This window comes from Phycisphaeraceae bacterium (assembly GCA_019636735.1).
Lineage (GTDB): Bacteria > Planctomycetota > Phycisphaerae > Phycisphaerales > SM1A02 > VGXK01.
Genome location: JAHBWY010000009.1, coordinates 1 through 56893 on the forward strand (window position 1 = coordinate 1; position 56893 = coordinate 56893).

A 56893-nucleotide genomic window follows, 5' to 3' on the forward strand; every position below is an offset into this window, starting at 1 on the left:
AGAACCTGCTGCGCAACCACCTGTCGCACTGCGCAAACAACGCCATGCACGGGGACAAGGCCCAGCAGGCCGCGATGGTGGACGAACTGGTCGCGCTGGTGGGCAAGATCGCGCGGTAAGGATGTACGGAAGCGAGGATCACCGTGAGTTGCAACTGCGGATGCCATGACGACAAGGCCCCGGCGACGGGATGGAAGCGGTTTGTGCCGCTGATCGTGGCGGCGGCGGTGGTTGGCGTACTGATCGCGGGGGCGGTGCTCAAGAAGAATGATGCGGACAAGGCCACGGCTCGCTCCACAGCCGAGCGGATGACGACGGCGACCACGCCCTGAGGTTGGCCGAGAAAGCGAAGGACGATGATGACCAACGCCCATGAACACCAGCATGGCGGCGCGGCCGCACCAACGGACCAGACCACCAAGACCACCATCGAGCGGGCCGACCTGCCCATCGAGGGAATGACCTGCGCTTCGTGCGCGAACCGGATCGAGAAGCGGCTGGGCAAGCAGCCCGGCGTCATGTCGGCCAACGTGAACTTTGCCACCAAGGTGGCGACGGTGAAGTACGACCCGGCGGCGACCGGGCCGGAGAAACTCGCCAAGGCGGTGGACGACATCGGGTACAAGGCGGTCGTGCTCCCGGTCAGACTCGGTACGGTGAATCCCGCGCACGGTCACGCGGGCCATGACCACGCGGCGATGCTGGCTGCACAGGGTGCCGGAGCACACGCCGGGCACGCGATGCGCGGCAGCGGCGGGGGCGAGGACCACTCGGCGCACATGAACGTGGGCGAGGCCGAGACGCGGCGGCTGCTGATCAAGACGACCTTCGGGGCCGTGCTGTCGCTGCCCGTGCTTGTCATCGCCATGTCGCACGGGAAGATCGAGGCGTTCAACGTGCCTTGGATCAACTGGCTTCAGTTCGCGTTGACGACGCCGGTGATGTTCTGGTGCGGCTGGCAGTTCTTCCGCTCCGCATGGAAGGGTCTGCTGCACTTCAGCGCCAACATGGACACGCTCGTGGCGATGGGCACGGGCGCGGCGTACCTCTACTCGTTCGCGGCGACGATCTGGCCCGGGTTCTTCGCGGCTGTGAGCAGTGCGGCGGGGCACACCGCACACGCCGAGGGCACGATGGGCGGCATGGTCATGGTGCCCGTGTACTACGAGGCGGCCGCGGTCATCATCGTGCTGATCCTGCTGGGAAAGTACTTCGAGGCCCGGGCCACCGGCCGGACCAGCGCGGCCATCAAGCGGCTCATCGGGATGCAGGCCAGGACCGCGCGAGTCATGCGCAACGGCACCGAGCAGGATGTGCCGATCGATTCCGTGGTCGTGGGTGATCGCGTGCTGGTGCGCCCTGGCGAGAAGATCCCCGTGGACGGCACGGTCGAGAGCGGCCAGTCCGCGGTGGACGAGTCCATGCTCACCGGCGAGAGCGTGCCGGTCGAGAAGTCGGCCGGCGACAGCGTCTTTGGTGCGACGATGAACACGACCGGCGCGCTGCGGCTGGTCGCCACCAAGGTCGGGGCCGACTCGGCACTCCAGCAGATCGTGCGGCTCGTGCAGGAGGCCCAGGGCAGCAAGGCCCCGATCGCCCGCCTGGCCGACACGATCAGCGGGGTCTTTGTTCCGATCGTCATCGTGATTGCCATCGCCGCGTTTGTCATCTGGTGGTTCATCTCGCCGGTGGAGACTCGGCTGAGCATGGCGCTGGTGACGGCTGTGTCCGTGCTGATCATCGCGTGCCCGTGCGCCCTGGGGCTGGCAACGCCGACGGCGATCATGGTGGGCACGGGGCGCGGCGCGGAGAGGGGCATCCTGATCAAGGGCGGCGAGGCGCTGGAGACTGCCCACAAGCTCACGGCCATCGTGCTCGACAAGACGGGCACCATCACGCACGGCAAGCCCGCGGTGACGGACATCATCCCGGCCCCCGCGGGTGCGGGGGGGACGCTTGATGACAGCGAGTTGCTGCGGCTGGCCGCATCAGCGGAGCAGCACAGCGAGCACCCGCTCGCCGCGGCGATCGTCCGCGAGGCGACGGCACGCGGGCTGTCACTCGCCGAGCCCGTCGGCTTCCGCGCCGTTGTCGGGCATGGCGTCGAGGCCACGGTGGACGGGCACGCGGTGCTTGTCGGCAAGGCGGCGTTGCTGGCTCAGCGCGGCATCCGGTCCGCGTTGGCGGAGAATGCCGCGGCTCTGGCGGCGATGGGGCGCACGCCGATGTACGTCGCGGTGGACGGCCGCGAGGCCGGGATCGTGGCCGTGGCCGACACGGTGCGGCCCGAATCAAAGGAGGCCATCGCCACGATGCACGCGCTCGGGCTGCGCGTGGTGATGATGACCGGCGACAACCAGCGAACGGCCGAGGCGGTCGCCTCGCAAGTCGGCGTCGATCACGTATTCGCCGACGTGTTGCCCAAGGACAAGGCGGACAAGGTCAAGGCCCTCCAAGCCGAGGGACACGTCGTGGGCATGGTCGGCGACGGCATCAACGACGCCCCGGCGCTCGCCCAGGCTGATGTAGGCCTCGCTGTCGGAACCGGCACCGACGTCGCGATGGAGTCGGCGGACATCACGCTCATGCGCGGCGATCTCCGCGCGGTCCCCCAGGCCATCGCCCTCTCGCACGCCACCATGCGGACGATCAAGCAGAACCTCTTCTGGGCATTCATCTACAACGTCGTCGGCATTCCGATCGCGGCGGGTGTGCTGTTCCCGTTCACGGGCTGGTTGCTCTCGCCGATCATCGCGAGCGCCGCGATGGCGTTCAGCAGCGTGAGCGTGGTGCTCAACAGCTTGCGTTTGTCCAGGTTGCCGCGCCCAATCTTGCCGCGGAACTCGTTGCGGACGTGATCGGCACGTCGGTGCTTCTCGGAGCCCATGTCACCCAGACCGCTGTAGTTCTTGAAGCCGTTCGAGTGTGGACCCCGGTGCGCAGGTCCACACTCCCCAGAATCACGCGTCGCCGATGGCACGGCGAGCCGTGGCTCTCCGTCAGCCGCACGCCAGATTCGTTCAAGCGGTGCTTGACTCGGCCTTAACGCTTGAAAGGCTCGGCAAACCCCTCCGGCTCCCCAACAGTCGTAGCCCGTTCCCTACCACCAGCAGGCTCGCCCCGACATCCGCGATGACGGCCATCCACATCGTCCCCAGTCCGGCGAGGGTGAGTGCGAAGAAAACCACCTTGATGCCGATGGCGAGCGTGATGTTCTGGGCCAAGATCGCGCCGGTACGGCGCGAGAGCGCGATGAACTCGGGCAGCCCGTGCAGGTCGTCCTGCATGAGGGCGACGTCGGCGGTTTCAAGGGCTGTGTCCGTGCCCGCCGCGCCCATCGCAAAGCCAATGGTCGACCTGGCCAGGGCGGGGGCGTCGTTCACCCCGTCACCGACCATGCCAACCGCGTTGCTGTGTTCGTTGAGCAGGCGTTCGATCTCAGCGAGCTTGTCCTCGGGCAGCATCCCGCCGCGGACCTCGTCGATCCCCACGGCCTTGGCGATGGCTGACGCGGTGGATTGATTGTCCCCAGAGAGCAGAAGCGTCCGCACGCCCATCGCGTGAAGGGATCGCAGAGCGTTGACGCTGCTCTCGCGAGGAGTGTCGGCCACCGCGATGATGCCGAGCACGGCGCGAGATGATGCAACGACGATGGCCGTCTTCCCCTGCACCTCGAAGTGCCCCAGCACCGCTTCGACTTCCAGCGAGCAGACCTTCCGCTCCTCGGCGAGTCGGTGGTTGCCGACAAAGTACGTTTCCCCCGCGATCGTCCCCTCGACGCCACGGCCTGTAAGCGACTTGAATCCGTTCACGTCCGCACGCGGGCCCGCCCATGCCTCGGTCAGAGCCCGCGCGACCGGGTGCTGCGAAAGCGCATCCAGACTCGCCGCGATCCGTAGCACCTCGTCCTTGCTCGCGCCGCCCATAGGCTGCACGTCCGTCACGCGAGGGCGGCCTTCGGTAATAGTGCCGGTCTTGTCGAGCGCCACCACCTTCAACTTGCGGCCGTTCTCCAAGTGGACGCCGCCCTTGATGAGGATGCCCCGCTTTGCCGCCGCCGTCAGACCGCTCACGACCGTCACCGGCGTTGAGATGACCAGGGCGCACGGGCACGCGATAACCAGCAACACCAGCGCCTTGTAGAGCCACGGGTAGAAAGGTTGACCGAACGCGAGCCACGGCACCACCGCGACCAGCACCGCGGCAACGCACACGACCGGCGTGTAGACCCGCGCGAAGTTGTCCACGAAGCGCTGCGTCGGCGCGCGGCTCCCCTGCGCCTCCTGCACCGTCCTGATGATCTTCGCGAGCGTGGTCTGGTCTTTGCCGCCCGAAGTCTTGAACTCCAGCACGCCTGTTTCGTTGATGGTCCCCGCGAAGACCTTGTCGCCGATCTTCTTGTCCACCGGCACGGATTCGCCCGTGACCGGAGCCTGGTTCACGCTCGACTCACCCGCGACCACCACGCCGTCGAGCGCGAGCCGCTCTCCGGGCTTCACCTGCACAACCGCGCCGACGGGGACCGCGCCCGCGCTTACGACCGTCCACGAGCCGTCATCCTGCTTGACGCACGCCTCGTCGGGGGCCATCGCCATCAGTCCCTTGACCGCATTGCGGGCACGATCAAGCGCCTTGGCTTCGATCAACTCAGCCAGTGCGAAGAGGAACGTGACCAGCGCGATCTCCGGCCACGCCCCGATCACCGCTCCGCCGAGGATCGCGATCGTCATCAAGAAGTTGATGTTCAGCGTGAACGTCCGCAGGGCCGTCCACCCCTTGCGGAACGTCGGGAGGCCTCCGAGCAGAATGGAGGCTACGGCAACGGCCACCACGGGCCACGAGGTCTCCTTCACTCCGGCGAAGTACATCGCTTCCGCTGACGCAGCCAGCACGCCGGAGAGGGCGAACGGCCCATGCCTTCGCCACCACGGTCGTGTACCCGTCACGTTTACGCGCAGGCCCGTCGCGCACGAACCGTCCGCGCAAGCCACATCAGCCCTGCTGCGCTGCCCGGAACTTGCAGCGGGTGCAGGGGCCATCCCGATGCCGGTCAATGCTGCGACGATGTCAGCGTCGTCCGCATTGTCATGCACCACCGTCAGTCGCCTACCAATCAGGTCGCAACGTAGGTCGACGACACCGGGCACCGACTCGAGCCGTCGCCGGATCAGCGCCTCTTCGGTAGGGCAGTCCATCGCCGGGATGTCATATGCAACTTCAGCCATGCGTCCTGGCTTGCTCGCAGCGCTCGGCGCTCAGCGGCAGCAATCGCTCCAGTAGCGGGCTTGGTCTTGGCTTCCGCTGTGGCTCCACTTGTCCATGCAGTCATGGCAGCAGAACCCGACAGTCTTGCCGTCGTAGACTGCCGTGTACGCGGTGTCCACGGGGCGACTGTCGATCGGGCATCGCGTGTTCGTGGATATGGCCGGGGCGGTGCTGTTTGTTGTTCCTGAAGTGCCGCTGTCGCAGTGCCCGTGCGAGTGGCACCCGGCGGTCATCGCAAATGGGGCGAGGGAGAGGACGAGAATAAATATGTGCACGCGCTTCATGTGAGACTCCTTGTGTTGCGAGTGATCGGAATCAGGGTCCAGTGCAACGGAGAATGGTTGACGCTTGTGTGGCTGCGGCTGGCCTGAGCGTTGAGACCGTCACCTTGCCGCTCTCCATGTAGACACCCCATGTGACTTCCAGGAGCTGCTTGGCCTGATCCGGATTACCTACTTGCCTTCCTTCGGCTTCAACGCCAGGAACTTCTCCTTGACGTCTGGGTTGCAGATCGTGCAGTGCGACTCGGGCAGGTCGTGCTCCTTGCACCAGTCGCCCTTCTTCTTGAAATCGGCGATGAGCTTCTTGTTGCACTTCGTGCAGATTGACTCGGGGATCTCGTGCTCGGCGCACCAGTCCGGCGCGTCCGCCGCGGCGGTCGTCTGCGTGTTTGTGGGCTTGGACTGAGCTGCAGGCTCCTTCTTGTCACAGGCGGTGACACACAGAAGAGCGGGGACAAGGAATGCGGAAATGATGCGGACGCGATTCATGGGAACCTCCTTTAGATTGTGGATGACACCGGAACTGGCAGCTCTGCCGACGCGACCGAGCCGTTGGACGCGGATACTTGGGAACTCGAGCGGGCTGATGCCTCCCCTTCCTCTGCTTCGACCGCTCCACGCGGCTCGAACCACTTGTAGAGCACGGGGAGGACGAAGAGTGTCAGGAGCGTGCTGCTGATGACGCCGCCGATGACCACTGTCGCGAGCGGGCGCTGGACCTCGGCGCCCATGCCGTCGGCGATGGCCATCGGGATGAACCCGAACGCGGCGACAAGCGCCGTCATGAGCACCGGGCGCAACCGGACAAGGCTGCCCGACACCACGGCATCATCGACCGCGAGGCCCGTGTGGCGAAGCTGGCGGATGAACGTGACCATGACGAGGCCGTTGAGGACGGCGACCCCCGAGAGCGCGATGAACCCGACGGCGGCGGAGATTGAGAACGGCATCCCGCGAAGCCATAGCGCCGCCACGCCGCCGGTCACGGCGAGCGGGACGGCGGTGAACACCAGCAGGGCGAGCCGCATCGATTGGAAGGAGAGGTAGAGGAGAAGGAATATGAGTAGGAGTGCGACCGGCACCACCACGAGCAGCTTCTCGCGAGCCCGCTCGAGGTTCTCAAACTGGCCGCCCCACTCCAGGCGGTAACGCCCTTCCGGGAGCTGGATCTCTTTGGCGATCGCCGCCTTGGCGTCGGTAACGAAGGACGCGACATCGCGCCCGCGAATGTTCGCCTGGATCGTGGTTCGCCGCTGACCCCACTCCCGCGTGATGGTGGATGGCCCTTCGACCACGCGGATGTGCGCGAGCTTGGCGAGGGGCACACGCTCGCCGCTCGGCGCCGAGATGAGGATGGAGCCGACGGATTCTGAGTCGCGCCGCAGGCGCTCGGGGAGTCTGACCGTCAGTGGGAATCGGAGTTGACCCTCGGCCACCTCGCCGTGCTCCTGACCGCCTAGAGACTCGACGATGTCGAGCACGCTTCTGGCCGGAATGCCGAAGCGAGCGATGGCCGCCTGATCGACTTCGACTTGCATCACCGGTTGGCCCGTCAGCTGTTCGGTGCTCACATCCTCGGCGCCATCGAGCCCGGTGATGAGATCAGCGATCTCGGTCCCTTTCTCTGTCAGAACGGCCAGGTCGTCGCCGAAGAGCTTGATCGCCACGTCAGCACGCACCCCCGAGCCCATCTCGTTCATGCGCATCTCGATCGGCTGAGTGAACGCGATGCGCTGGCCGGGCAGGTCCCGCAGTTCGTGGTTCATTACCTGGATCAGCTCCGCCTGCGTCCGAGCTTTAGTCCATTGCTCGCGCGGGTGAAGCGTCATGAACACATCGGTCAACTCCGTCCCCATCGGATCGGTGGCGATCTCGGCCGAGCCGATGCGGCTCCAGACGTGCTTCACCTCATCCGGAAATGCCTTCAGGATGGCTCGCTCCATCAGCGTGTTGTAGCGGACCGACTCGTCGAGGTCGGTGCCCGCGAGCCGCACGATGTTGGCCACCATCGAGCCTTCCGTCAGCTTGGGCACGAACTCCGAGCCCAAGCCCCGTGCGGTGATGACGGTCAGCCCCAGCAAAGCCAGCGCCGCGATGACGACGGCGGCGCGGGCCCGCATCGCCACGCGGAGCGCGGGCGCGTATACCCGCTGCGCCAAGCGAACAACCAGCGGTTCGGTCTCCCGCACTTTCCGAGGCAGGAACAGGCTGGCGAGCACCGGCATCAGCGTCAGCGAAAGCACCAGCGAGCCAACGAGCGCAAAGATGAACGTGAGCGCCATCGGACGGAACATCTTCCCTTCCACACCCTCCAGCGTCAGGATCGGGAGGAAGACGATGATGATGATCAGCTCGCCGAACATCGTGGGCTTCCGCACCTCGATGGCCGCATCGCGGATCACGTCCAGGCGGCTTCGACCGGCCTCGTTGTGCGAGAGCTTGCGGACGCAGTTCTCGATCATGATGACCGAGCTGTCCACCACGAGCCCGAAGTCGATCGCCCCCAGGCTCAGGAGGCTCCCGGCGATCCCGAAGCGGAGCATCGAGTCGAACGCGAAGAGCATCGAGAGCGGAATCGCGGCCGCGACGATGAGGCCGGCGCGGAGATTGCCGAGGAAGAGGAACAGCACGGCGATGACGAAGAGCCCGCCCTCGAACAGGTTCCCCTTCACCGTCCCGATGACCTCGTCCACGAGCTCGGTGCGGTCGTAGACCGTCTGCACCGTGACGCCCACGGGCAGCACGGGTCGAAGCTCGTCGAGCTTTGCCTTGAGGCGCGAAGTGACCTCGTGGCTGTTCTGACCCATGAGCATGAACCCAAGGCCCAGGATCGCTTCGCCCCCGCCGTCCGCCGTAACCGCGCCGCGACGGATCTCGTGACCGATCTTTACTTCTGCCACGTCACGCACTCTGATAGGGACACCGTCCCGTGCCGCGACGGGGATGTCGCCAATCTGCTCGATATTCGACACCCGTCCGAGGCCGTGCACCAGGAGCGTCCCACCACCCCGAGCAAGATTGCCGCCGCCGACATTGGCGTTGTTGGCTTCGAGAGCCTCGGTCAACTCTCCGAACGTCAGGTCATGTTTGATCAGGCGATCCGGGTCAACCTGCACCTCGTAGATCTTCTCGTAGCCGCCCCAGCTGTTCACTTCCGCCACGCCCGGAACCGCCCGGAGGGCGGGCTTGATGGACCAATCGTGGAGCGTGCGTAGTTCGGTGATGTCGTGACGGTCGCTGCGCACGACGTAGTGGAATACTTCGCCCAGTCCGGTGGCGATAGGACCCATCTGCGGCCGCGGGATGCCCGGGGGAAGCTCGACGGTCGCCAGCCGCTCCGCGACAAGTTGACGTGCAAAGTAGATGTCGGTGCCGTCCGCGAAGGTCGCGACGACCTGGGAGAATCCGAACTTCGACACCGAGCGCAGGTTCTCCAGTTTCGGCACCCCAGCGAGCGATTGCTCGACGGGGAAGCTGATTTGCCGTTCGACCTCCTCGGGTGACAATGCCGGTGCCGTGGTGTTGATCTGCACCTGAACCGGTGTCGTGTCGGGGAACGCGTCGATATCCAGTTGCCGCAGCGCGATCACCCCGAGCCCCGCGAAGAGCAGGGCGCCGACGATGACGAGGAAGCGGTTCTTCAAAGACCAGGTGATGAGCCAGTTCAGCATGTGCGTTCTCGCTTAGTCGTCGGTGCAGCCAGCCCCGAGCTTGTCGTTGTTTAGCTGGGCTACGAGCACGTAGCTGCCGCCGGTGGCGACTCGCTCTCCGGCCCTTACCCCGCTCACGATCTCCACAAAGGCCTCGTCAATGACGCCGGTGGTGACGTTTCGGGCGACGAAGACCGTGCTGTTGACGCGAACGAAGACGAGGGCGCCGGTGGTGTCCCACTGCACCGCCTCACGCGGCACGACGACTGCCCCCTCGCGACGCTCCGTGACGATCGCGGCCCGGCCGAACGAGTGGGCGAGCAGCCGCCCGTCCGGGTTGGGGAACTCGGCCCGCACATGCACGGTCCGAGTCTTCTCGTCCACCTCAGTGCTGATCCAGGTCACCTGGCCTACGACAGCGGGGGCCTGCGAGCCGTCGGGGGTGAATCGCACCTCCTGTCCGACCGCGACTCGGCTCGCGTCCGCGGGCGGAACAGCGATGTTCACCCAAGCCCGGCTGGTGTCGGCCACCGAGAACAGCGGCTTCCCGGCTTCGACCTGGACTCCGGGCACGATGGACCGCGAGATCACCACGCCGTCGAGAGGAGCGGTGACGGGTAGCAGGTTTGCGCTGGTGCGAACCGGGTCCAGTTGATCGGCAATCTCACGCGGGATGCCCAGCAATCGCACGTCGTCTGCGGTTGGCATCCCGCGGGCACCCTCGGGCGGAAGTCCGAGGCCGAGATTGACCAACGTCTGCTGCGCGTTGAACAGGCGGATCTGGGCCTCCTTGACCTCGGCCTCGGCCGCCACCAAATCGGACTGGTTGCGGAACCCGGCCGAAGTGGAACTGCGGATGCGTTCAGTAGCAGCGGCCCGCGACGCGACTTGCGCCGCAGCCTGCAGCAACTCCGCCTTTGCCGCTCCCACCGCCGCCGCATCAATGAGGGCCAGCACGTCTCCCGCCTTGACGCGGTCTCCGGCGTTCACACACACCATCGCCACGCTCCCGCCGGCCCGGGAGGACACCTCTGCGAAACGCGTGAGGTCGTACCCGACCTCGGCGTTGGCCGAGAGCGTTGCCGACGCCGGACGCACCTCCGCTGGGGCGGTCGTGATCCCAGCCTTGGCGACTGACCCGGGCGTTGCAAGTTGCACGATGCGGGGTTTGGTTTTTTCGGTTGCACCGCTTTGCCCGTCGATGGTCAGCGATGTGCCTTCCGTGTCGGGCACAGGCGTCTTCCCGCGACAGATCATGCACTGCGACTCGGGGACCCCGTGCTCCATGCACCAGTCCTCGCGGGCGGGCGCGGCGGCCGTGAGCGAGGCACGCGAAGGCAAACTCCAGTGGTAGCGGTGACCGAGATAGGCAATGGCCACCAGCACGGCGAGGGTCAGCAAGGTTGGAAGGCCGCGTAGTACGGCCTGCGTGAATCCGCGTGGAAGGGTCGTCATGGGATGTTCCTATCCGGAGTGGGTGGGGACGGGGAGGAGACCGGCTCAACCGGGGCAAATGTGGCGATGGGCTTACCGGTCGCGGCTTCGAACTCAAGCAGGGCGCGGCGATAGGCGACGAGGGTGTCGAGATAGGAGCGGCGTGCTCGGAGGGCTCGCTGCTGGGCGCTCACCCAGTCGGTCACGCTCAATTCGCGTGCTTCAAGAGCGCCCCGGAAGAGGGATTGGCTGCGTTCAAGAAGGGGAAGCAGGTGTTGCTGCTGATCGTCGATCTCCGCCCGCAGCGCCCGCACCCGCGAGAGCGCGGCCCGTGCCTCGCTCCGGAGCCGGTGGAGGTCTGCGACATACTCGGCACGAACACGGTCCCGGGCCGCGGCCTTCTCGGCGATCTCGCCCTGGTTGCGGTCAAAGAGGGGAACCTCGATGGACGCGCCAATGCCCAGGTAGTTGTCGCTCACGCCCTCGTGGCTGTACGACGGGCCGATCTTGAGTTTCGGGTATTGCTTCGAGATGGCGAGTCGAAGCTGCTCCTCGGCAATCTGGTAGTTGGCGGCCCGGGCCTGGAGGTCGAGCCGCCGGGCAAGGATCAGTTCGTCCACGCCAGCGTCCGCCACACTGTCGATCAGGGGAACGTCGACGGACTTGCCCGACTGCTCGAGAGGGAGGTTGAATGCGGGCGGTAGACCGACGGCACGGTTGAGCGCCAGGCGGGCTTGGTCGAGCTCGACCTCCGCGAGCCGGCGGTCCCTCTGGATTTCCAAGAGTTCCAACTCGGCTGTCGTGACATCCAGCTTGTTCGCCTCGCCAATGTCGCGCCTCTGGCGGACGATCTCGGCGGCGCGGGTTCGCAGCCCGGCCTCCTCATCGAGAACGGCGGTCACCTGCTCCGCGATGAGTACCTCGAACGTCGTCCGGCGGACCCCGGCCGCCACCTCATATTCGCGGGCCAGGATGTCCGCACGCGAGGCGGCGATCGTGGCGGTCGCCACGCCGACGCGGCCGTCCCGCTCTCCAGGGCGGAGCAGTTCGAAGAGGAGGTCGGTGTCGAGTTTGAACCCGGAGTTCCCGAGAATTCCTGCCCCGAATCCAACGCCAAACTCGGGGTTCGGCAGCGTCTTAGCTCCGATGAGGAGCGCTTCGGTCTCGCCAAGGGCGGCCCTGGCCGCCAGAAGGTCGGGGTTCATCGATACCGCGAGCGCCATCAACTCTTGGTCGCTCAGGCCATCGGAAGCATCGAAACGCGAATCGCGGGGCGGCGAATCGGTCGCGGGCGTCGTGCGGACGAATCGATCGAGCGGCAGCGTCCGCGCATTGAGTGCAGCCAGCTCGGCGCTCGGATCAAGGGGCCGCGGGGTGTAGCTGACGCAACCGGGGAGCAGCGCGCACGCCGATAGGCAAAGGACAATTGGTTTGTGCAAGGGCTATCTCGCTCTAGGTTCATGGCGAACGCGCCCCGCGAAGACGGGGGCGCACGGCGATCGTGCCGCGTGATGGGGAGATCCATCGCGCGGGGCGCGCCATGCCTAGATGCGAAGAACGATGGTGGCGAGATGGAGTCGCGGCGGCGCGTGCCCGTGCGGCAAGAACGCCGTCACGGATGGCCCCGACTCAAACACCGGCAGAGTCAGAATCGGAAGAACGATGAACGGAACCGGGAAAGCCACCGCCAGCGATTGAGCGGTGTCCGCGCCTTTGCTGTTTGTGGCCACATCCGTCAGGTCCGGGACATCGACGCAGCTGCACGCCGGGGCTCCGGCGACTGGGCATCCATCACCCGACGAAGCGTCGGACTGACATTGGCGGCACCCGGAATCGGACTGGCAGGTTTTGGCCTCGTCTTGGTCGCAGCACCGGAAGGCCGACAACTCGGTGCTGACCCGGCCATCGGCGTCGGTGCAGCGAAGCCGTGGTCCAAACACTCCCGAAGACAGGAGTTGCAGCACCACGAGGAGGGGGACGAGGATGGGTAGGTAGCGCCGCACGTTCCCGATAGGGTATCACCCATTCCGCCGGGTAGCCAGAGACATGCCCGGCTCAGCGCTACTGCCCCGAGCGCCGCAAGCATCGAGACCGAAGGCCAGGCTGACGTCATTGCCAGCGAGGAAGGCGGTGTGAACGCTGGCGAGGCTGCAGCCATCGAGTCTCCCCGCTGCCCACGCTTTTCGCCCTCCGGCGGCGTCCGCCGCAGGCCGTTCCGAACTCCGGAACGGTAAGCCCGTTGCCGCAACCCCGCTGTAAACCCGAAGGCGGTACTCTCTCTCGCCGCCGAGAGTTTGGCGCAAAGACCCCAAGGATGCATCTCGCTTCGGATATGGCGGCTACCGAACGCGGCGAACCAGAGAGCGCGAGCCGAGAGCGGCGATGGACAGACACATCGGCGTTCGTCGCGGGGAACGCGCGCTTGGGCGCAACCGAGCGAAGCCCCCGAGCTGTAAACGAACAGGGCCGCGTCTTTTGGACGCGGCCCTTGAAGCTCCCCGAGAGTAACCCTCTTCGGAACGTTGGGCAAGGCCGGAAGGGCCTTGGCGGGGTCCGGAAGGCCCTCTCGGATGGGTGGGGCGGGTTGACGGCGGTTTCTCGATCCGTTCCGGCTGTTGGGACGGTCATGGGCTGCCTCTTCCTGTTACCCGACCTCTACCCACGCAATCAGATCAGCGGAGTGGCCGCCCGACGGCCCAGCGAGGCCCCGGTGGCCGAGCTCCCTCTGGAGCGCGGGCTCGATGGCCTCTTCGAACAGCCGCCTGCGATCCTGTGCGTTCAGCCTCGAATCGGCTCGGCCGCCGGTGAACGCGTCGGGGTAGCGCTTCTCTAACGCAGGAACTCGTTGCCCGACGGAGTCGACGGCGATGGGGATGACGTGGGTCGTCGAGGACGCGGCGTTGCCGAACGACTCCACCGACCACACGGTCAGCACGCCGTGCGGCGCGCCTGAGGAACCGGCCGTCGCCACGCCGAGCTGTTCGGCCGGCTGTGCGTGCCACCTTCGGAGTAGTCTCGACATGAGCGGGTGGTCCAGGCCCATCAACTGGAGTCGTTCGTCCGCCTGTGCCTTGTCGCGGTCCAGCGTGAACGTGGTCGCATCGTCGCCATCGGACGACTCGATGCGGAAGCAGCCATCGTTTAGCGGCACCAATGCGCCACCATCCGCCTCGATCGATGACCGGAGGAAAGCCATGATGCGAGCCTTCCCCGCGTCGATGTCGGCAAGAGGCTGGTAGTCATCGAGGCTGAACCGGTCGAGATCCTGAAACAGTTCAAACACGACCTTCCTCGCCTCGTTGGCGTTCGAGACTGCCGCCTCCAGCTCCTGTCTTGTTCGCTTCAGCTCGGGGTCGGACAGCGCATCGCGGTACAACGTGTCATAGCTCAGACGGTCGGAGAGCTGGCCGAGAATCTGCGCCTTCAGGTCTTCCGTCACGTTGCCGTGCTCATCGATTTTGCCGAGCGCTTTGGCGATCTCGAGCAACTTGTCCGTCAACAGCAAGAAGATCTTCCCTTCGATGGTGTCGGATAGCACGAGGTTGTAGACCTGCGCGGTGTGCATCTGCCCGTATCGATGGATTCGCCCGATCCTCTGCTCCACGTCCATCGGGTTCCAAGGCAGGTCGAAGTTGAAGAGCACGCGCGCGAACTGGAGATTGATCCCCTCACGACCAGCTGCCGTGCACACCAGCACGCGTGGTCCATCGGGCCGCCGAAACCGCTTCTCTGCGGCGAGCTTCGCACCGTGATCGCCGCCTCGGAGAACGACGACACCCTGCCCCGGGTAGGCCGCGTCGATCTCCCGCGACAGCAGGTCGACGGTGGCCAGGTAGGTCGCGAAGATCACGACTTTCTCGCGGCTGTTCTGCTCCCAGAGAGCGCCCAGGCCACGAAGCAACTTCTCTACCTTCGTCTCACGCCCGTTCGGGTAGGAGGCGAGAAGCTCCGCGATTCGCATCCGCTCCTCGGGCAGGGAGAGCGACACGCACACCGCCGCGAGCTCCTCGCCCTCGGCGGTCGTCGCTTCACCACTCTCCGACGAGGCCGCCAATGCGAGCTGGTCCTCATCAAGCTTGCGAATGAGTCGCAGCTTGAGATCCGCGAGAATGCGGTCCACTTCGCCCCTTCCCGCCGCGTCGTGCGGATGCCCCGTCTCCTGGTGGATCAGCCGTCGCGCCTCCTCGATGAGTCGAGTGTGGCCGTCAATGTCGAGCGCCTGGTCCTTGAGGATCGCCTCGTGAATCGTCAGCATGAGCTGCCGTCGGCGCAACGTGCTCCGCACGGCTGCGAAGCTCGACGCGGCGATCTTCTGAAAGATCGTCATGACGAATCCGAGCGCGCGCCCTTGATTGCCCTGCTGCTTGGCGAGGTCAAAGCCGTCCTGGAGGTACTCGCGGAGCTTTGTGTAGAACACCCGCTCGCCCTCAGACATGGTGAACGATTCGGTGTGTACCCAGCGGCGCGCGAACAGGGGTGATCCGTCAGGCGTGCACGCATCCGCCTTCGTGCGGCGAAACACGACGCTGTTGAGACGGTGCCGTTCTTCCACCATCTCATCCGAGTCAGCGAACAGCGTTGGATTGAGCAGTTGGATCAGCATCCAGAATCGGAAGTGGTCACCTTGGTGAGGCGTCGCTGAAAGCAGCAACAGGTCGCGGGCATGGTCTCGCATCGCCTCGGCGAGCTTGTAGTTCTCTGTCTTACGAATCTTCCCGCCGCTCTTGTACGCAGACAGATGGTGCGCCTCATCGAAGACCACAAGGTCCCACTTCGGCGCATCGAGGATGCGGCGCACGCGGCTTCGGCGCTTCAGTGTGTCCACGCTCGCGATGAGCCGATCATGCTTGGCGAACGCATTTGACTTGCGGTCCGTCACATCGCCGGAGCTTCCGAAGACCTCGAAGTTCAGGTTGAAGACCTCATTCAACTCGCGGTGCCAGTTGTTTACGAGGCCGGCGGGAACGATCATCAGCGCTCGGTTCAGCTCGCCCCGGCTGGCCAGCTCTCGAAGAATCAGCGCTGTCTCGATCGTTTTCCCCAGGCCCACCTCGTCGGCGATCAGATAGCGTCGCGGCGAAGCCGTCGCGATTCGGTGCGTCAGCACAACCTGATGCGGCAGCAGGTCGATGCGTGCTGCCGTCAGGGCTGCAGCGTTCTCCATCAGCGGCAACGCGTGCGATTCGACATGAAGCCAAGCACGACGCAACCGATCGTCACCGCTTGAGACATTCTCCAGAACCCGATCGATTCGGCTGCGCGCCGGCGCGATGGCTGCCGCGTTCACACGCCGCTCACCAGAAGGGAAGAAGACGCGGAGATAGCCGTCCGACCCGGTGCCGACAACAACGCCCTCGCCGAAGTCGGCGTGCGCCACTCGTTCGCCCGGCTTGAACATCACCTCCGCCATCAACTGATCCTCGGGTGATAGAGGCCGACCCAATGCTTGCCGTCGTAGTCCGCATGGGAGTCCTGCGCGCTCATGATCCGCTCAATCTCGTTCTCGGCACCCGACCACAGCAGGCGTCCGATGTGCAAGCCGTTTCCCCCCGAACCGCGATGCTTGTAGTGGTACTCCTCGCTCGCACCTCGCATCGAGATGCGCGTGCGCCCGGATGGCAACCAGAGGATCAGTCCTGCGCTGCCTTCGTAGTGGGTCTGGAAGGACATGATTGCCCGCCGCAGGTCTTCGACAAGCCATCGTTCGGCATCCGGACCATCCAGCACATCCAGACATCCTTCGACACCGGCCACCACGATGGCGTCACCACCAGCGGCTGGAAGTTCGTCCGGCCAGGCATCGACCATCGCGAACATCTGCCGGATCGATACCACATCCAACGGGTCGACGATCTCTGCCAGCACTTCGACACCCCACAGGAGCGAGAAGCCACGACGCGACCACCCTTGATTGAATCGCGTGCGCACCATCAGTCCTCCTCCCCAAGGTGATCGAAGAGTGTGAGCTCCTTCGCCTTCGGCTGGTTCCGCGCTTCCCACGCCTTGTAGAGCTGAGATGCGATCGTCGCGGCATTGCGGGTCGGTGAGTCAGCGCCATGGGTCTTGAACCACGTGAGCAACGAGCCGAGCGCCGGGTGCGGCCGAAAGTTCGGGTTGCTGAGCGTCTCGCTGGCGTTGATGCCGCTGCTCTCGAAGCAGGCGCCGATGAAGAACATGGCTTGGTCGTAGTCGCTGGTCATCCCGCGGCGCTGCCTGCCGACCCACTGCTGAGCCAGTTCAAGCGGCGGGACGAGGTGGAAGACCCTCTTCCGCTCCGTGACCCACCCCCGACTCTCGAAATCGGATGGGGCGCTGCCTGTGCCGCGGAGAAACTTCTGCATCTGATCGCGGGGCAATTCCGCAACTCCGTCGAAGAGCCGCAGCAGCATCCGCGTGAACGGCTCGGCGTTGTGCGGCGGCGGCTCCTTGATCCCGCCTGCTTCCTCGTCGAGGAGCTGGTTGATGCCGAGCAGCGCCTCGAGGACCGTCATCGGAGTGTCAGGTCCCTTGAAGACCTTGCCGTAGTGGCGAGAGAAGTACTCCAGCGCCTTTCCGCGTCGGATCACCTGCAAGTCGGCCTCGGGTAGACCTTCCTCTTGGTGATGCTCCAAGAGCTCCTGAAGTGCACGGACGTCCTGCAGAATCTGGCGACGTAGCTTCGCCCACGAGATCGGGTTGGGCTCGCCTTGTCTCTTCCGGCAGACGTGAATGATGTCATATTCCACCTTCTTCGAGCCAAAGCCGCCGGCACCCTCTCCTTTGGTTTCGTCACCTCGGATGGGGAAAACCACCGTAAGGTAGAAGCCAGCATCGAAGAGGCTCTCGAGTACGTCGACCCAAGGCGCATCCTCGCTGTGGTGAAACGTGAAGGCGAGCAACCCGCCCGGCTTTAAGACACGGTGGGCCTCGCGCCAACAATCAGCAAGAATGCGACGGTAGAACGCATCAGGATCATCCGGGTGACGCGCTCGATTCGAGACCGCTTCGAGAGCTTTGGGCGTCGCGTCATCGCGAAACGTTGAGTAGCGATCTTTCAGATACAGCCGAAGCCAAACATAGAAGAAGTCGGAGAGCTCCGCGTACTGCTCCAGGCCCGCGAACGGCGGATCGGTGATCACGAGATCAAGATCCCCGTCTGGGAGATAGGCCAAGTCGGTAGCAGAGGCCACACGTACTTTCGCATCGTTCCCCACCGCGTCCAGCGGGGACACCTTCTCGCTACCCCCGCTCGTATGGAAGCGCACCACGGCATCAGACTCGGCTAGCCGTGCGTTGCTTACCAGCTCCCATGGGCTCTTCGTCCAGTCGATTACCTCAAGAGCAAGCGCTGAGGCGGTGCGCCAATTCCCCCGGCCGAGATCAGGGTAGACGCAGTTCTCGACTGGCGTAGCCTTGGGATGAAAGTGGCCATCGGAGTAGAAGGGGACTAACTTGTCATACCCGCGATCCCAGATACACATCATGTTCTGGTTACGCAAGTATTGCTGAAATGATGCGAGCACATACTCACGCGTGGCATCGTCATAGTTGCCACACGTCACGATGGACTTCAGCAGAAGGGCATTGACTACAAGTTGCCGTTCGTTGAAAAGGTAATGCCAGAATCGCAGGTTATGGCCTTCTACATCGTGCGGCCCGATCTCAGCGCCAGCTTCAATTCGTGCAAGCGGCCAGAATGGCTGGAGATCGCTGCGTCGACGGCCTGCCCACTCGCGTACCGCTGCATCGAAGGGCGCACTGTTCATAGCGGGCGCGAAGAATCGTCCCCCATAGGCGACGTCATCACTCTTGCATCGCGGGCAAACGCCGTGCATCGCGTAGGCGGCGAAGGGGGCAGGTACGCCTGTTGCCTTTACAGACTCCTGTAGGTCCTGATTGAACCCACAGGTCGCCGCTTGGCACGTGAATCCTCCGCGCCCCTGGGTCGTTCCTCCCGCAGCGCCAGTGCTAATCGTCTCGCCGTTAACCAGTGTGATCTCGGCGGTAAGCGTACCGCGGACCTCAACGAGCCTGCATGCGGCAGCTCGTGCTTGGTTCCAGCGAATCGTCGCCTCCACGGGATCGTCGGCGCTTCCGCCGTAGGCGTTCCCCATCCCGTCGGTTGATGATTCGCCCTTTAGCCAATCAGGATGAACGAGCAGTGACAGCTCAACGGTCTTCTTACTCGGCTTCGGTAACTTGCCGATGCGATCCTCATTGTCGCAGTGCGGACACACGGCGAACTCGGGTTTGCCCGCGACGTTCAGGTGAGCGATGGCGTACGGCCGCTCGGTGGCAGCGACGACGAGTTCAACCCCGGGCGCCATTCGCGCTTCGCGCTCTTCAAGGTCGTACGTCTTTCTGCAGTGCTTGCAGGTGCATTCCCATGCCTTGATGGCGATGGACTTCACCGCCATGACGGGACTGGACATGAGCGGGGTGCGATGTCCGCAGCCGGTGACCTGGCACGGGCCGTGCTTGGCCCAAAACGTATAGATGACCTCGGGGCCATCGTAGCGGTAGTCCTTGCGCTCCTCGGGCGTGAGGGCGAGCGGGTCGAAGTCGCTGCCCATGACGGTGTTGGTGCTGATCTGCGTCCACTTGCCCCTGTGCCCGCGCGGGCAATCGCACGCATAGAACGGCATGATCTGCGGCTTGACCTCGGCCTCGATGTCGGCCAGCAGCCTCTCGACCTCAGCCTTGTCCACCTGGGCGAGTTCGTTCTTCACGACGAACCATGCGACCGGGTTCAGGTCGTTGCCATACATCTGCATGCCGAGGCGCGAGCCCTCGACGACGGTCGTGCCGCCGCCCATGAAGATGTCAGCGACCTTCAGGTGCTTGAACGTGCCCTTCATCTGGTGGTTGCCGTAATACACATCCCACACGAGCTTCGCCGCCTCAGCGGGATCGTCCGGCGCCTTGATTGCGGCGGCGAGCAGCATGGAGCGGAAGACGCTGCTGCGGCGGCGCGCCCACCACTTGGACATCTGGTAGATCGGCTTCCCCGCGTTGCCCTCGATGGCGGCGATCTGGTTGATCGGGATGATCGGGAAGTCCACCTCCAGGCAGGTGAGGGGCCGGTGCGGATCGGAGAAGTCGACCGTCTCAAGATCCCACGCCTTGCCTGCGTTGACCGCCTTGGCGACTTCGCGTGCGACCCATTCGGGCTTGGTGAGCCCCTCGTCCTTCCAAGGCTGCGAGTTCTTCGTGGTCGTCGCCATTCTCAAGCCCCACCTTTCTTGCTGAGCTCGATGAAGGGAACCGCGACCTCGAGGACCGACAGCCCGCCGTGCGTGAGCGTGGGATAGCCGCCTGCGCTCTTCCATTTGCGACGGCCGTTGACGAAGAGATAGGAACCGTGCCGCGTGTCGAGATGAAGATCGATCGGTGGCACCCATGCGGCACGCGGATCGGTGGAGCTGGTGCACCGCCCGCTCTTGTAGGTGCGCTTCAGGTAGTCGGCGTGATCAGCGCCCGCGTCTGGAAACAGCTCGCTGGCGGCGTACCCATGGTCGGAAGTGACAATGAGGCGTCGTCCCTCGGCGAGGCGGCCGACGAGCGCCCAGAACGCATCGCCTTCGAGATACTCTGCCGACTTGGCGATCAGGGGACGAAGGCCTTCCCCGGCATCTGCGAAGTCGTGAACGTCTTTGTCCGGCCACTCGTGCCAGAAGACCCAGTCGGGCTCTGAACCGACGAACGCAGCGCAGTCTTCCCAGGCGATGTTGGTGCACTCCGTACGCGCACCGGGCAGACGATGCGCGGCTCCCGCACCGTTGGCGCTGAGCGATGATCGTTGCGCAAAGCCCAACGCTCTGGCGAAGGGCGTTGTGTCGGCAGGTAGTTCGGCGCCGGTCGCGCGGGCGCTGTGAACCGTGAACCCGCGGGCTGTGGCACCAGCGAGGATCCACGGCACCTCGCGCAGCGAGAGCGCATCAAGGACGAGCACCGCACGCCCGCTGCTCCGCGAGCCCCACCAATTGGCGAGAGCGTCGCTGGTGTGTGGCACCCCGTCCTCGTAGTGATCCCACAGGTCCCAGCCCGCGGTGGCGAGAAACAGATCAAGGTCCGCCACCTCTCGATCACGGCGCACAACGTCAGATTCCGGCTTCGAGTTCCCGAAAGGCGCCGAGCAGATCTCCCAGGCGTGCGCCAAGATGGCTGACCAAGCGTCAGCGGGCATCGCGCCTTGCAGGCGTTGCAGCAGGTCACACGCGAGCGTCATTCGGCCTGCTCCTTCTCCAAGCCGAGCTCGTAGGTCATGCCGTCGGGGAGCTTCTTGATCAACTCCTGCAGCTGCGCGCCTGTGAGCTTGTGAACTTTCAGGCGCAGATCATGAATCTGCGTTCCAGCCTTGATGCCCTGCGACTCGATTCGGCCAAGCAGGTTGAGCGAGGAGGTCGCCGGGATGTTGACGGGGACTCGAACGAACGTCCCTCCACCGAAGATGCCACCGATTCCGGTCGGCCCGTTGCCAACTGGTGCCTCACCGGTCGAAGTTCCCCCAGCGCCGCCCGCACCGCCGCTCGTGCCACTGCCTCCTACGCCTCCGCCACCGACTCCTGTCGTACCGCTGGCATTGCCTTGACCGGCGACGCCGCTTGTGCCCGGGACGTTCTGCGGCAGCAGAACGTAGGTTTCATCGAGGTGCTTTCCACTTCCGAGCTTGCCGCGCATTCGTCGCCACGCAGCATCTTCGGCTTCGCCATCGTGTACCTGCAAGTACTCCATCCCGCGCAGGTTGATGGCGATGAGACCCTTCGCGCAGAGCCGGATGATTCGCTCCTTCACGAGCGTCTCACCAAGCCAAGGAATGCAATCCTGCCCGGCGGGCCGCGGCTCCTTCAACTCCTTGATCAGCTTGCCGACCGGTTCGTTGTTTGACGCGGCGGCGAGTACCAGCGCTTCGAAGTCCTCAGGGATAAATAGATTCTCGCAGACGAGCTTCTCGATAGCTTCGGGAATGCCGGTGCCGCTCGAACGATGTGATTCCACGTGAAATCGGCAGTTCTCCGGTTGCTGAAAGTTCCAGTTCGCGAGGATCGCAAAGCGATCGAATCGCGACTTCAGGATCTCGCGCAGCTCCTTCTGATACTTGGACTGCAACCGGCCGTACTCGGGGTTCTGGGCCTTCCACTGCTCCGACAGGAACACGCAGCGAGCAAGGACGATGAGATCGCGGTCGACGAAGATATTCGTGCTGCCCTCGATTGAGAGCAGGAACCGAACAGCATTCCTGTTCTTCTGGAGGTAGTCTCGAAGCCAGCGTCCGAGCGCTGATTCGATCTTCGGCGGCGACTCGGGGAGAACCAGAATCGGTATGCGATCGTCCCACTGGCCGGGCTGGTCCGCTTCCTCGATCGATGCCCAAGGCTCGCGCGACCACGACTGCGGCAGCACGATGACGCGGAAGCGCGTCGCGGTGTCAGCTGCGCCGCCAATCACGTAGCGTGTCTCGCGAGCAAGGTGCGCGAGATCCTGCGCATCCTGGAACAGCTTGTCGTTCCGAGCGCTGGCGATCAGCTTCGCCTGAGGATTCTCCTCCTCCTTGAAGATGTAGCGATTGCCGTCCTCGTGGATGTTGAAACTGTTCTCGACGATCGTCGACAGCTCAACTTGGAACGCGTTGTCGTCCACGGGCCTGTCTCGCGTCACATCGACGTGCAACGTGGCCCGATCCGCGCCGGCCTGGTTGATGTCCGCGAGTGATCGCAGCCAAAGCGCGCCAATGATCGCTTCGAGCCGCGGTAGCCGCTTGGCGACATCCGGGACCGCGTCGCGCACAGCTTCCAGATTGCGAAGGGCCTTCTCTCGCAGCTTCGCGTGGTGCTGGTTGGCGACCGAGTCCAGCAAGGCGGCGATGCCGCTCGTGTCGTCGTCGAGGCGAAAGTCAGCCGCCGTGATGATGGATGCCTGATTCCCGCACTGCTTGAAGAGGTCGGCAAGCACACGGATCAGATCCCGGGTGCCCTGTGCGCTTGTTGCGATCAGCACCTGATCTTCCAAGAGTTGCATCAGGTGCGTCGCGAACGGCCATGTCTCGACGAAGTCGGCGCGAACACGATCCTGCTCGGCGGGCGGGGTGCTCTTGAGCCGGATGTACTCCTGAACGTGCGGACCAATGAGCGCGTCGATCTGCGCACGCGAGACCTGCAGGCGATTCTCAAAGAGGCGATGGAGGAGCAGGCGCGACCTGTCTTGCTTGGCAGATGGACCCTTGAAGTCGACGATCACCGGATTGACGCGCTGAATCTGCTGGAACGCATCCGTCGTGCCGTTCCGAACGGACGCAACGAGCACAAGCCGTTCGGGATGCTCCTTCGCGATCTCGGTCAGGATCTGAATGAAATTGAACGCCCATGTGCGCCAGGGGTACTGCTTCGTGTTCGTGAGGCCGTCGAACCACGTCTGGAACTCATCCAGTATGAGCGCAGTGGGCGTGTGCTCGAGCATCTCCAGGATGATCGTGTCACTGGGTACATCGGTCTTCTTGTCGCCCTGAGCCTCCCACTTTCCGCGGCAGTACGCGCCATGGGGGTGATTGTCGAAAAGGACATCCCACAGGTACTTGTAGTGCTGCTGGTGCAGACTCTCGCTGATGACGTGCATTCCAGCTCGAAGGGGAAGGTTGCCGAGCTTCGGATTCTCAAGCGTCGTCGCCCAGTGATCGAGCCAGCTCTTCGCGGATGGATGATCGGTCAAGCAGTGAAAGAGCACCGCCATGAGATGAGACTTACCGAGACCTCGCTCACCCTTTAGGACGATGGGGCGGCCTTGGTCTGGACCTGCAGCCTCCAGCATCCTGAGCACATCAGTGCTGGGGTATGTGATCTTCAAGAACTCTCCAGCGGCCACTTGGGTCGCGCCGGTGTTGTTCTTGTTCGTAAGCTCGATGGCCGTACCCTTGAGGCGGCGGCCTTTGAACTCGTCTCGTAGCGTCAGTCCCAGCATCGAGTCTCCTCTGCATCGGAGCCGCTGACTTCAGCGCCTCATCTGCTCCTTGTGCGGCGTGTTGCCCAGCCAACGATCGATCACTTCGCGGTGGAACCGCCAATGCCTCCCCACCTTGTGGCCGGGGATCGTGCCCTCCTGCGCCAGCTTGTAGAGCGTCCGCTTCGGGAGCTTCAGGTAGATCGCCAGCTCGTCGATCGTGAAGACCGCGTCGGTCGGGACGGCAGCCCGGCCCGCCTGGGCGGGCTTGGCTTTTCGGGGGACTGGCTGAGGGCGGGTCGCGGCCATGCGGGCATGAAAGACCATCTGGCAGTTGCTGTCAACTGCTCGCGATCTCGGCCGGTGACAGGAGGGCGTCAGCGGGCGGCCGGTCTGGCGGGGCTCGCCCCCGCCAGTCTCCCCCGCTCACCCCTTGTTGGTCAGGCCGACGCTCCCGCTGCTGGCCCCGAAGGTGAAGCTGGACTGGGTGAACTGGGTGAGCACCGGCGAGCCGCTGCTGCTGGAGAAGCTCGACCCGCTCGACTTGCTGCCGCTGCTGCTCGAGCTGCTGCCGGAGGTCGAGCTCAGGATCGACGGCCCGAAGGTGTTGTGCGTCCACGCCCCGTCGGCGAGGAAGGTGTTGGTGCCGGGCACGCAGAGGGCGACGGTTCGGACGCGGCCCGCGATCCGCTCGATGGTGACGATCGGTTCCTCGGCGAGGCCGTCGGTCGCCGCGCCGGGCTGATGGGTGATGAGCACGTCACCCACACGCAGCAGTTCCGCGGCGCAGAAGCCCCATGCCTCCTGGCCCTCGTGCTCACGTCGGATCAGGAACGGGTGCTCGAACGTCGCCTTGATACGGCCGTTGACGAGGAAGAAGCCGTCGTGTTCGCCGAGCTGCACGCTGGCGAGGCGCGCGTTCTTGAGGCTCGCACCGGCGAGTCCCCAGGTCGACATCCATTCATACTGGCGGCCGAAGGGCACATCGGTCCTGAGGCCGGGGACAACGAGCGACGCAACGAGATCGCCAGACGCGAGCATCTCGATGGGCACACGGCGACCGTCGCCCATCGTGACGAGCGTGCCGTAGAGCAGGCAGTTGGACGAACCACCCGAGCTGCTCCCGCCCGGTCCTGTGCCACCGGGGCCAGTTCCGCCAGGGCCAGTTCCACCGGGGCCGGTCCCGCCGGGTCCCGTTCCACCCGGACCGGTTCCACCAGTCTCGGTTCCGCCGCCACCGCTGGTTCCGCCTCCACTCGAGCCGACGCCGCTGGAGCCGACACCACTCGATCCGCCAGTCTCCGAACTCGGCGGCGGATCGTCACTGCTCATCACGCTGCTGGCGGACTCGGTGCTCTCGGTCGGCTCGGACTCGCTGCTGCCTGGCCCACTGCCGGGGGGCTGCTGCGTGGTCGCCCAGACAGGGATGTAGAGGAAGTACTTCGTGCCGGGGGCGCTGCTCATGTCGTGTACCAGCCCTTCGTGTTGATCGACTTGCCGCACTCGGCGGCGGCCTTCTCGATCGCCTGCTCGAACGGGATGTGCGGGAAGGCGGTAAGCCCACTCTCTGGCGTGCAGTTGAGGACGTTGAAGCGGTGCTCCTTGAAGTGATCGCGCAGCGCCTCAAAGCGGCGGTTGAGCGAGTCGTAGAGCACGTTGTTGTGGCGAACCGCTTCGGCGCTCCGCGCCTCATCAAATGCGTAGCCCTGCGCGGGGGTCATCTTGAAGTCCGCGCCGACGAGGTAGACCGTGCGGAACCCGAGATAGTGCAGGAGGCGTAGCGCCACGAGCATCACCGAGCGCTTGCCTTTGATGCCGAGCGAGTCCTTCGTCGCCGTGTGGTTGCCCCAGCAGACGACGTCCTCGTCGAGGAAGCGGCGATGGTCGAAGTGCTCGCTGCGGCGGTAGAGCAGGACCGAGGGCATCTGCTTCACGCGGAACGCACTGGCCGCCATCGCGCCATTCGGCCTCTGAACGCGCAGCCGTTCGTTCCACGCCGACATCGGCACGAACTTCAGGATGCCCGGGTCCTTCCAGCCGGTGTCGATGAAGCGGCCGGCGGAGTCGACGCAGGTCCAGAGGTTCGGGCGATGGACCGCCCACGAGTTGTTGACCCCCATCGTCACGATGCCGCGGCGCGTGAGCTGGCTCAGGTCGTGCGTCGCCAGCGACGGACCCGAGAGCACGAGGAACGCATGCCGCCCGCGGTAGAAATCGCAGAGCGAGACGCTGTCGAAGTCGGTGGTGTAGAGCCGCAGGCCGTTCTTCGCTGGTCGGCGCACATGCAGCCCCGCCTGAAGCGCCGCGATGTCCGAATCGTGGTCACGCATGGAACACCCCCTCGATGTAGCCACCGCCCCCGGAACGGCCGCGCTCGATCTGGCCGACGCGTTCGATCCGCTCGAGCCACCACGCCCGCGGCCGCACCGTCGGATGGAGGTTCTCGCCGTGTGCGGTGATCCGGCTCGGTCGCGTCGACACCGAGAGCACGAAGGCCGCGCCGGGTCGGGCGACGCGCCGCATCTCGGCGAGCGCGGGGTCGACATCCTCCGGCAGCAGGTGCTCGATCGCATCGAAGCTCGTGACGACGTCGGCGATGCCCGCCGCCAGCGGAACCGCGTGCATCGGCGCGAGGATGTCGGCTCGGTCGTCGGCGAAGTCGATCCCGAGCCCGTCGGCACCCCGGCGTCGCAGCTCGTGGATGAAGTCGTTGCTGCCGCAGCCGAAGTCGACGACGAAGCGCGGCTGTCGCAGCAGCACCGACACGATCGCACGTCGACCGTGGTTGCTGCTGCCGTAACGGCCGCCGGTCCGCTGCCCGAGCGCGAGGTACTTCTGCCGCTCGGCCTCGCGGCGATCGTCGATGGTGGCAGGAGCACTCACTCGTAGAACTCCTGTGGGACGGTCATCTCCCGGAACTCGATGGGCGTCATCGCGTCGAAGACGAATCGCGTCTCGCCCTGCAAAGTGCGCTCCGCCCGCATCTCGACGACGACGCCCTTCGGCACGGGTCGGAGGTACGGCACAGCGGCCTTCGCGGGCGGGCAGTTCTTGAGCACGCCGGGCACGAGGCAGGCACCGGCGTTGGCGAAGCCGTCGATGCCCGCGTCCGGCTGCGCGTGGATGACCGACAGGTGCGCCTCGTAGCGGTTGAACGCGAGCTTGCTGGATGAACCAGACGACGACAGGGCATCGCTGCCCTCGGGTGGCGCGATGTACTGTGCGAAGGTGGCGCTTGCCGGATCGGCGTCGAGCCGGACCTCCTCCCAGGCGTAGAGCCAGCCGAAGGTGCGACCGTCGATGTCGAAGGCGTTCGTGAGCCGGGCCGGGAAGCGATCGCGGTTCGCGGGACCGATCTCGACGATGGCGAGCTTGGAACCGGTGCCGCCCCCGGAAGTCTCTTTCCACAGGATGCGGGCTGCGCCGGTGAAGCCACTCCTGAGGAACTGCGCATCCGCCTCGGTGTCGGCGTGGGTGTGCTCGGCGCTTCCGACGGAGATCACCGCGGGAGTGACCCCGCGCAGGACGGCCAGCCCGATGCGGCCCGCCGCGATGGGCTCGCGGGCGACGACGAAGCGGCCGACGAACTCGTCCGTCTCGGTGATCGCTGCGCCGATGATGGCGACCCGCCGCTTGAACTCGTCGGCGTTGCCTTCTCCCGAGGCGGGCGAGACGATCGGTCCGTTGATCCCGAGCACGCCGAAGCGCGGCAGGTCGTCGCCCGACTCGTTGCGGACCAGCACGAGCTGCTCGCCAAGGTTCGTTCGCAGCCGGTCGACCTGCGCATCGGCGTCGATGCGACGAGCCAGATGGGCCGCGTCGACGAAGGCGTTGTAGGCCGCAGCGGGGATGCGGAGCGGCTCGCCCGAGCGGACCTTCTTCAGCGCATCGGTCATGTCCCGATCCCCAGTGCGGCGAAGTTGCCAGCGTCGTAGACCCGCTCGACGTAGACCCCGATCGGGCGCTTGACGAGCATCTTCGCGCCGTCATCCTCGACATCCGCGTAGCGCACCCAGAGGTACTGCCAGCCGCCCTTGCTGATGCCGGTGATCGGGCCGACCGCGAGGCCGGTCATGTTCGGTGATCCTGCGAAGCGGTACGTGATCTCCCAATCGCCGCTGCCGCGCTTCGAGCCGGACGCACCGAGGAAGAGGCACTCGCCCGCAGCCAGTCCCTTGAACCCTGCGCTGTTGACCTTGCCCGTCAGGTTGAAGAGGGTGCCGCGATAGGCGAGCGTCACCGCACCGGACGGGAGGTAGTGCGTCTCGGAGAACTGGTAGACGGGCACGGTGATGTCGACGCCCTCGACGGCGTTCTCGTTGACGCCGATCGCGCCTTGGAAGTTGGGTGCGGTGACTCCCGGCGGTGCGTAGATGCCGACGGTCGCGCGCGAGTGCGTGATGTGCTGCGTGCCGCCGCCGGTCTCGAAAGCGAAGGTCGACTCGCCCGTCTGCGGCGGCTCGCTCGACTCGTTCGCGCCATAGCGGACGGTGCCCTCCCAGATGTCGTTGGCCAGCGGCTCGATCTGAATCGACTGGCGAGGCAGGCCGTCGTAGCCGATGGGCGAGGCGCTCGCCAGCTCGCTCTTGGCCGCCAGATCGCTGTTCGTGCCGAAGACGATGTACTTGAGCTCGACCGAGGCGTTCTGCCCGGCGGTCGAGACGCGGCTATCGAACTTCTCTGCGACGACGATCGGCACGGTCCGTGTGCTCCTGCTTTCTCGGCGGTCACTTCCGGGGGGTCGCTTCCGGGGATCAGCCGAAGGCGAGACCACCCGACTGCGCGGCATCCACCAGCCGCTTGGTGTTGCGGGCCGTCTGCTCGCTGGCCCGCGCGGTCCGTTCGGCGGTGCCGCCCGACGACGCCAGTCCCGCGACTGCCGCGCCGCTGAAGGTGCCGCGCACCTCGATCCCTTGGCCGATCCGCTCTCCGAGCGATCCGAGGCGATCCTCGAGGTCGGCCAAGAGGTCCGCGGGCGAGCGACGCGGCACATCCGTCCCGGTGTCCGCTTCCTCGCGCTTGCGCTTGGCCTCGGCGATCGCCTCGTCGAGCTTCCGTCGCGCTTCGGCAAGGGCACGCTCCGTCTCGGCGATGCGGGCGTCGTTGCCGCTCTTGAGCGCCGCCTGCGCTTCCTCGAACTGGCGGCCGATCTCGGACAGCGTCGCCTCGTTGAGCGAGGCTGCCGCGTCGCGCTCCCGCTGACGACGAGTCTCGCGTTCGGAGATGTCACGTTGAGCGCCGCGATCGATCTCGCCGAGCCGCGCTTCGAGCTGGTCGTCGACCAGCTTCTTGGCGGCGTCGACGTCGAGCGACGAGTCGAAGAGCCCCTGAATCTCGAGCATCCGCTTGGCGACGAAGCTCGTGGCTGTCTCCCACACCTTCTGGAAGCCGCTTGCGAAGCGGGTCCAGGTCTTGGAGAGGAAGGCGGTCGTCTCGATCCAGCCGACCTCGAGGGCGTGGAAGCCCATCTGCGCTGCGGCGATCGCCCCGAACCACATCTTCTGGGCGGTGGTCACGAAGAAGTCCCGCGCGCCAAGCCAGATGCGGCTGAGCGATGCGACGCCCTTCTGCCAGACGAGCTGCAGCGCGAGCCACAGGATCTGCGCGGCGAGCGGGATGTCGCCCGCCGCGAGTGCATCCGTGATCCCGCCGAGGACCTTGCTGGCGAAGTCGCGGAGCCGTCCGAACTGGTCACCCAGCCACGCGAGAGCGTCGCCGCCCGCGCCCGACCAGACGAGGAGCGCTGTCCCCAGTCCGGCGACGGCCGCGATCACCAGCCCGATCGGCGAGAGCAGCGCCGCGACGGCTGCACCGACGAAGCCGAGCGCCGTGCCGACACCCGCCACGACGGAGGCCAGCACGCCAAACGCCGCGCCGATGCCGCTGATCAGAAGTCCGAGGCCGATCAGTGCCACGCCCGCGGCGACGACGCCCGCCGCCACCTTTGCGGCGGTGACGATCAGTCCCTTGTTGTTCCGAATCCAATCGTTGACCGAGACGATCGCCTTGGCGATGCGGCCGGTGAGCTCGGTCACGACCGGCGCAAGCGCCGATCCGATGACGAAGACGCCTTGCTTGAGCACCCGCCAGAGGATGTTGAGCGTGTCGTTGAGGAGCGCAGCCTCGGCTGCCGTCTCGGTCGAGACAGTGAGTCCGAACTCGCGTGCCTGCTTCTGGAGCTCTTCGATGCCCGCCGCTCCGCCCTCGAGCAGCGGAATCAGCCGCGTGCCCGAGCGGCCGAGGAGCTGCATCGCCAGCGCCGTGCGCTTCGCCGGGTCGACCACCTGGCTCAATCGGTCGGCCACCAGCTTGAACTGCTGCTCCGGCGAGAGGCCGCGCAGAGCAGCGGCTGTGAGGTTCAGCTCGGCGAACGCGTCGGTGGCGGTGGACATCCCGCGTTCGGCGTCGCTGATCGACCGTTGCAGGATGCGGACGCCCGTCTCCAGCGTCTCGAGGTCCGCGCCGGACTGCTCCGCGGCGAACCCAAGCTCCGAGAGCGCCTCGACGCTGATACCGGTGCGAATGGCCATCTTGTCGAGTGCGTCGCCGGTGTTCGAGAAGACCTTCACGCTCGCAGCCAGCGGCGCGAGCACGCCACCGCCGAGTGCGGTGAGCCGCATGCCCACGGCGCGGACGCCTTCACCGAATGCCTTGAGCCTCTGCTGGGCGCGCCGCAGCCCGGCGGTCAGCTTGTCATTGACGCCGAGCTCGACGAACGCGCGACCGGCGCGGATACCGCGGGTGTTGGAGCCGCTTCCGGGGGGCATGTCACGACCCCCTCACGCTGTTGCGCCAGAGGGCGGGCAGCTTCGGCCGCTCGCGCTCGAGCGCAGGGGCCATGTAGGCGCGAGCGGCGATCTTCACGCGATGCTGGACGAGGCGGCCCTTCTGCCTTCGCAGGATCGTCGTCGTGCCTCCGAACTCGAGGACGTTCGGCGCGGTCGACCGCTTGAAGCCGACCGGTCCGACGACCACGGAATCGCTCCCGGCGTCGTAGCCGAAGAGAATCAGGCGTCGCAGGCTGCCTTCATGCGAGAACGGCGGGTTGCCCGGAGTGCTGGTTCCCTTGCGCGGGCGGATGCTGGTGCGGGCGGCCTGTCGGATGAAGGCGCCGCCCTTCGAGAGCGCCTGTCGCTTGGCGCGATCGACGGCCCGGATGACCTTGGGCCGGTCGAAGAACATGCTCGTGATCCGCATGTCGATCACGATGGCGTGCCTCCGTTGCCGTGACCGTTGCTGCCTGCGAGGACGCCGCCTTCCTTGAGGCCCTTGTTGAACGACGCCTCCTTCTCCTTGCGGAGTCGAGCCGCGCCGATGAAGAGGCCGACGAGCCCGGTCAGCGCGGGGAGCGCCGGTCCAACGATCGGCACGCCCGCCAGCGTCGGGCCGACCTCGTCGAGCGCTGCGAGCGTGAGCTGGTTCAGGAGGGCACGGACGTCGTTGCCGCGCTCAATGCTCGCCTTCCACTGCGCACCGACGCGCTGGGTGTTCTCGAACCACGCGCGGTACTCCGCCTCGGCATCGTTGAGCGACGTGCGTGCGGGAAGCCCCGTCGTCTGCTGGATCGCGTTGGGCGTCTTGACCTTGACGATGTCGCCGATGTCGAAGCCCGCGCAGGCCGCGAGGCCCAGCGAGATCATCACCAGCGCGAAGCCGTAGGCGAGGTGTCGGGTGGAGAGTGCGTTCATGACGTTGCCTCCTGCGGCGCTGCGGCGTTCCGCAGCGGATCGATGAACACGGTCTTGAGGACGCCGACGCCGACCCCCCGGAACTTGGACAAGGGCTCGGCCGACTTCGCCGCTGAGAACGGGTCGAAGTCCGAGGGCCGGAACGGCCGGGTCTTCTTGGGGTCGCGCTGCGTGTTGGCGATCAGCGCCATCACCGACGCGGTGCGGGACCACAACTCGCGCTGGCGGGCCTCGGCCATCACGAGGAGCTCCCGCAGGGTGAGGTTGCCGGGATCGACGCCGACGATTCCGGCGCACTGCCAGATGAGCCGGTCGGCACCCCCGGAAGCGCCCCCGGAGTTCCGCCCGGAAGTGCTTCGAGTTCTGCCGCCGCCTGCGCCAGCGCCCGATCCGCCGCCTCCTCGATCGCTCCGCTCTCCAGCCGCGCATCGATCAGGTCGCGGGCCTTCTCCATCACTCGCCGTGTCGTCGCCAGCACCTGCCCGAGGGCCCGGCGATCCCTCGGGCTCGGGGAGAAAGACACCAGTTCCTCCAAGAGCGCCTGCGTGGCATGGTCGATCGCGTCGCCCGCCATCGCACGACCGAACTCCTCGTCGGTCACCGAACGCTCGTCGGCCTGCGGCTTGCACACCGCGTAGAGGGCGTCCACCAGCAGGATGGGATCGCGGGAGAAGCGCTCGATGAACGATCCGTCGAGTCCCTCGAGCAGGTCGACGCCCGCGAGCGTCCGCGCCCGCTTGATCGCGGAGACGTTGACCTCGACGGTCCAGCTGCGTCCGGCGTTGTCGGTGAAGGTCTTCATCGGTCAGGAGTCCTCCAGTTGGGATCAGTCGAGCCATGTCGGAGCGCTCGCCGAGTAGGTGACCTTTGCGGACACCGAGACGGTGATGGCCTCCTCGAGGGCCTCGTTGCGGCTGAAGTTGGTGATCATGAAGTCGGCCTGCAGCCCCTCGCCCGACGGCGTCGCGTCGTCGAGCACCTGCAGTCCGATGACGGCGTTGGACAGGAACGCGTTCTTGATGGCGGTGAACCCGGCATCGCCGGTGTCCCACACCATCTCCCACTCGACGGTGGCTTCCTTGAGCGTGGCGACGGTCGCGCGCCAGCCGTTGTTGGCGCGCGTGGTCACGTCGGCCTCGCCCGCCTCGAGCGAGAGCGTCACGTCCTTGACGTTGGCCAGGAGCGTCCACGAACCGGCGCCTGCCTGTCCGCCGGTCTTGAAGTAGAGCTTGGCTTCCATGCCGAGTCGGATTGCCATCTGTGGTGCTCCTTCTGCTGCCGAGAGGGGGTTCCGGGAGTTCCGGGGGTCAGCGCGAACGCGAGTTGCCGACGATCGAGACGACGGTGCCTGCGCCGTTGGCGTAGACCCAGAGGTCGTTGAGGTTGACGCCCGAGAGACGGACCTGCACGTTGGTCGGGATCGAGGCGCGGGTGATGCCGCCGTCGGTCGAGACGTACGCCGTCCGCGACGCGGTGGTGTTGGTGAGCGCGATGTCGGCGATCAGCGCGACGTTCGAGACGCGCACCGGCGTCGCACTGACCGTCATGTCGAAGGCGATCGGGTTCGCGGTCATCGCAGCATCCTGTAGGTGACGGTGAGAATGCTGGTGAACTGCCGGTGCTGCTCGAGGTGCTCGCCGGCGACGACGGGCTCCTGCGCCACGCCGACCCACACCGCTTCGGGCGTGGTGGGCAGGCGCGCGAAGCGCATCCAGTCGGCGATCTCCTCGACGAGCCCAAGCAGCGCATCGATCTCGGCCTCGTCGGATGCCGGACTCGCGGGTGATGACGAGAGCCGCTTCTGCACGCCGATGTCGATCTGGGCGTCGACCTGGCTCGTCTGCCGCGACGCTCCGACGATCGCGAGCGACCGCGGCACGACGGAGACGCGGAGCGTTGCGAGTTCATCGAGCGCGTAGACGGGTTGGTAGCGTCGCACCGCGGTGAACGGCATCGAGAAGGTGCCCGCGTTCAGGCGGGCGGCGACGGCGTCGGCGATGTCGGTGATCGTGCTCATGGCTTGGCCCTCTGCGGCACGCCGCCGAGCGACCGTCCCTCGAGCCAGGAGATCCGCCGCTCGATCGACTGGTACTCGGCGCGGAGCGAGCGGGCCTCGACGATGAGTTCGTCGAGCCGCTTCTCCACGTGGTCGAGCTTGGTGGTGACGACGCCCCATTGGACGGTCATGGCGAGAACCGCGAGCGCGGCGGTGAGCAGCACGGCCGCCCATCGGTGCGTGCCGTTGCCGTTGGGCTTGACGGGTACTACGCCGTTGGCGGATGTGACGCTGGTCACGGCGTCACCCCCGTGCCCGGCGTCGTTCCCGGGTGACCGCCACCGAGCACCGCCTCGCTGCCGACATGCTTCGTGTGGATGCGCAGTGTCCGGCGGTACGGATCGCTGTAGCGGAACGGCGGCTCGGTTCCGGGTGCCATCACTTCGTAGACCGCCGTCGTGTCGCCATCGGGATCAAGCACGCGATCGCCAGCGAACGGCAATGTCTCGACGCCGCCAAGCACGAGGTCGGTACGCAGCACGAGGAAGTCCCGCGACTCGATCTTCTGGACGATGCCCATCCGATCGACTTGCTCGAAGAGCGTCCGGCCGATCGTGGCATCGACCGACGCGGACTGTCCGCCGCGCCGGTACTCGACGCGTCGCGTCATGTGCGCAGTGCGCTGCTGATCAAGCCAGGCGGAGCCTTGTTCGAGTATGTCGGGCATGGGGACGGCCTCCGGAGTTTGTGTCACTGCGACAGACGCACGCGCACCTTGGCGTCGGTGGTCGCGGCCGCGGCGACGGCCTTGCCGATCCGCTTGTTCGCGCCTCCGCCGTCGGCGGTCGTGGCGATGGAGTTGGTCGCGTCCCAGTGAACGAACGCGCCCGCGGTGATCGCGGTGCCCGCGCCGGTCGCCTTGGTGATGTCGAAGACGCCCGCGACCGCGAGCGCCCCGAGCGTGTTGGCCTTGATGTCGAGTTTGGCGATGCCGACGAGCTCGCCCTGCACGACCACCGCGCCGGCGGCGACATCAGTGCCGGGCGTGTAGTCGATCGAGCGGCCCTCATGGATGAACGTGGCGAGTGCCATGGGTCAGGTCTCCTGTCAGGTGAGCGGCAGCAGCCACCGCACCTTCGCGGGGGTGTTGGGGGGAAGCGTGATGCGATGGGTGAGGAACACCCAGTCGTCGGCGTCGGCCAGCACGGGGTTCGAGCCGGTGACGGAGAGCTTGAACTTGCCGCCGCCGGTTGACCCCATGCGCGGCACGAGCGGCGATCGCGCGACCGTCGTCGGCGGCTTGGACTTCCCCCACGCGCCGAGCAGCGTGCCGATCGACGCCCCGTCGACCGCGGGATCGCCGAGCAGCATCCCCAGGTCGGCCGCGTCGACGGTGCCGTCGAGGTTGAGGTCGCCGGGATGGGCGACGACAAGCGTCACGGAGTCGACCGCGATGTCACCGGCGACTTCCGGCGGGATCTCGGCTTCGACGCCGAGCACGCTCGTGCGCGTCGCCTTGGCGAGCGCGAGCCGCCCAATCGACTGGACGATCCGGGGTCGCTCGCCTCCCTCGGGAAGCGCCGGGTACTCGATGAGGACGTCGAGCGCCGCGGGCGACTGCTTGACGACGATGTTGGGCTGGACGGAGACGATCATGGGAGTCGGGGTCCTTGCTGCTGGTTCAGGAATGCGGGGCTCACGCCTCGCCCTTGACCTTGACGGCCGCGCGGCGGTCCTGCATGGCAACGCCAAAGTCGAAGTAGCCGCGCCACTGCATGCCCAGCGTGTTGAAGTTGGTCTCGCCGCTCTCGATGGTCGGGACGCGACGACCGCGCAGGTACGCGATCTCGATCGCCGCGACGTCGGCGGGGTTGGCGAACAGGTACCACGCCTTCGCACTGCCGCCCGGGATGCCCTGCGCGTTGAGGTACGGGCTGGCGACGGGCTTCCACTTGCCCGCGTGCGGGTTGTTGGCGGGCTTGGGCTTGTCGGCCGAGGTCGTCTCGTTGACCCGCGTCTCGGTCATGAGCTGCTGCGCGGTGACCTTGAGCGCCGTCGGCACCAGCAGCACGGACGGCGAGATCAGGATCGGCTTGCCGTCCGAGTCCGTCTGGTCCATGAACGTCTGCTCGGCCTTGGTGAGCGCATCGATCGACAGCGCCGTGTCCACGCCCGAGATGAAGTTCTTGTTGCCGACGGAGAAGAACGTCCCCGGGTTGGCGAGCAGGAGCTCGAAGACCGCCTCCTCGCGCTTCAGCGCCGACATACGGCCGATGATGCGCGGGATCTGGAGGAAGGCTCCGAGGTCGTCGTTGATGATCATCTGCCGCGTGAGCGCGAAGATCCGGCCGAAGGTCTCGACGCGATTGGTGTACGACTCCTCGCTGAGGGTGGCATGCTTCAGCTCGCCGTCGGCACCGACCTTCTCGAAGACGCCGTTGCCGGTGAGCCGGTAGCGCGTGACCTCCTTGAAGTCGGCCACGTCCGCCTCGCCGCAGAACATCGCGACGACGCTGTCGACCGCTTGGTACGCCGCGAGCATCGCCTTGTTGGCGACGTTCGAGAGGATGCCTGAGAGGCTGATCGTGCTGAAGCCGCCGCCCGAGGCGCGGATCGCTCGCTCGGCGCGTTCCTGGGCGCGCAGCTGCCGATCGGCCTCGAAGGCGGTCAGGATGAAGTCGTTGTCGACGTGCGTGGTGCGCGAGGAGCCGCCGATGGCTTCGATCGCGTACCCGAGCGCCGTGTGTACGCCCGCGCCTTGAAGGCGACCGGCGACGGCCGCGTTCATGGTGCGCTGGTCGTACCACTTGCCGACTTCGGCTTCGGGGATGCCCGCGGAGAGGCAGAGCGCCGCCTCGACGACGCGGGCCGTGGTTCCGGCATCGCCGTCGCGGCGCACCCCGCCAGTCGCGAGGGCAGGGCGCTCGGCGCGGAGCAGTTCGAGCTCGGTGCGCGTCGCATCCCAGCCGTCGGCGATCGCCTTGGCTTCGAGCTCGGCGTGGCGGCTGCCACCGCTCGCAGCGCACAGCCGACGGATCGCGGCGATACGCGCCGACTCGGCGGCGGCCTCGGCCCGCATCTGCGCGGCGACGGTCGCGGGGTCGGTGTCGTCCGGGTCTTCGGTCGCGGGCTCGGTGCCCGTCGCCGACTCGCTGGCGAAGAGCGCCTCAAGGCTTGCGCGCTGGGCGTCGTTGAGGTCCGCGTCGGCGAATCCCTTCGCCTCCAGCCACTGTTCGAAGGTCATGGTGTTGGTCTCCTGAGCGGCAGCGCGTCCGGGGCGCGCCGCTGCGATCTGTGCGGTCGTGTCGTCGTCGGCCCCGAGCGCAACGAAGCTGACCTCGCCGAGGACCGACTCGCGTGCGATGTGAAGTGGCCCGGCGAACTCGCGGCCGTTGACCCGGGCGGTGCGTCCCTTGGCGACGAACTCGACGCGCTGGGCCACCGCGCCGAGCGACGCCTGCCACGGGAATCCGTTGAGGCTCGACTCGACGATCTCCCGCGCCACGGGACCAGCGCCGCTGACGACGCCGGTCACCTGAAGCTGCGAGTTCTGAACGCCGATCGAGTCGGTGTGGCCGACGATCAATGAGCGGTTGTGGTCCTTGAGGATCGGACGGCTCTTGGCCGCGACGCGCATCCCCGCGAGGTCAACGACCACCGGATGCGGCCAGCCCGCGAGCGTCATCGCGCCGCCGGTGTAGGCGGTCATGCTGAAGCGGCGCAGCGACGGTCGGTCCCCGGCGGCGTGCGCGTCGGACGCCTCGATGGCGTTCCAGTCGGTGACGGGCGCGCAGAGGTGCAGCACCCGCGGCTTCTCAGTCACCGTCGGCATCGTCGTCCTCCGTCACGTTCGCGGGTTCAGTTTCCTGCGACGGGCCAGCGGCTGCAGAAGGCAGCCCGAGCTCAGCCATCAGCGCGAGTTCCTTCGCGCGCTGCCGCAGCTCCGTCTCCCAGTCGCGTCCCTGCTTGGCGTACTCGTTGGCGAGCGTCGTGGTGTGGCTCGCCAGGCGCGTTGCCTGCGCCGTCGCCTCCTTCGCCGGGTCGACGTGCTCATGCCCATCCCAGAACCACTGGCGCGCAAGGCCGCCGGACTCGCCGCGGGCGACGAGCGTGCGGATCGGAAGCGGCAGGAGATCGGAGACGAGCACCGCCTCGCGGAGCCAGGCCGCGAGGATGCGGTCGAGCACGACGCACGCGATGTGCTCCTGCTCGACGCGGATCGACTTGAAGTACGTCTGGTGGTCGAGGCGACCCGAGGCGTAGTTGTAGCCCGACGAGTTGCCCGCCGCGACGTTGAATGGCATGTTCAGGCAGCGGGCGATCTCGTTGAGAAGCTCGCGCTTGAACTCGGCGTAGGTCGTCGACGGCTGCTCCGCCTGGACCTGCGCCATCTTCCAGCCGCCCGGCATCGTCAGCAGCGACCGCGCCTCGAGCTCGATCGAGTCCATCGGCTCGACGCTCTCGGCCTCGCCGTTGGCGGGCGTGTCGGTGTAGAGGATGCCCGCGAAGTCGGCGGCTGTTTCCGCAGCGCCGAGCACCGCCAGCGTGTAGCGGCGGAGCTGCGCGAAAAGCGGCAGCGCCGGCGTGATGTCGGGGATGCCCCGCGACTGGCCCGCGCGGTCGACACGGAAGAAGTGGATCACCGCCTCGGCGGGCACGCGGTCGTACTCGAAGCCGAGCATCGCGCTGCCGGTGCCGCCGGGGTGTTCCTTGAGGACGTGGTACTCGATGGGGTTGCCGAACTCGTCGAAGACGAGGCCGTCGACGCTGCCCTCAAGCAGCGTCATGAGATCGGGCGTCGTGACCTGATCGGCCTCGACCAACCGCACATCGAGCTTGATCGCTGTCGGCAGACGAGGGTTGTCGGTCAGGACGAGGAAGGCCTCGCCGTCCTGAGCCCGAGCCATCCGCATCGTGCGGAGCTTCTCGGGCAGGCGGATCGCCTTGGCCCAGCGCGTGAACTCACGCTCGATGCGCTGGTTGGCTTCGGCGCTGTCGGTCAAGAGCTGGAGCCGAGGGCCGGTGCCGATGACGTCGTTGGCGAGCGTCAGGACGATGCCACGCGCGTAGGAGTTGTTGGCGACCTCATAGCGGGCACGGTTGCGGAGCGTGCGGCGCACCTCGGGCGATGCGGCTGCATCGGCGCTCAGGCCGTCGGCGTTGGCCCAGTGGCGGCGGTTGTGGTCGTTGGTGACCGCCGAGTCGAATCCGGCGCGGACAACGCGGACCACCCGGCCGCCCTTGGTCGGCGCGATCTGCCGCGGCGCAGCGTCGGTCTTCGGCTTGCGCGTGAAGAAACCGAGCACCTCAGCCGCCCTCCGCGCCAGGGGGAATCAGCCGGGTGAATCGGAGCGCCTTGGCAGGCTTCTTCGCCGCGTCCTTGCTCGCGAGGTAGCGGTCCGCCTCGATCTGGTCCTTCAGCGCGTGCTGCTGGACGCTGCCCGAGTCGCCTTGGACGCGCGCGGGACCGGCGGCGTTGTCGCGGATGGCTTGATCGAGGTCGTTCGTCGGCACGGCGAGGTCGCTCCGTGCGGCTGCCGGGATGGCGAAGCCGCTACGGGTGACCTATGCCGCCGCCGACGGTGGTGCGCGTGGCAATACCGGCGCAGGGCGAATCTGTTACACCGGTAGACGTCCAGGCCCCTCTTCGCCTGAAGGAACGAGAGGCGTCGAGCTCGGGGCCGTTGGCAGAGGTTCGTAGCTCACACTTTGGGCAACCGCGTCGCCGACGAAGACGCCTCCGCGACCTGCGATCATCTGCCGCCACACGGCGTATCCCTGCAGAATCGCACGCTCCCACTCGCGCGGAGACCGGTCTCGAACCTCGAATGGGCGCGTCATCAGTGCGATTGAACGCAGCACTTCGTAGTCGACACTCGTGGTGCTCTCAAAGAAGGAATAGTCCATGGCGTGAGCGAACACGAGCGCTGAGATCGCTTCCTCAGTCACCGCGGCCCTTGCGCCGTCCTCGACCTCTTCGAGCGGGAGGTTCGACTTCCGCTTGACATAGAGCAGCGACTTGCTCCGGACGACCGGAGACCAGCCAAGCAGAGTTGCGTTGGTGAGATGGAACACGTCGTGGTAGCGATAGCCATCCTCAACATGCGAATTGTCCGTCAGCGGGTCGCCGAGCACCCTTCCATCGCAGGTCATCTGCAGCTTCGTCACGCCATTGACGAGGACGTCACGAAACTCGACACGGATCGTGGTGGGCAGGCGCTCACCATCTGGATACGCCGCGTCGTAGCGGCTGTGCAGCGGAAACAGGCCAGCGCCCTGCCCGTCCTCTTGCGGCCAGCGCTGCCGCAACTTGCCGAGATTCTCCTCGGCGATCTCTTGGAGATCGAGTCCGGCCTTCTGCGCGATGTTGGCCAGATACCAAAGGATGTCGCCAATCTCCTCGGACACCTGATCGGTGAACGGCTTGTACCGTTCGCCCTCGCGGAGGAACTTCTTGTACTCCGAGAGAAGTGACCCCGCCTCACCGGCAAGCCCCAAGAGCGGCACCATAATCGCCTTGAGGTCCTGGCCTACGGCGAGATCCGTAGTGGCAGCCTCTCGCTGGTAGTCTCTGAAAGAGAGCGTCGGGCTCATGCCGTGCCTCCTGCTCGCCCCTCGGTCCCGGTTGGAGACGTGGGCAGCGATTGAATGAGCGGAGCGAGGTTGCGCTTCGACACATCGCCGAGCTCTGGCCTTGCCACGAAACAGTTGAAGCGGGCCATTGGTGTGCCGGTCTGATGGGCGACGAAGCAGCCAAGGTGACAGAGGCCAAGGTAGTTGCCGTAACCTCGGTCGAAGAGGAACTGTGTCGGGTAATACGCGTTCAAGGCGAACCGTCCATCCGGCTCGTAGGTCACGCTCACCTGCTGCAGGCATGGGAACCCTCGCCGCGTCTGCCGGCTGTGGTCCTTGGCAGGATCAAAGCACGCGATTTGCAGAGCCGACTGGCGCGGGCGACGGCCTCCCACGCGCATGAGGTCGATCACGAACTGGAGCTGGTTCACGGTCTGCGTTGATCCGTCGCGCGCTGTGCCGGTGAAGGCCATCATCCGTTCGAAGTAAGTGCCGAGTCGATTCCTCTGGTTCAATCGCTTCATTCGGGGCAGCAGTCGATCGACGCACTCGGTCGAGAACTCGGCGCATGGCGGGCGACCCCGGCGCGCCCACCGGGCATAAGGGAATATCGTGAGAGCCGAGATCTGAACAGACATCTTGCCAAGCCGAGCAAGTTCCCGATCAACGGCCACACGGATTGCGGCATCCTCATCGGGGACCTCACCCTCGAAGCCGGCAACCGAAAGCATCAAGGGATCGGACCGCTTGCGCGGTCGTCGGTAGACTTCGCGAAGCGCCGCTGCCCATGCAAGCGAGATGTTCGATGATTGGATCACGCTCTCGGCCATCATCCTTCCGGGTCATCGAGGTAGCGGTACTTCAACTGCCCCACGAAGCCGTGGCGTGCGACGCGCGCGCGAACCTGACGCCCCCCGATTGTTGGGCGGAATTCACCCGGCCGTTCGGCCCGTAAGAAGGTGTACTCGGCGCTCGAGGGGCCGTTGATCATGCCGCCGCCCGAGATGTCGAGACCCATCGGCACTCCGAGGAGATCGCCGACCTCCAAATCTACCGGAACTGAGGGCCATGCCCGCCCGACGATCGTGAGTGGCGGCGCGCTCGGATCGCCCGACAGCTCACCACGGATCTGCTTCGGCGATGAACGTAGGAGTGCGGTCGTTGATGCCGCGCTGATCAGTTCAAGTCCGTACTGGAGATGCCGCACAAGCGTTGTGAATCCAACGCCGAGCTCTCCTGCAATGACGAAGAGCTGCGATGGGCTCGCGGAGTGGACGCTACAGTCGTGGCTTGCGAAGCGAGCGAGTACGGCTGGCCGAGGCATCAGCAGGCTCGTGGCAAAGGTGTCGGCGGCCATTTCCTCTGCGGAACGATCTCGTTGACCGGAGCGAGGATCGAGGTATTCGGCTACGTGCGTGCCATGCCCGAGTTGAGAGTGTCCAAGCTCGTGTGCGCAGGAGTAGCGGATGCGCGGCAGGGGACGATGCCTGCTCGAAGGAAGCAGGATCAGTGGGTGTGGATCTCGAGCAAACATGCCCTCCAGAGATGGGGCGTCCTGGAAACGGACCTCTACGCCCAGCGCGATCGCAACGTCGAAGATGTTCACGGACTCCTCGCGCGCGATCCCGAGCGCTCGACGCGTTGCGAATGCGCTTCGCATGGCTTCGCGCGCGGCCGCGATATGTGGGCTCACCGAGCATCCTCCGGGCGTGAACGCAGGACCTTGATGAGTTGTAGAATCGTGTCCAGATCCTCACTCCGAAGACGGCTCAGATGCCTTGCTGCAAGCTCGACACGTGGATCGAGTGCCTCGTCGGTAACCGAGTCGCCCTTGATGATCCAAGCTTCTTTCACACCGTAGATCTCGGCAAGGCGATTGACTTCGTCGGGCCGTATCGTCCGCTGCCCGGACTCGATCTGCGAGATCGTTGGCCGATGAAGGTCGAGCATGCGTGCTACCTGCCCCTGCGATAGTCCGGCCTGTTCGCGTGCCCATCTGAGTCGTTGTCCAACGGCGTCAGGCTGCGTGTGGGCGAGGCTCATCTTGACACCTCCTTCGGAAGGCACGCTTCGATCGCCGCGATCAGCTCTCCGACTCGTCGCCCTCGGCGACCACTCTCGTGCACCACGGGGTTGAAGTCGTGCGGGAAGTCGAAGTCGAATGCCTCGCACAGATCGAGAACAAGGTCGAGGCCCTCATCACTCGCCATGCCGAGATCGGCATGCAGATTGGTCGTGTCCGAGAGCGTCACGCCTTCGCGCCCGGTACTTCGCAGGAAGGCTTCGAGGGTGCTGATGACTCTCTGTCTGCACTCAGGGTCGGTTGCCATTGGGGCGGTCCTTTCCAGTGGTAAGGATATCTTACCATCCCAAAGGTCGCCCGTCAAGCCGTCGACGTCGAATGTGCGGGCACGAAGGGTTGAAGCGGAGTATTCGCGGATAGGTACAGCGGGTGCCGGGGCGCGCCTGCCCGAGTCGTACCAAGGCAATAGAGGTCGGGAAGCTGTCCGACGACCGCGTCCGCTCGATCCTGTAGCGTTCCGTGTACGCCCCATGCAGCTACGACGAGCCCCGCCGATCGCGCCGATCGAACCAGCCAGTCGTCGTTCTCCGGGCCGACGGGATCTCGTACCTGAGTCAGTCGGCGGGGGCACGTCGACCGGAACGCAAACAGGTTCGCCAGCATTAGGCCTCCGTAACCCCACGAACGAGCGAATCCAACGCACCGGCGGACCGTCGGATCGTCGAGCGTCTCGTCGGCAGTCGAAGGATTCAAGCCGATGAACAGCACGAAGGGCTTCTCCCGAGCCCACCGGCGCTTCAGGAGGTAGCGATACCGACGACATGGCGAGAATCTGGCGTCTGCGTTCATGTCGGCAGGGTCGCGGTCGGGCCACGGCAGGAGATTGGACGAGCGATCATAAGAGTACATCGGATAACTCCGTTCAGTTGGACCAACTAGCTCGGGGTGGCCTCGAAGGTCGTGAGGCGCCGTCCGCAGTGCCTGCACTCACGCCGCCGGACCACCCGACCGCCCCAAGCCCGTCGGGTGTAGACCACCCGGAGGTGGGCGCACCCGCAGGCCGGGCACCGCAGGCCGCGCGACTCCTCGGGCTTCGGGTTCGGGGCCGCCTTGCCACTCACGCCTTGGCCCTCCGGATCTCCGAGAGCCGGACCCGGGGCCGGGTCTCCGGCTTGGCGTCCGTCCCGAACAGCACCGTGCCCTGCATCGAGGCCGCCACCGCCGCGCCGACCAAGCAGTCGAGCCAGTGGTTGTCGGCCCCGCTCAGCCGCAGTTTCCATTCGTCCACCGTGCGTCCGCGACCGCTCGTCTGGACGCGGTACTCGCTGGTCAGGTGGTCGGCGAGCAGCCGATGCGACTCCGCCGCGCGGCCGAAGAGCGAGAGGCAGCCCGGGTCGCCCATCGGGACCGCCAGCCGGGCATGCACGAAGCTCTTCCAGTAGTTGCTGTCGAAGAGCGCATGCCGCACGCCGCGGCGACCCGTCACCACCGGCACGCGCCAGTTGAGCCCGACCCGCTCGCCGCGCTTGCGCTTGTGCTCGGCGAAGGGGATGCTCGACGCGCCGACGTAGCGGCCGTGCCCGGGCATCACGATGCCGCCGAAGCTCGTCTGGCGGCAGAACTGGTAGACGACGTCCGACGACTGGCCCCAGTTCGCATCGATCAGACAGCGCTCGATCCGCACCTCGGAGCCATCATCGCGCCGCCACGACCGGCCGACGCGTTCCGCGACCAGCGCTTCCAGCCCCGCGTAGATCGCGCCCTCCTGGCCCGCTCGCGGCAGCGCCGTCTGGAGCGTGACCCGCGCATCGCGCAAGGCGAAGTACGCCGCCTTCTGGTCGGGCCACGCGCCGTAGTCCACGACGTAGCCGGTGAAGTCGTCCTCCCACGCCGCGACGAGCCAGTAGAGCAGCTTCCCCTGCACGTCGATGAACATCGTCAGCCGCGTGCAGGTCGTCGGCACAACGCCACGCGGGATGCCGTTGGTCTTGGCCGCGATCTGCTCGGCGGTGAGCAGGTCGTCGTCCGCGGTTACCTCGGGCAGCGGCTCGTTCTGGTACTCGGCCCAGAACGCGGCCTCGTCGAGGTAGCGCAGGTTCATCGCGTGCTGAATGGCCGAGCGTTCGTCATGGTTGAAGCGGGCGGGCCATGCGACCACGGCGCCGTCATCCATCGCTGCGCGGTTGGCCTCGTAGAATGCTGTCGCTTCGCCGATGCCGCGATCATTGCGGAGACCATCCGCGCGGAGCTCGGCGTACCGCGCCCAAAGCGTCTCATCAGTCGGGAACGCGTACACCATCTTGGTGCGCTCGCCCTGCCATGTGGGATGGCGCTCACGGTCGAGGAGCCGGTCGGCCAGGTCGTCGGGCCGAACCACGGTCAGCGTCATCAGTCCCGCGATCTTCTTGCCGGGGCCCGCGAGTCCGAGGATGGCACCCGCGAGGATGCGCTCGCGCGCCGCGCACTGGCTCGGGCTGCGCGCCGACTCGTCCGTCTGCGGATCGTCGATCAGAACCAGCGACGGTCGCACGCTCTGGCCATCGGGGAGCTTCCGCTTCATGCCGCGGATGCGCCCGGTGATGCCCGCGACGGCGATGATCGCGCCCGACGCCCGCGAGTCTGCGATCGTGGGCATCACCATCTCCTTCGCGGTCCAGCCGATGTGCGTCGGCTCGCCGTGGTAGAGCTGGCCCGAGGCCCGCTGGTGGATGCCCTCGAGGCAGCGGATCGGGAAGCACGCCTCGGGGAAGTCGTCGAGCAGCCGGTCGTTGTTCTCCAGCTCGCTCTTGATGCTCTCCAGCATCGACGCGGCGTGCTCCTCGTCGCTTCCGATCAGGCACACGAACTGCCGCGCGCCGATCAGGATTGCCCAGAGGCATGCGATCTCGCACAGCGTCGTCTTGCCGGAACCTCTGGGCATCGCCATCGCGAAGAGCCCGCCCTCGAGCACCGCCTGCTCGATCTTGGCGATCACCTTCAGGTGGTCGTCCGACCACGGCAGGTGGAACGTCTGCGGGAAGTAGGTGTCGCAGAAGGCCCGGAACGACCGCGAGCAGCGGTCCTTCCGCTCGGGATCGCCGACCGGCGGCAGCTCGCCGATGTTGCGGCCCGACAGCGAGAGAGCCGCGGCGCGGGCGCGTTGCCGCTCTCGCTCGGCGTCGTAGCCGCTGAGCGCGTTCTTCTGCGCGTCTGGCTTCGGCGCGTGCCGGATCGAGATGAGCCAGGCGACATAGCGGAAGAGGTCGACCGTCTTGCCGTCCCCAATCCGGAAGCCAGCGCGCGTGCGGTGGCGATGCAGTTGCCGCTCGGCGATCACCTCGCCCAGCGGGGTCGAGTTGAGCAGGCGGCACGCGTCGCTCGGCTTGAGGTTGCGCGGGTCAATCGTCGCCACGCGCCATCTCCTTCACGAGCCACGCTGCGTAGTGAACGAGGTTCATCGTCTCATCGGTGTTCGTCGGCGCGCCTGCATCTATGTCCGCGCGCAGCATCGCCTCCGTCACCTCGCCGCCGCCAAGGCGCGTGAGCACGCGCGCGGCGTCCGCGACCGACAGCGCTGCCGGATTCAGCCGCCCCGGGTCGCCCCCCGGACTCGCGTTAGGCGCGTGTTGGGCCATGTGGCCGCCCTCCGGGAGCGCCTTCCGGACCTGCATCCGGCCACGTTTGGCCACCGTGGCGGCCCTCGGCGCGGAGTCGCCCACATTCGTCGAAAGCCCGGCGGATTCCGGCGAAACGGCCTTGATGTTCCGCGCGGCTCACGCCCTTGTGTGTCCAACGCGGGACGCATTCCGCAGCCCGCCAAACGCCCCGAACGGAGAACGCCATGACCAACGACGCCAGCCAAACCCCACGCACCGCGACCAGCGCGTACGCCGCCGCCCGCAACGACATCGCCCGCCTCCTCGACGTCCTCGACATGGAGCTCGCCAAGCACGACGAGCGCGCCAAGGCCGACGAGAAGAACTGGGGCTTCGCGGGCAACCTCCAGAAGCTCCGCTGCGACTTGGTCGACGCGGTCGCCTTCATCGCCGGGATGGACCGCAGCGAGGTCGAGTCCTTCCTCGACGACGCAGCGTGAGCCGCACGCCACCAGCCACCCACCACGGAGACCACCATGACCACGAACGCGACCAACGACGACCGCACCTGGCACATCGAGTACGCGAAGCGCTCGCTCGCGAGCATGACCGACGACGCCAAGGCCGACATCCGGGCGAAGATCGATTGGATTCGCCGGAGCCTCGACGAGGCCGAGCATCGACTCGACCGGGGCGAGATGCCCAACACCTGCGGCATCCTCCAGTCGAGCGCGATGGAGCTCGAGATGGCGCTCGCCCGCCTCGCCGCGATGCGCGACGCCACGCCCGCGATCACGATCCTGACCGACGCCCTCGACGCGGCCGCCAACCCCCGGAAGGAGGCCCGATGACCACGCAGCCCGATCCCGCGCGCGACGCCGCGATCCTCGCCATCGCCAAGCACGAGCTTCTCTTCGAGGTCGACACCTTCGAGCCGCGCCGCAGCGGAGCGGACTTCCGCGAGGTGGCGATCTGGATGGTCGAGCAGGCTCTCACCGCCGCCTACGAGGCCGGACGCGAGGCAGGCCGCTCGGCCGAGCGGAAACGGCGGACGCCGACCCGATGCCAATGCCCGGCCTGCGGCCGGGAGATCCGAATCACGCCAGTCACCTGAAGCCCGCACGTCGCGGGCTTCGCTGTTTCTCACACCTCCACAAGGAGCATGACCATGTCGAACCCCCGGAAGAAGTCCACCACCAAGAAGGCCACCACGAAGAAGGCGCCTCGCATGTCCGCCAGCGCGGCCCGGGCCGAGGGCGCTCAGCGCACCAAGCGGGCGCTCGCGGACGCCAAGGCAGCGACCGAGGCGAACCTCAAGGCGATCGCCGCCGCCGATCAGGAGAACGCGGCGAAGCGCGACGAACGCGCCACCAGCGCCGACGCCATGACCGCCAGCGAGCGCGCGATGGCGAAGGCGAAGGCCCCGTCCAACCGCACCAACAAGACCGCGACGAAGGCGGCCAAGCCGAAGCCCGAGCCCTCGACCAAGCGCATCAGCGGGCTCGACCTGGCGGCCAAGGTGCTCGCGTCGGCCAAGGAGCCGCTCAACGCCAAGACGATCGCGGAGCGCGCCATCGCCGCGGGCTGGAAGACCAGCGGCGCGACGCCGCACGCGACGCTCTACGCCGCGATGATCCGCGAGATCGCAGCCAAGGGGAAGGACGCGCGCTTCCGCAAGACCGACCGCGGCCTGTTCACCGCCGCAGGGAAGGGAGCGTGATCCATGACGCACGCCACCGAACGCAACGAGCAGTTCACGGTCGCGCATGACCACCTCGTCCGCTCGGTCGTTCCCGCGTCTGGTCGGGGCGAGCCGTACGAGCACCGATGCCCCGCGGCAGCGTTCGAGGCCATCGCGCACGCGGCCGAGCTCTTCAGCATGGAGCAGGGCGACCCCGGCTTCACGCTCGAGGAGCTGGCCATCGCGGCGGGAACGCCCAGCACGCAGACGGCGGTCGCACTGGCCTTCATGAAGGAGCGCGGCTGCATCGTCACGCGGTATCGGCGCAACTTCGCCGCCGGGCGCTGCCTCTTCGAGGACGCCATGATCGAGTATCACGCGCTCCGGGAGAAGGGCCCCGAAGCCTGATCGCATCGCGGGGGTCTCCCTCACGCCTCGGCTCCTGCCGGGGCTTTCTCTTCGGCCTGAGCGTTCGCCGCTGGAATCCGCTGCGCCTTCTGCCCGGTGAACTGCTCCCAGCGCTGAACGATCACATCGCAGTAGAGCGGGTCGAGCTCCATCAGGAACGCTCGGCGTCCCTGCTGCTCGCACGCGATGAGCGTCGAGCCCGAACCGCCGAAGAGATCAAGCACGTTCTCGCCGGGTTCCGACGAGAACTGGATCGCCCGCGCTGCGAGCTCAACGGGCTTCTCGGTGAGGTGGACCATCGACTGCGGGTTGACCTTCTTGATCGACCAGGTGTCGGGCACGTTGGCGGGCCCGAAGAAGCGGTGCGCAGCGCCCTCGCGCCAGCCGTAGAAGCACCACTCGTGGTTGCCCATGAAGTCCTTGCGCGTGAGGACCGGGTGCTCCTTGATCCAGATGATCGCCTGGCTGAAGTAGAGCTCGCACGCCTTCAGCACCGGCGGGTAGTTCGCGCAGTTGGCGTAGCCGCCCCAGATGTAGAAGCCGCCGCCGGGGACGAGCACGCGAGCGATGTTCCCGAACCACGCCGCAAGCAGCCGGTCGAACTCGTCGTCGCTCACGAAGTCGTTGGCGAGCGGTCGGTCCTTGGCCCGCATCTTCTTCGTCGTCGGCTGCGCCTTCTCCGGATGGCGCGCGAGGTCCATCTTCTGGTGATGCGTCTGCTTCCGCGCACGGTCCTGCTTGCCGCGCTCGCTGGTGGAGCGTTCGCACTGGAGGTCCTCTCGCCGCGAGAACGACGTGATGCCCGCGGCGATGGCGTTGTTGCTGCGCGGCTCGACCTTGACGTTGTACGGAGGATCGGTGTTCGCCAGATGGATCGCCTCGCCATCGAGCAGTCGGTCGAGATCGGCGACGCTGCCGCTGTCGCCGCAGAGCAGCCGGTGCCTGCCGAGCACCCAGAGGTCGCCGGGCTTCGTGGTCGCTTCGTCGGGCGGTGCGGGAACCTCGTCGGGATCGGCGAGGCCGGGGTTGCCGCCAGCGTTGAGCAGCTTGGCGAGCTCGCCCTCGTCGAAGCCAAGAAGCGACAGGTCGTAGTCCATCCCCTTGAGCTCCCCGAGCTCGATGGGCAGCAGGTCGAAGTCCCACTCCGCGAGCTCGGCGCTCTTGTTGTCGGCGATGCGGTACGCCTTGATCTGCGCGGGCGACAGGTCCTTGGCGACGTGGACCGGGACCTTCGCGAGCCCCAGCTTCTGCGCGGCCTTCCATCGGGTGTGCCCGCAGACGATCACCCCCGACTCATCGACAACGATCGGTTGGCGGAAGCCGAACTCGCGCAGCGACGCGGCGACCGCATCGACCGCGCCGTCGTTGATCCGGGGGTTCTTCTCGTAGGGGGTGATGTCCGCGAGCGGACGAATCTCGATCTTCATGGCACAAGCCTCCATGCGGGTGCGGGATGAGCGGGACGGCGGTGGTTCAGCGCGACGGCGGCCCACGTTGGGCCGTGTGGCGAAGGGGGAGCGGATCGGGGCGACGGGGCCGCCGCGCGGGGCGTCGCCAACGTGGGCGAACGTCGCGGGCCACGGGCGGAGCCCCAGATCGCCCGTCGGTCAACCGGAAGTAAGTCAGTCGGGGTTTGCGGCTGTTCCCGGCGGCGTCTCGGGCCGAGATTCCCGCCGGAGTACCTATTGGCCTCGGCCGCACTCGCCCCAGTTACCCACACCGCGCCCACTCGCGACGTGGCCGCCCACGTTGGCGTCAGGCGCGCCCGGCGGCGCGGCGGGACGGTCGTCGCCTCGAGCCAACCCGCCGCCACACGGGCCAACGTCCCGGGCCGGTTTGGGGGGGTCTCTTGCGCGCACTCTCTTGCGCGCGCTCGTGGGTGCGTCGCTCTAGCGCACGCACCCACGGGGGGGTATGGGGGGGTGCGCGCGAGAGAGTAGTCCTCTCTTGCGCGCACCTGATCCATGTGCGTTGCGCGCAAGAGACCCCTCTTTCGCGCGGGTCGGATGGCGCGCATCACAGGTCTCCTCCGGCGTCGTCGGGTCCGGTCGCAGGGACGATTCTCGGGGCAGAGCGCCCGTTGAACGCCTCCTGTCCGACCAAGCCCTCGCTCACCGCAAGCGAGATGAGCCGCCTGGCTGCGCGGTCGGAGAGACCGCACGCCCGGGCGACCGTGACGACCTCCTCGCGTGTGCGGGGTTCGGGAATGAACGCCTCGACGAACCGCTCCGCGGTCCACTCGGGCTCTTTGGGCGGGTCGTCGGCTCTCGGCTCCTTGCGCTTGGTCGGACGCTCGCTCTTGAGCGCGGCGGGATCGAGACCGTCGTCCACCGTCCACACCGGGAACGACCAGCGCAGGCAGGTCGGGTCGACCGGCGCCCATGAACGGACGGCGGCGTCGAGCACGACCACGCCAGCTACCTCGTGCGGCCGAAGGACGAGGTGCGTGTCGGTGGCCCGGCTCTGCGCGCCGGCCCCCGCGCCCACATCGGTCACCGACTTCCCCGACTGGCTGCCCTTGGTCGAGTGGTGGATCAGGACGAAGCAGCAACCGAGCCGGTCGGCGAAGGCATCGATCCGGTTGTAGATGTTGGCCATCGTCCCGTTGTCGTTCTCGTCGCCGCCGCTGGGCATGAAGCGGTAGAAGGCGTCGAGGACGATGACCTTGAAGCGGCCGGGTTCGAGCGCTTCGAAGTAGGGCGCGAGCGTGAAGATGTCCTGCAGGCGACCACGCAGGTTGTCGACGTGGATGCGCTGGGCGATCTCGCGCATGGCGACGCCCCGCGCCCGCACGACTTGTGGGATGCGGTGGGCGCTCGTCTCGCGGTGCAGCTCGTTGTCGATGATGAGCACTTCGCCCGGCACCGTCTGGTAGCGGCCGAGCCAGGCGTTGCCAGCGGCGACCGCGATGGCGAGGTCGAGCGTGAGCCAGCTCTTGCCTGTCTTCGGGCTGGCGATCACGTTCATCGTCTCGCCCTCGCGCAGGAGCCCGTGGATGACCGGCGCGCGGAGCTGCGGGTAGGCCGCGACGAGCTCGCCCACCGGCAATGGCGACGGCTCGACGGGGTTCGTCGGTGCCGACGGTGCTCCGACGATGAACGCCGAGAGATCGACGCCGAGCGTGCGGTCCCTCAGCGGCTGGCCGTATCCCTGAGTCGCCAGCGCCGACGCCGCGGCGGTGAAATCGCCGTGGTGCTCGAGCAGCGCGTAGACCGCGAAGGGCGAGTAGCCGGTGTGCGGATCGAAGGGCGAGGCGTTCGACGAGAAGACGTAGAAGACCCGGTCCTTGAGCGTCGCGCTCGATCCGCTCGACTTGCCCGGCCTGCGCCAGTACTCGTTGCATCCGGGGGCGCCCGGCTTGGCCAGCGTCCAGCCATGCTCGGTGAGCACGTCCCGAGGGTCGCCGCGTTCGTTGAAGTCGTCACCCGGCCGGAGCGATGTCCGCGCATGGCCGACGGGTGTCGTCTGACCGACCACTGTTCCCGGCAGCTCGTCGAGCGCCCAGGCGCAGCCGAGCAGGATGTCGCGCTCCTCCGCCGTGATGACCGGCGGATCGCACAGGTCGCCCTGCACGAGGGCGTAGCCGTCGCTGGGCGCGCAGAGGAAGAGGCCGCCCTCGCCGCGCGTCTCGATCATGGTGACAGTGACGGACCACGCACCGCCCGCGTCGCGTCGGGGCACATGCGACTTCGTGCCGACGATGACCGGCTCGGGTCCATCGACCACGATCCGGCGCTGTGCGAGCTTGGTGTTGCCGCTCACCGGACCCGCGCAGCGATAGACGACGTGCATGCCGCTCGAGGGCGTCGACTCGATGACCAGCCGTTCGACCAGCCCGGGCGCGTTGTCCTCGACGGCGCTGCGCCATGCAGCGAAGGCCTCGCCGCCGAGGTCGAAGTCGATCATCTCGAGGTTGCCCGAGACCGCACCGCAGACGAGGCACATCGACGCCGCGCCGCCGGTGGCATCCCCGAACCACGATCCGAGTTCGTCTCCCGACGGCAGACGCGACTGGAACGGCTTCCACGAGGTGAGCGCCACGCGCTTCTCGTCTCCGCGCCGGATCGCGGGCAGGGCGCACAGGCCCGCCGCGACGCACGCGGTCGCGTGCGATCGGAGCGAGCCGTTCGGGTTGGGGCACGGCGCATCGCTCACCCGACCTCCCCGAAGTAGCTGCGAACGGCGTGGTGGTGTCGATGGCAACGCGCGCAGAGCCAGGTGACGTCAAGCGGCGCTCGGTAGTTCTCGTGATGGGCGTGGACGGGCTTGGCGTCACAACATCCGGGGCAGCGTTCCGGGCGGACGAGTCGGCCGCTCCGGATCGCCCGTGCGACCGCACGGTGCGCCGCGTCGCGTTCGGGGTGCTCGCGGCGCGATCGACGAAGCCTCGCGGCCGCATCGGCGCGGCGCTCGGGAAGCGAAGCGCGCAGACGGTCGTACGCGAGGTACTGCTCATCCCGGAGGGCACGGTTCAGTCGAACATCGACTCGCGTGCACGAGATGCACTTGTTCAGGTGCCCATCGGCCATGCGGGGATGGCGGTAGAACTCGTCGAGCGGTTTCAGGTGTTGGCACTTGAAGCAGGTCTTCATGGTCGCTCCGCTCAGAACGGGATCGAGTCGTCGTCGAAGCCACAGCCAGCCCCGACGGGCTCACTGGGATCTGGCAGGTTGTCCGGGTCCTCGAGCCGCGGCGGCTTCGGGCCGAGCTCGTGACCGACGACGCGCTCCCACTGGTCGCCGGGCTTGCGCTCGACCGTGATCCGAAGCGGCTGCGCCAGCGCACCGGCACGGGCCAGGTCGACGGCCTCTTCGACCGTCGTCGGCACCGCCTCGCTGGACCGCTTGCGCCACCACTCGGCGGCCTTGCGCTGCGCAAAGCTGCCGGGTGGATGCTCGAGGCAGATCCACTCGCGGAGCCAGCGGTTGAAGCCACCGCGGTACTCGACGCGCATCGTCGGGATCGCGCCGGGGTTGTCTCGCTTGAAGTGGACGTGGTAGCCGACCTCGACGACACGCTCCTCGGATCGCGATGCGCCATCGGCCCCGGAGACGATGTCCGCCTCTGAAGCAATCGCGGCGTGCTTGACCTGCCGCGGCGGGAACTTGTGCCCGCACTCGGGGCAGGTCGCGTAAGCCGCGTGAATCAAGGCGTCACACTGCGGGCACTGCTTGGCAGGCGCCTCGCCCGGCGCGCCTGAGCGGTCGGCCAGGCGGATAGCATCCACCGGTCCGTGCCGAAGGACGTTGCCGCCGAAGTCGAGGACGAGGCAGTCGGCCTTGCCGGGGTGCGGGCGGAAGCCGCGGCCCACCATCTGGTAGTAGAGCCCCGGCGACAGCGTCGGCCGCAGCATCGCCACGCAGTCGACGTTGGGAGCGTCGAAGCCCGTCGTCAGCACGTTGACGTTGGCGAGGTACTTGAGCTCACCCGACTTGAAGCGAGCGATGAGTGCATCTCGCTCCTTGGTCGGGGTGCCGCCTTCGACGAACCCGCATTCGACGCCGTGGCGATCCTGCAACACGCGTGCGACATGCTCGCCGTGCGCAACGCCGGAGCAGAAGATCAGGACTGCCCGACGCTCGGCCGTCGCCGCGACGATCTCGGCGCACGCAGCGCCGACGAGGTCGTCCTTGTTCATCAGCGTCTCGACCTCGCCGGCGACGAACTCGCCGCCGCGGATGTGCAGCTCGCTGGTGTCGGCGACTGCCTTGCCGGCGCGGCTCTTGAGCGGACAGAGGTAGCCCGCCACGATCAGCTCGCGCACGCCCGCCTCGAAGCAGGTCTCGTTGAGCACGTGGTCCGGTGCGGGGCCGCAGATCAGGCCTGTCTTCATCCGGTACGGCGTCGCGGTCAGGCCGACGACGCGCTGGTGGTCGCAGAGGTCGCGCGCATCGGTCAGGAAGCGGCGGTACATGCCCTCGCCCTCGGGCGGCACGAGGTGCGCCTCGTCGACGATGACGAGATCGAGCGGCCCGAGGTCGTGGGCGCGCTGGTAGACCGACTGGATGCCAGCGATCGTCACCGCGTAGCCGAGATCGCGGCGACCGAGCCCGGCAGAGAAGACGCCGATCGGCAGGTCGGGCGCGACGGCGCGAAGCTTGTCCGCAGCCTGCTCGAGCAGTTCCCGCACATGGGCCAGGACGACGACGCGGCCGTTCCACTTCTGCACCGCATCGCGGCAGAGCTCGGCGATCACGTGCGTCTTGCCCGATCCGGTGGGAAGCACGACCGCGGGGTTGGTGTCGCACGCGGCGATGTGCTGCCAGACGGCATCGACCGCCTCGCGCTGGTAGGGACGCAACTCCATTACGCGCTGCCCTCCCCGCCGAGGGGCGCGATGCGCACGACGACCTTGCCGTCGGGCACGACCTCGGCCCGGACGATCTCAAGCCGATCGATCTGCCCGTCGTCCTCGTAGACGCCTCCATGCGCCAGCGCATCGAGCAGCGCCTTCATCGCGTTGTCGAGATCGCGGCGACGACGGTCGGGAGGATGCGCCGTGACATGCACCGCGAGCGGCCCATCCATCCGGGCAATGCGGCGGAGCGACAGCTGTGCCGCGACTCTGGCCCGGAAGCGTCGCCCCTCGCGGCTGATGAGCGTTCGAGTCCCCACCCGTCGCCAGTAGTGGTTCACTGACGGCGGGTAGGGCAGCTCGAGCGTCAGCGGAGTCGCGTCGGTCACCGCTTCCACGGCGGCACCCCCGCGCCAGCGGTCGCTGCGACTGCACCGCCCGGCGCGGGACGCCCATTGCCGACGACCGCGGGCACGCCCGTGCCGGTCGAGCCGTCGCGGCGGGCATAGCCCTTGACGACGTTCGTCGGCTCGCCGGTGTCCTCGCGGTTCTTCACCGCGACCGAGGCGACCAGCGGCACGTTGTGCAGCTCCACCGAGTCACGCGGCTTCATGACGTTCACCGCGCGGCAGATCGCCGACAGCGTGCCGCGCGCGATCTCGACCGTCTGCTCGTTGGTGTGCTTGAGGGTCAGGCGATCCCAAAGCTTGCGGCCCTTGTAGGGGCCGTCGATCACCTCCATCTCGACCTCGAGGTACTCGCCCTTGCCGTTCTTGGTGGGCTTCATCTCCGTCGCGGTGATGACCACGAGGTACTTGCCGCTCGGAATGGGATCGAAGCCGGTGTTGGGGTCGACGTCGTGCGCGTTGAATCCGTTCAGGTCTGCCATGTGGTCAGGCTCCTTGCTCGTTGGCGGTTTCGGATTGGGTCGGGTCGATCACGGGCTGCTCGCCGCGCGCGAGCGCCGCGAAGACGCGGTAGTCCAGCGGCAGCTCGTCGGGGAGGTTGAGGCGGTTCTTGGCGACATGCGCCGGCCGCTCGGTGGTGCGGAGAATCCGCTCGCCGGTGCCGATGCCCTGCGTGCGCTTGCGGTCGAAGCCCTCGCTGCTCGTCCGCGTGTGGACGCGGTAGGTGGCGAAGAGCACCTCGTCGCACCACTCCTGGACGAGCGCCGACGCCTGCTTCTGGAGGCGCGGCGCGTAGCGGTCGTACGAGTCGGTCTCGGGGTTGGCGAACTTCTCGATCGCGGCGTGCGCGATGAGGATCACCTGCATGCCACGGTCGGCACGCAGCGCGTCGAGTCCCGCGAAGATCTCGCGCCACTGCGTCAGCGCGAAGACGTAGCCCTTCGCGTAGCCGATGTCCTCGATCGTCTCAACGCCGCGCTTGGCGCAGACCTCCGCCCAGATCAGGCGTTCCAGCCAGTCCAGCGAATCGATGACGACCGTCTGGTAGTCGTGCTCCTCGGAGTAGAGCGTCGACAGCGCCGCGAGCACGTCGGCGTACTTCGTCGCCAGCGGAAAGCGGTCGCACTCGATGTCGTTGGTGCCTTCCTCGGTCGTAATGAAGATCGGCTTCTCGGCCATCGCGCCGAACGTCGACTTCCCCACGCCGTGGACGCCGTAGACCATGATGCGACGGGGCATCGCGGCGCGGCCCTTCTGGATGTGTGCGAGCATCGTCATGCGGTGCGGTCTCCTGCGGTTGGTGCGGTGGATGGACGGCGGGCTCAGTCACGGTCGTAGAGCCGCAGAGATTCGAAGCCGGTCGGCCACGAGTCGCTGTCGCGGCAACGGACGAGCTGGCGGATCGCGGCGGTGTTCTGCTCGGCGGCCTTGTCGAGGATGCGGGGCGAGAGCTGCCACACGCCGCAGCGGAACGGCTCGCGCTTCTCGACGGCGATTAGGTGGACCGGCAGCATCTGGCCGCCCGCCTGCGCGACGAGCGCCCTGTAGAAGGCAAGCTGCGCGACGTAGCCGAAGGCGCCGATGTGCCACTCGAACGAATCGAGCGAGTCGGCGGTCTTGAGATCCACGATGCCGCGGTCGATGGTCGGGTTGATCCAGTCGATCCGCGCTTGGCAGGGCACGCCCTCGAGCGTGCCGCGCACGACGCCCTCCGCCATGCCCATCGCGAGGAGCTCGCGTGCGAAGGCGTGCGCCTTCACGCTCGCCGCCATCTGCTCGACGATCGCGGCATCCTCATCGCCGAGCGCCGGCTTGCCGCGCTTCTCGGCCCACTCGGCGAATGCCTTCGTCGCCGAGCCGAACGGCTTGCCTGTCTTCTTGTTGATCGGGCCGCCGACCGCGAACTCCTGCTCGTAGCGCTCACGGCCCTCGAGGATCAGCGTGTGCGCAGCGCGCCCGACGAGGAACGCCAGCGAGTCTCGCTCGGGGATGAGCCCCAGCTCCTTGCGACGTAAGAGCTGAGGACACTGTCGGAAGTCCGCGAGCCGATGCGAGGTGAGGTATTCGCCGCGCCGCGCGTGGTAGGCGTCGGCGCTCTCGCGGATCAGGAAGCGAAGGCGGCTGTCGGTCGAATCAGGCTTCGTCGCGGTGGCGATCGGCATGGGTGTCTCCGATGGGAAGTAGTCGCGGCGGTAGTCGCCCTGGCCGAGGCGGACGAGCGGCGCATCGCCGGCGTCGCGTCGGCGCGAGAACGCGCGCATCAGGCGGCGGATGGGCACGCGGCCTCCTTGGTCGATGGAGTAGGGGGTGCCGAGCGCTCCGGGCACCGACAGACGGCAAAGGCCGTCTCGCCATACTCCCGCCGTGCGTAGCCGACGAAGAGCTGGTTCAGAGCCTGGCCGACGTGCGTCGAGGCGTCGATGACCAGAGTGCGGGTGAGCGGACGTCCGGCGAAGCGCGCGTCCATGCGGGCTCTCGCCTCGCCGTGAAGGCTCTCCACGGCGATCAAGGCCAGGTCGAGCGTGGCGAGCACCTCGACAAAGGGCACCTGCGGGTTGAAGACGTACCGATAGACCTCACGCGTCATGCGTGCTGCTCCTTCTGGCGTCCGGTGAGTGATGGGTCGCTACTGGATACCTACGCGGCGCCCATGCCAAGTTGCGCGCGATCACAGGTACTCGCGCAGCCCCGCGTCCTCGAAGACC

General features: G+C 66.7%; 56 protein-coding genes (1 of these 56 cut by a window edge). 7 read left to right on the plus strand and 49 right to left on the minus strand.

Annotation, left to right across the window (positions count from 1 at the left end; genetic code table 11):
• The first annotated feature begins 143 nt into the window (after nt 1-143).
• Together KF724_12005 and KF724_12010 are read left to right on the plus strand one after the other, a co-directional pair.
• Nucleotides 144-332 carry a hypothetical protein gene (locus KF724_12005; protein MBX3356409.1) on the plus strand — a complete coding sequence of 63 codons (189 nt, stop codon included), beginning with the start codon at nt 144-146 and terminating at the stop codon, nt 330-332.
• 27 nt (nt 333-359) lie between these two features.
• Nucleotides 360-2858: a copper-translocating P-type ATPase gene (locus KF724_12010; GenBank protein MBX3356410.1), complete on the plus strand. Its 2499-nt coding sequence runs from the start codon at nt 360-362 to the stop codon at nt 2856-2858.
• Between the two features lie 162 nt (nt 2859-3020).
• Here the strand turns inward: KF724_12010 and KF724_12015 are convergent, their stop codons facing one another.
• From KF724_12015 to KF724_12205, 39 genes are all read right to left on the minus strand, one after another.
• Nucleotides 3021-5225, minus strand: a complete 2205-nt coding sequence (locus tag KF724_12015; protein ID MBX3356411.1) for a heavy metal translocating P-type ATPase — start codon at nt 5223-5225, stop codon at nt 3021-3023.
• A 492-nt stretch (nt 5226-5717) separates the two neighbouring features.
• Entirely contained in the window at nt 5718-6035 is a 318-nt protein-coding gene (locus tag KF724_12020) for a hypothetical protein (protein MBX3356412.1), read from the minus strand.
• Between the two features lie 11 nt (nt 6036-6046).
• The gene (locus KF724_12025) at nt 6047-9217 is read right to left on the minus strand and encodes an efflux RND transporter permease subunit (protein ID MBX3356413.1); all 3171 of its coding nucleotides are present in this window, start codon (nt 9215-9217) and stop codon (nt 6047-6049) included.
• A 12-nt stretch (nt 9218-9229) separates the two neighbouring features.
• A complete protein-coding gene (locus tag KF724_12030; GenBank protein ID MBX3356414.1) occupies nt 9230-10651 on the minus strand; it encodes an efflux RND transporter periplasmic adaptor subunit in 1422 nt (473 codons plus the stop codon).
• A complete protein-coding gene (locus KF724_12035) occupies nt 10648-12069 on the minus strand; it encodes a TolC family protein (protein MBX3356415.1) in 1422 nt (473 codons plus the stop codon). The genes KF724_12030 and KF724_12035 overlap by 4 nt, the downstream gene beginning before the upstream one ends.
• 1205 nt (nt 12070-13274) lie before the next feature.
• Nucleotides 13275-16040: a DEAD/DEAH box helicase family protein gene (locus tag KF724_12040; protein MBX3356416.1), complete on the minus strand. Its 2766-nt coding sequence runs from the start codon at nt 16038-16040 to the stop codon at nt 13275-13277.
• Nucleotides 16040-16561, minus strand: coding sequence for a hypothetical protein (locus KF724_12045; GenBank protein ID MBX3356417.1), 522 nt, complete (start codon nt 16559-16561; stop codon nt 16040-16042). Before KF724_12045 ends, KF724_12040 begins: the two co-directional genes overlap by 1 nt.
• The gene (locus KF724_12050; protein ID MBX3356418.1) at nt 16561-19833 is read right to left on the minus strand and encodes a hypothetical protein; all 3273 of its coding nucleotides are present in this window, start codon (nt 19831-19833) and stop codon (nt 16561-16563) included. Before KF724_12050 ends, KF724_12045 begins: the two co-directional genes overlap by 1 nt.
• A gap of 2 nt (nt 19834-19835) precedes the next feature.
• Nucleotides 19836-20837: a hypothetical protein gene (locus KF724_12055; GenBank protein ID MBX3356419.1), complete on the minus strand. Its 1002-nt coding sequence runs from the start codon at nt 20835-20837 to the stop codon at nt 19836-19838.
• Nucleotides 20834-23563: a hypothetical protein gene (locus KF724_12060; protein MBX3356420.1), complete on the minus strand. Its 2730-nt coding sequence runs from the start codon at nt 23561-23563 to the stop codon at nt 20834-20836. The genes KF724_12055 and KF724_12060 overlap by 4 nt, the downstream gene beginning before the upstream one ends.
• Nucleotides 23564-23593: 30 nt before the next feature.
• Nucleotides 23594-23851, minus strand: a complete 258-nt coding sequence (locus KF724_12065) for a helix-turn-helix domain-containing protein (GenBank protein MBX3356421.1) — start codon at nt 23849-23851, stop codon at nt 23594-23596.
• A gap of 117 nt (nt 23852-23968) precedes the next feature.
• Nucleotides 23969-25006, minus strand: coding sequence for a hypothetical protein (locus KF724_12070; GenBank protein MBX3356422.1), 1038 nt, complete (start codon nt 25004-25006; stop codon nt 23969-23971).
• Nucleotides 25003-25872, minus strand: coding sequence for a hypothetical protein (locus tag KF724_12075; protein ID MBX3356423.1), 870 nt, complete (start codon nt 25870-25872; stop codon nt 25003-25005). Before KF724_12075 ends, KF724_12070 begins: the two co-directional genes overlap by 4 nt.
• Complete coding sequence (locus KF724_12080; GenBank protein MBX3356424.1) at nt 25865-26425, minus strand: class I SAM-dependent methyltransferase; 561 nt, start codon at nt 26423-26425, stop codon at nt 25865-25867. Before KF724_12080 ends, KF724_12075 begins: the two co-directional genes overlap by 8 nt.
• Nucleotides 26422-27438 (minus strand): hypothetical protein, encoded by a 1017-nt coding sequence (locus KF724_12085; protein ID MBX3356425.1) that lies wholly within the window; start codon nt 27436-27438, stop codon nt 26422-26424. The genes KF724_12080 and KF724_12085 overlap by 4 nt, the downstream gene beginning before the upstream one ends.
• A complete protein-coding gene (locus KF724_12090; GenBank protein MBX3356426.1) occupies nt 27435-28241 on the minus strand; it encodes a hypothetical protein in 807 nt (268 codons plus the stop codon). Before KF724_12090 ends, KF724_12085 begins: the two co-directional genes overlap by 4 nt.
• Before the next feature lie 55 nt (nt 28242-28296).
• The gene (locus KF724_12095; GenBank protein MBX3356427.1) at nt 28297-30309 is read right to left on the minus strand and encodes a hypothetical protein; all 2013 of its coding nucleotides are present in this window, start codon (nt 30307-30309) and stop codon (nt 28297-28299) included.
• A 1-nt stretch (nt 30310) separates the two neighbouring features.
• A complete protein-coding gene (locus tag KF724_12100; GenBank protein ID MBX3356428.1) occupies nt 30311-30724 on the minus strand; it encodes a hypothetical protein in 414 nt (137 codons plus the stop codon).
• Between the two features lie 20 nt (nt 30725-30744).
• Nucleotides 30745-31230: a hypothetical protein gene (locus tag KF724_12105; protein ID MBX3356429.1), complete on the minus strand. Its 486-nt coding sequence runs from the start codon at nt 31228-31230 to the stop codon at nt 30745-30747.
• Nucleotides 31227-31469, minus strand: a complete 243-nt coding sequence (locus tag KF724_12110; protein ID MBX3356430.1) for a hypothetical protein — start codon at nt 31467-31469, stop codon at nt 31227-31229. Before KF724_12110 ends, KF724_12105 begins: the two co-directional genes overlap by 4 nt.
• Nucleotides 31469-32032: a hypothetical protein gene (locus KF724_12115; protein MBX3356431.1), complete on the minus strand. Its 564-nt coding sequence runs from the start codon at nt 32030-32032 to the stop codon at nt 31469-31471. The genes KF724_12110 and KF724_12115 overlap by 1 nt, the downstream gene beginning before the upstream one ends.
• Before the next feature lie 24 nt (nt 32033-32056).
• A complete protein-coding gene (locus KF724_12120) occupies nt 32057-32488 on the minus strand; it encodes a hypothetical protein (GenBank protein MBX3356432.1) in 432 nt (143 codons plus the stop codon).
• A gap of 49 nt (nt 32489-32537) precedes the next feature.
• Nucleotides 32538-32804: a hypothetical protein gene (locus KF724_12125; protein MBX3356433.1), complete on the minus strand. Its 267-nt coding sequence runs from the start codon at nt 32802-32804 to the stop codon at nt 32538-32540.
• Entirely contained in the window at nt 32801-33247 is a 447-nt protein-coding gene (locus KF724_12130) for a hypothetical protein (protein MBX3356434.1), read from the minus strand. Before KF724_12130 ends, KF724_12125 begins: the two co-directional genes overlap by 4 nt.
• A complete protein-coding gene (locus KF724_12135; GenBank protein MBX3356435.1) occupies nt 33244-33525 on the minus strand; it encodes a hypothetical protein in 282 nt (93 codons plus the stop codon). Before KF724_12135 ends, KF724_12130 begins: the two co-directional genes overlap by 4 nt.
• Nucleotides 33522-33953 carry a hypothetical protein gene (locus KF724_12140; GenBank protein ID MBX3356436.1) on the minus strand — a complete coding sequence of 144 codons (432 nt, stop codon included), beginning with the start codon at nt 33951-33953 and terminating at the stop codon, nt 33522-33524. Before KF724_12140 ends, KF724_12135 begins: the two co-directional genes overlap by 4 nt.
• Nucleotides 33954-33976: 23 nt before the next feature.
• Entirely contained in the window at nt 33977-34318 is a 342-nt protein-coding gene (locus KF724_12145) for a DUF2190 family protein (GenBank protein ID MBX3356437.1), read from the minus strand.
• Nucleotides 34319-34333: 15 nt separating this feature from the next.
• Complete coding sequence (locus KF724_12150; GenBank protein MBX3356438.1) at nt 34334-34882, minus strand: hypothetical protein; 549 nt, start codon at nt 34880-34882, stop codon at nt 34334-34336.
• Between the two features lie 40 nt (nt 34883-34922).
• Complete coding sequence (locus tag KF724_12155) at nt 34923-37058, minus strand: Mu-like prophage major head subunit gpT family protein (GenBank protein MBX3356439.1); 2136 nt, start codon at nt 37056-37058, stop codon at nt 34923-34925.
• Nucleotides 37042-38532: a phage portal protein gene (locus tag KF724_12160; GenBank protein MBX3356440.1), complete on the minus strand. Its 1491-nt coding sequence runs from the start codon at nt 38530-38532 to the stop codon at nt 37042-37044. Before KF724_12160 ends, KF724_12155 begins: the two co-directional genes overlap by 17 nt.
• A 1-nt stretch (nt 38533) precedes the next feature.
• Nucleotides 38534-38740 (minus strand): hypothetical protein, encoded by a 207-nt coding sequence (locus KF724_12165; GenBank protein ID MBX3356441.1) that lies wholly within the window; start codon nt 38738-38740, stop codon nt 38534-38536.
• 105 nt (nt 38741-38845) lie between these two features.
• On the minus strand, nt 38846-39820 hold the full coding sequence (locus KF724_12170; GenBank protein ID MBX3356442.1) for a nucleoside triphosphate pyrophosphohydrolase family protein: 975 nt from the start codon (nt 39818-39820) through the stop codon (nt 38846-38848).
• Nucleotides 39817-40530, minus strand: a complete 714-nt coding sequence (locus tag KF724_12175) for a hypothetical protein (protein ID MBX3356443.1) — start codon at nt 40528-40530, stop codon at nt 39817-39819. Before KF724_12175 ends, KF724_12170 begins: the two co-directional genes overlap by 4 nt.
• A 98-nt stretch (nt 40531-40628) precedes the next feature.
• Nucleotides 40629-41492, minus strand: a complete 864-nt coding sequence (locus KF724_12180; protein ID MBX3356444.1) for an ImmA/IrrE family metallo-endopeptidase — start codon at nt 41490-41492, stop codon at nt 40629-40631.
• Nucleotides 41489-41842: a helix-turn-helix transcriptional regulator gene (locus tag KF724_12185; GenBank protein ID MBX3356445.1), complete on the minus strand. Its 354-nt coding sequence runs from the start codon at nt 41840-41842 to the stop codon at nt 41489-41491. The genes KF724_12180 and KF724_12185 overlap by 4 nt, the downstream gene beginning before the upstream one ends.
• The gene (locus KF724_12190; GenBank protein MBX3356446.1) at nt 41839-42129 is read right to left on the minus strand and encodes a hypothetical protein; all 291 of its coding nucleotides are present in this window, start codon (nt 42127-42129) and stop codon (nt 41839-41841) included. Before KF724_12190 ends, KF724_12185 begins: the two co-directional genes overlap by 4 nt.
• Before the next feature lie 53 nt (nt 42130-42182).
• Nucleotides 42183-42671: a DUF1643 domain-containing protein gene (locus tag KF724_12195; protein ID MBX3356447.1), complete on the minus strand. Its 489-nt coding sequence runs from the start codon at nt 42669-42671 to the stop codon at nt 42183-42185.
• Between the two features lie 268 nt (nt 42672-42939).
• On the minus strand, nt 42940-45213 hold the full coding sequence (locus tag KF724_12200) for a phage terminase large subunit family protein (GenBank protein MBX3356448.1): 2274 nt from the start codon (nt 45211-45213) through the stop codon (nt 42940-42942).
• Nucleotides 45200-45436, minus strand: a complete 237-nt coding sequence (locus KF724_12205) for a hypothetical protein (protein MBX3356449.1) — start codon at nt 45434-45436, stop codon at nt 45200-45202. The genes KF724_12200 and KF724_12205 overlap by 14 nt, the downstream gene beginning before the upstream one ends.
• Before the next feature lie 206 nt (nt 45437-45642).
• On the opposite strand from KF724_12205, the gene KF724_12210 reads away from it, so the two are divergent.
• Genes KF724_12210 through KF724_12230 form a run of 5 tightly spaced genes read left to right on the plus strand, consistent with a single transcriptional unit; the run spans nt 45643 to nt 47486 of the window.
• Nucleotides 45643-45897, plus strand: coding sequence for a hypothetical protein (locus KF724_12210; GenBank protein ID MBX3356450.1), 255 nt, complete (start codon nt 45643-45645; stop codon nt 45895-45897).
• A gap of 36 nt (nt 45898-45933) precedes the next feature.
• Nucleotides 45934-46248, plus strand: a complete 315-nt coding sequence (locus KF724_12215) for a hypothetical protein (GenBank protein MBX3356451.1) — start codon at nt 45934-45936, stop codon at nt 46246-46248.
• Nucleotides 46245-46511: a hypothetical protein gene (locus KF724_12220; protein ID MBX3356452.1), complete on the plus strand. Its 267-nt coding sequence runs from the start codon at nt 46245-46247 to the stop codon at nt 46509-46511. The genes KF724_12215 and KF724_12220 overlap by 4 nt, the downstream gene beginning before the upstream one ends.
• Nucleotides 46512-46559: 48 nt before the next feature.
• On the plus strand, nt 46560-47117 hold the full coding sequence (locus KF724_12225; protein MBX3356453.1) for a winged helix-turn-helix domain-containing protein: 558 nt from the start codon (nt 46560-46562) through the stop codon (nt 47115-47117).
• Nucleotides 47118-47120: 3 nt separating this feature from the next.
• A complete protein-coding gene (locus KF724_12230) occupies nt 47121-47486 on the plus strand; it encodes a hypothetical protein (GenBank protein MBX3356454.1) in 366 nt (121 codons plus the stop codon).
• A gap of 20 nt (nt 47487-47506) precedes the next feature.
• Here KF724_12230 and KF724_12235 read toward each other — a convergent pair whose 3' ends face one another.
• From KF724_12235 to KF724_12280, 10 genes are all read right to left on the minus strand, one after another.
• Nucleotides 47507-48913: a ParB N-terminal domain-containing protein gene (locus tag KF724_12235; GenBank protein MBX3356455.1), complete on the minus strand. Its 1407-nt coding sequence runs from the start codon at nt 48911-48913 to the stop codon at nt 47507-47509.
• A 589-nt stretch (nt 48914-49502) separates the two neighbouring features.
• Nucleotides 49503-51641, minus strand: coding sequence for an AAA family ATPase (locus KF724_12240; protein MBX3356456.1), 2139 nt, complete (start codon nt 51639-51641; stop codon nt 49503-49505).
• The gene (locus KF724_12245) at nt 51638-52078 is read right to left on the minus strand and encodes a hypothetical protein (protein ID MBX3356457.1); all 441 of its coding nucleotides are present in this window, start codon (nt 52076-52078) and stop codon (nt 51638-51640) included. The genes KF724_12240 and KF724_12245 overlap by 4 nt, the downstream gene beginning before the upstream one ends.
• A gap of 11 nt (nt 52079-52089) precedes the next feature.
• Nucleotides 52090-53793: a DEAD/DEAH box helicase family protein gene (locus tag KF724_12250; protein MBX3356458.1), complete on the minus strand. Its 1704-nt coding sequence runs from the start codon at nt 53791-53793 to the stop codon at nt 52090-52092.
• Complete coding sequence (locus KF724_12255) at nt 53793-54170, minus strand: RusA family crossover junction endodeoxyribonuclease (protein ID MBX3356459.1); 378 nt, start codon at nt 54168-54170, stop codon at nt 53793-53795. The genes KF724_12250 and KF724_12255 overlap by 1 nt, the downstream gene beginning before the upstream one ends.
• Nucleotides 54167-54670 carry a DUF669 domain-containing protein gene (locus tag KF724_12260; protein MBX3356460.1) on the minus strand — a complete coding sequence of 168 codons (504 nt, stop codon included), beginning with the start codon at nt 54668-54670 and terminating at the stop codon, nt 54167-54169. Before KF724_12260 ends, KF724_12255 begins: the two co-directional genes overlap by 4 nt.
• A gap of 4 nt (nt 54671-54674) precedes the next feature.
• Nucleotides 54675-55466 (minus strand): ATP-binding protein, encoded by a 792-nt coding sequence (locus tag KF724_12265; GenBank protein ID MBX3356461.1) that lies wholly within the window; start codon nt 55464-55466, stop codon nt 54675-54677.
• Between the two features lie 44 nt (nt 55467-55510).
• On the minus strand, nt 55511-56467 hold the full coding sequence (locus KF724_12270; protein ID MBX3356462.1) for a PD-(D/E)XK nuclease-like domain-containing protein: 957 nt from the start codon (nt 56465-56467) through the stop codon (nt 55511-55513).
• Nucleotides 56449-56775, minus strand: coding sequence for a hypothetical protein (locus tag KF724_12275; GenBank protein ID MBX3356463.1), 327 nt, complete (start codon nt 56773-56775; stop codon nt 56449-56451). Before KF724_12275 ends, KF724_12270 begins: the two co-directional genes overlap by 19 nt.
• An 81-nt stretch (nt 56776-56856) precedes the next feature.
• On the minus strand, nt 56857-56893 hold the end of the coding sequence (locus KF724_12280) for a hypothetical protein (GenBank protein ID MBX3356464.1). The gene runs 533 nt beyond the window's last position; the window shows 37 of its 570 coding nt (coding positions 534-570); its start codon lies off the right edge, out of view; it ends in the stop codon at nt 56857-56859.

Excerpts from the sequence above, each read along its gene's own strand:
- KF724_12010 (MBX3356410.1), top strand. The coding sequence starts at position 360 with ATGACCAACGCCCATGAACACCAGCATGGCGGCGCGGCCGCACCAACG.
- KF724_12015 (MBX3356411.1), bottom strand. The coding sequence starts at position 5,225 with ATGGCTGAAGTTGCATATGACATCCCGGCGATGGACTGCCCTACCGAA.
- KF724_12020 (MBX3356412.1), bottom strand. The coding sequence starts at position 6,035 with ATGAATCGCGTCCGCATCATTTCCGCATTCCTTGTCCCCGCTCTTCTG.
- KF724_12025 (MBX3356413.1), bottom strand. The coding sequence starts at position 9,217 with ATGCTGAACTGGCTCATCACCTGGTCTTTGAAGAACCGCTTCCTCGTC.
- KF724_12030 (MBX3356414.1), bottom strand. The coding sequence starts at position 10,651 with ATGACGACCCTTCCACGCGGATTCACGCAGGCCGTACTACGCGGCCTT.
- KF724_12040 (MBX3356416.1), bottom strand. The coding sequence starts at position 16,040 with ATGGCGGAGGTGATGTTCAAGCCGGGCGAACGAGTGGCGCACGCCGAC.
- KF724_12045 (MBX3356417.1), bottom strand. The coding sequence starts at position 16,561 with ATGGTGCGCACGCGATTCAATCAAGGGTGGTCGCGTCGTGGCTTCTCG.
- KF724_12050 (MBX3356418.1), bottom strand. The coding sequence starts at position 19,833 with ATGGCGACGACCACGAAGAACTCGCAGCCTTGGAAGGACGAGGGGCTC.
- KF724_12055 (MBX3356419.1), bottom strand. The coding sequence starts at position 20,837 with ATGACGCTCGCGTGTGACCTGCTGCAACGCCTGCAAGGCGCGATGCCC.
- KF724_12060 (MBX3356420.1), bottom strand. The coding sequence starts at position 23,563 with ATGCTGGGACTGACGCTACGAGACGAGTTCAAAGGCCGCCGCCTCAAG.
- KF724_12065 (MBX3356421.1), bottom strand. The coding sequence starts at position 23,851 with ATGGCCGCGACCCGCCCTCAGCCAGTCCCCCGAAAAGCCAAGCCCGCC.
- KF724_12070 (MBX3356422.1), bottom strand. The coding sequence starts at position 25,006 with ATGAGCAGCGCCCCCGGCACGAAGTACTTCCTCTACATCCCTGTCTGG.
- KF724_12075 (MBX3356423.1), bottom strand. The coding sequence starts at position 25,872 with ATGCGTGACCACGATTCGGACATCGCGGCGCTTCAGGCGGGGCTGCAT.
- KF724_12085 (MBX3356425.1), bottom strand. The coding sequence starts at position 27,438 with ATGACCGATGCGCTGAAGAAGGTCCGCTCGGGCGAGCCGCTCCGCATC.
- KF724_12095 (MBX3356427.1), bottom strand. The coding sequence starts at position 30,309 with ATGCCCCCCGGAAGCGGCTCCAACACCCGCGGTATCCGCGCCGGTCGC.
- KF724_12100 (MBX3356428.1), bottom strand. The coding sequence starts at position 30,724 with ATGTTCTTCGACCGGCCCAAGGTCATCCGGGCCGTCGATCGCGCCAAG.
- KF724_12105 (MBX3356429.1), bottom strand. The coding sequence starts at position 31,230 with ATGAACGCACTCTCCACCCGACACCTCGCCTACGGCTTCGCGCTGGTG.
- KF724_12110 (MBX3356430.1), bottom strand. The coding sequence starts at position 31,469 with ATGGCCGAGGCCCGCCAGCGCGAGTTGTGGTCCCGCACCGCGTCGGTG.
- KF724_12115 (MBX3356431.1), bottom strand. The coding sequence starts at position 32,032 with ATGAAGACCTTCACCGACAACGCCGGACGCAGCTGGACCGTCGAGGTC.
- KF724_12120 (MBX3356432.1), bottom strand. The coding sequence starts at position 32,488 with ATGGCAATCCGACTCGGCATGGAAGCCAAGCTCTACTTCAAGACCGGC.
- KF724_12125 (MBX3356433.1), bottom strand. The coding sequence starts at position 32,804 with ATGACCGCGAACCCGATCGCCTTCGACATGACGGTCAGTGCGACGCCG.
- KF724_12130 (MBX3356434.1), bottom strand. The coding sequence starts at position 33,247 with ATGAGCACGATCACCGACATCGCCGACGCCGTCGCCGCCCGCCTGAAC.
- KF724_12140 (MBX3356436.1), bottom strand. The coding sequence starts at position 33,953 with ATGCCCGACATACTCGAACAAGGCTCCGCCTGGCTTGATCAGCAGCGC.
- KF724_12145 (MBX3356437.1), bottom strand. The coding sequence starts at position 34,318 with ATGGCACTCGCCACGTTCATCCATGAGGGCCGCTCGATCGACTACACG.
- KF724_12150 (MBX3356438.1), bottom strand. The coding sequence starts at position 34,882 with ATGATCGTCTCCGTCCAGCCCAACATCGTCGTCAAGCAGTCGCCCGCG.
- KF724_12155 (MBX3356439.1), bottom strand. The coding sequence starts at position 37,058 with ATGCCGACGGTGACTGAGAAGCCGCGGGTGCTGCACCTCTGCGCGCCC.
- KF724_12170 (MBX3356442.1), bottom strand. The coding sequence starts at position 39,820 with ATGAGCCCGACGCTCTCTTTCAGAGACTACCAGCGAGAGGCTGCCACT.
- KF724_12175 (MBX3356443.1), bottom strand. The coding sequence starts at position 40,530 with ATGCTTTCGGTTGCCGGCTTCGAGGGTGAGGTCCCCGATGAGGATGCC.
- KF724_12185 (MBX3356445.1), bottom strand. The coding sequence starts at position 41,842 with ATGAGCCTCGCCCACACGCAGCCTGACGCCGTTGGACAACGACTCAGA.
- KF724_12190 (MBX3356446.1), bottom strand. The coding sequence starts at position 42,129 with ATGGCAACCGACCCTGAGTGCAGACAGAGAGTCATCAGCACCCTCGAA.
- KF724_12195 (MBX3356447.1), bottom strand. The coding sequence starts at position 42,671 with ATGAACGCAGACGCCAGATTCTCGCCATGTCGTCGGTATCGCTACCTC.
- KF724_12205 (MBX3356449.1), bottom strand. The coding sequence starts at position 45,436 with ATGGCCCAACACGCGCCTAACGCGAGTCCGGGGGGCGACCCGGGGCGG.
- KF724_12210 (MBX3356450.1), top strand. The coding sequence starts at position 45,643 with ATGACCAACGACGCCAGCCAAACCCCACGCACCGCGACCAGCGCGTAC.
- KF724_12215 (MBX3356451.1), top strand. The coding sequence starts at position 45,934 with ATGACCACGAACGCGACCAACGACGACCGCACCTGGCACATCGAGTAC.
- KF724_12220 (MBX3356452.1), top strand. The coding sequence starts at position 46,245 with ATGACCACGCAGCCCGATCCCGCGCGCGACGCCGCGATCCTCGCCATC.
- KF724_12225 (MBX3356453.1), top strand. The coding sequence starts at position 46,560 with ATGACCATGTCGAACCCCCGGAAGAAGTCCACCACCAAGAAGGCCACC.
- KF724_12230 (MBX3356454.1), top strand. The coding sequence starts at position 47,121 with ATGACGCACGCCACCGAACGCAACGAGCAGTTCACGGTCGCGCATGAC.
- KF724_12235 (MBX3356455.1), bottom strand. The coding sequence starts at position 48,913 with ATGAAGATCGAGATTCGTCCGCTCGCGGACATCACCCCCTACGAGAAG.
- KF724_12245 (MBX3356457.1), bottom strand. The coding sequence starts at position 52,078 with ATGAAGACCTGCTTCAAGTGCCAACACCTGAAACCGCTCGACGAGTTC.
- KF724_12250 (MBX3356458.1), bottom strand. The coding sequence starts at position 53,793 with ATGGAGTTGCGTCCCTACCAGCGCGAGGCGGTCGATGCCGTCTGGCAG.
- KF724_12260 (MBX3356460.1), bottom strand. The coding sequence starts at position 54,670 with ATGGCAGACCTGAACGGATTCAACGCGCACGACGTCGACCCCAACACC.
- KF724_12265 (MBX3356461.1), bottom strand. The coding sequence starts at position 55,466 with ATGACGATGCTCGCACACATCCAGAAGGGCCGCGCCGCGATGCCCCGT.
- KF724_12275 (MBX3356463.1), bottom strand. The coding sequence starts at position 56,775 with ATGACGCGTGAGGTCTATCGGTACGTCTTCAACCCGCAGGTGCCCTTT.